This is a genomic window from Streptomyces sp. NPDC002888 (genome assembly GCF_042888465.1).
Taxonomy (GTDB): Bacteria; Actinomycetota; Actinomycetes; order Streptomycetales; family Streptomycetaceae; genus Streptomyces.
On sequence record NZ_JBIAPU010000020.1, the window covers coordinates 112,143 to 166,451 of the forward strand.

At 70.7% G+C, this 54,309-nt stretch carries 55 protein-coding genes (2 of these 55 running past the window's edge); 33 read left to right on the forward strand and 22 right to left on the reverse strand.

Going from position 1 to position 54,309, the window contains the following annotated elements:
- The 6 genes from ACFYWX_RS30110 to ACFYWX_RS30135 form a co-directional block, all read left to right on the forward strand.
- Positions 1-422: the 3' portion of a F0F1 ATP synthase subunit delta gene (locus tag ACFYWX_RS30110; protein ID WP_389427360.1), read on the forward strand. 394 nt of this gene lie to the left of the window's left edge; only the last 422 of its 816 coding nucleotides appear in the window; its start codon lies beyond the left edge, outside the window; its stop codon occupies positions 420-422.
- A 128-nt stretch (positions 423-550) separates the two neighbouring features.
- On the forward strand, positions 551-2,140 hold the full coding sequence (gene atpA, locus ACFYWX_RS30115) for a F0F1 ATP synthase subunit alpha (RefSeq protein WP_389427362.1): 1,590 nt from the start codon (positions 551-553) through the stop codon (positions 2,138-2,140).
- 21 nt (positions 2,141-2,161) lie between these two features.
- Positions 2,162-3,079, forward strand: coding sequence for a F0F1 ATP synthase subunit gamma (locus tag ACFYWX_RS30120; protein ID WP_389427364.1), 918 nt, complete (start codon positions 2,162-2,164; stop codon positions 3,077-3,079).
- Positions 3,079-4,515, forward strand: coding sequence for a F0F1 ATP synthase subunit beta (gene atpD, locus ACFYWX_RS30125; protein ID WP_389427366.1), 1,437 nt, complete (start codon positions 3,079-3,081; stop codon positions 4,513-4,515). The genes ACFYWX_RS30120 and atpD overlap by 1 nt, the downstream gene beginning before the upstream one ends.
- A gap of 132 nt (positions 4,516-4,647) precedes the next feature.
- Positions 4,648-5,022: a F0F1 ATP synthase subunit epsilon gene (locus ACFYWX_RS30130; RefSeq protein WP_389427368.1), complete on the forward strand. Its 375-nt coding sequence runs from the start codon at positions 4,648-4,650 to the stop codon at positions 5,020-5,022.
- 147 nt (positions 5,023-5,169) lie between these two features.
- The gene (locus ACFYWX_RS30135) at positions 5,170-5,616 is read left to right on the forward strand and encodes a DUF2550 domain-containing protein (RefSeq protein WP_389427370.1); all 447 of its coding nucleotides are present in this window, start codon (positions 5,170-5,172) and stop codon (positions 5,614-5,616) included.
- A gap of 14 nt (positions 5,617-5,630) precedes the next feature.
- Here ACFYWX_RS30135 and ACFYWX_RS30140 read toward each other — a convergent pair whose 3' ends face one another.
- The 3 genes from ACFYWX_RS30140 to ACFYWX_RS30150 all read right to left on the reverse strand — a co-directional run bounded on the left by ACFYWX_RS30140 (position 5,631) and on the right by ACFYWX_RS30150 (position 9,415).
- Positions 5,631-7,454 carry a glycosyl hydrolase family 18 protein gene (locus ACFYWX_RS30140; RefSeq protein ID WP_389427372.1) on the reverse strand — a complete coding sequence of 608 codons (1,824 nt, stop codon included), beginning with the start codon at positions 7,452-7,454 and terminating at the stop codon, positions 5,631-5,633.
- A 129-nt stretch (positions 7,455-7,583) separates the two neighbouring features.
- Entirely contained in the window at positions 7,584-8,234 is a 651-nt protein-coding gene (locus ACFYWX_RS30145) for a response regulator (protein ID WP_389427374.1), read from the reverse strand.
- Positions 8,231-9,415 carry a sensor histidine kinase gene (locus ACFYWX_RS30150; protein WP_389427376.1) on the reverse strand — a complete coding sequence of 395 codons (1,185 nt, stop codon included), beginning with the start codon at positions 9,413-9,415 and terminating at the stop codon, positions 8,231-8,233. Before ACFYWX_RS30150 ends, ACFYWX_RS30145 begins: the two co-directional genes overlap by 4 nt.
- 144 nt (positions 9,416-9,559) lie before the next feature.
- On the opposite strand from ACFYWX_RS30150, the gene ACFYWX_RS30155 reads away from it, so the two are divergent.
- Positions 9,560-10,141 carry a hypothetical protein gene (locus ACFYWX_RS30155; protein ID WP_389427378.1) on the forward strand — a complete coding sequence of 194 codons (582 nt, stop codon included), beginning with the start codon at positions 9,560-9,562 and terminating at the stop codon, positions 10,139-10,141.
- Positions 10,138-10,335 (forward strand): DUF5708 family protein, encoded by a 198-nt coding sequence (locus ACFYWX_RS30160; protein ID WP_389427380.1) that lies wholly within the window; start codon positions 10,138-10,140, stop codon positions 10,333-10,335. The genes ACFYWX_RS30155 and ACFYWX_RS30160 overlap by 4 nt, the downstream gene beginning before the upstream one ends.
- A 122-nt stretch (positions 10,336-10,457) precedes the next feature.
- Here ACFYWX_RS30160 and ACFYWX_RS30165 read toward each other — a convergent pair whose 3' ends face one another.
- From ACFYWX_RS30165 to ACFYWX_RS30175, 3 genes are read right to left on the reverse strand one after another with little or no spacing between them, the layout of a single operon-like run.
- Entirely contained in the window at positions 10,458-11,030 is a 573-nt protein-coding gene (locus tag ACFYWX_RS30165; RefSeq protein ID WP_389427382.1) for a cob(I)yrinic acid a,c-diamide adenosyltransferase, read from the reverse strand.
- Between the two features lie 13 nt (positions 11,031-11,043).
- Positions 11,044-11,793 carry an ABC transporter permease gene (locus ACFYWX_RS30170; protein WP_389427384.1) on the reverse strand — a complete coding sequence of 250 codons (750 nt, stop codon included), beginning with the start codon at positions 11,791-11,793 and terminating at the stop codon, positions 11,044-11,046.
- Between the two features lie 8 nt (positions 11,794-11,801).
- Positions 11,802-12,584 carry an ABC transporter ATP-binding protein gene (locus ACFYWX_RS30175; RefSeq protein ID WP_389427386.1) on the reverse strand — a complete coding sequence of 261 codons (783 nt, stop codon included), beginning with the start codon at positions 12,582-12,584 and terminating at the stop codon, positions 11,802-11,804.
- Between the two features lie 90 nt (positions 12,585-12,674).
- Here ACFYWX_RS30175 and ACFYWX_RS30180 point away from each other — a divergent pair, with 90 nt between their 5' ends.
- The 4 genes from ACFYWX_RS30180 (at position 12,675) to ACFYWX_RS30195 (ending at position 17,625) form a co-directional block, all read left to right on the forward strand.
- Complete coding sequence (locus ACFYWX_RS30180; RefSeq protein WP_389427388.1) at positions 12,675-13,316, forward strand: TetR/AcrR family transcriptional regulator; 642 nt, start codon at positions 12,675-12,677, stop codon at positions 13,314-13,316.
- 170 nt (positions 13,317-13,486) lie between these two features.
- Entirely contained in the window at positions 13,487-14,335 is an 849-nt protein-coding gene (locus tag ACFYWX_RS30185) for a 3-hydroxyacyl-CoA dehydrogenase family protein (protein WP_389427390.1), read from the forward strand.
- A gap of 153 nt (positions 14,336-14,488) precedes the next feature.
- Positions 14,489-14,812, forward strand: coding sequence for an STAS domain-containing protein (locus tag ACFYWX_RS30190; protein WP_389427392.1), 324 nt, complete (start codon positions 14,489-14,491; stop codon positions 14,810-14,812).
- A 266-nt stretch (positions 14,813-15,078) separates the two neighbouring features.
- On the forward strand, positions 15,079-17,625 hold the full coding sequence (locus ACFYWX_RS30195) for an ATP-binding protein (RefSeq protein ID WP_389427394.1): 2,547 nt from the start codon (positions 15,079-15,081) through the stop codon (positions 17,623-17,625).
- An 87-nt stretch (positions 17,626-17,712) separates the two neighbouring features.
- Here the strand turns inward: ACFYWX_RS30195 and nucS are convergent, their stop codons facing one another.
- Positions 17,713-18,384 (reverse strand): endonuclease NucS, encoded by a 672-nt coding sequence (nucS, locus tag ACFYWX_RS30200; protein WP_389427396.1) that lies wholly within the window; start codon positions 18,382-18,384, stop codon positions 17,713-17,715.
- Positions 18,385-18,636: 252 nt separating this feature from the next.
- Between nucS and ACFYWX_RS30205 the strand changes: the two genes are divergently transcribed.
- A complete protein-coding gene (locus ACFYWX_RS30205; protein WP_037680606.1) occupies positions 18,637-19,029 on the forward strand; it encodes an SCO5389 family protein in 393 nt (130 codons plus the stop codon).
- A gap of 69 nt (positions 19,030-19,098) precedes the next feature.
- On the opposite strand, the gene ACFYWX_RS30210 is transcribed toward ACFYWX_RS30205, so the two are convergent.
- Positions 19,099-20,127 (reverse strand): LLM class flavin-dependent oxidoreductase, encoded by a 1,029-nt coding sequence (locus ACFYWX_RS30210; protein WP_389427399.1) that lies wholly within the window; start codon positions 20,125-20,127, stop codon positions 19,099-19,101.
- 222 nt (positions 20,128-20,349) lie between these two features.
- On the opposite strand from ACFYWX_RS30210, the gene ACFYWX_RS30215 reads away from it, so the two are divergent.
- Positions 20,350-20,679: an ATP/GTP-binding protein gene (locus tag ACFYWX_RS30215; RefSeq protein WP_389427401.1), complete on the forward strand. Its 330-nt coding sequence runs from the start codon at positions 20,350-20,352 to the stop codon at positions 20,677-20,679.
- Positions 20,680-20,688: 9 nt separating this feature from the next.
- Here the strand turns inward: ACFYWX_RS30215 and ACFYWX_RS30220 are convergent, their stop codons facing one another.
- The 7 genes from ACFYWX_RS30220 to mce form a co-directional block, all read right to left on the reverse strand.
- Positions 20,689-21,558, reverse strand: a complete 870-nt coding sequence (locus ACFYWX_RS30220; RefSeq protein WP_389427403.1) for an ABC transporter permease — start codon at positions 21,556-21,558, stop codon at positions 20,689-20,691.
- The gene (locus ACFYWX_RS30225; RefSeq protein WP_389427405.1) at positions 21,555-22,868 is read right to left on the reverse strand and encodes an ABC transporter ATP-binding protein; all 1,314 of its coding nucleotides are present in this window, start codon (positions 22,866-22,868) and stop codon (positions 21,555-21,557) included. Before ACFYWX_RS30225 ends, ACFYWX_RS30220 begins: the two co-directional genes overlap by 4 nt.
- 187 nt (positions 22,869-23,055) lie before the next feature.
- Entirely contained in the window at positions 23,056-23,826 is a 771-nt protein-coding gene (locus tag ACFYWX_RS30230) for an ABC transporter permease (protein WP_389427407.1), read from the reverse strand.
- 2 nt (positions 23,827-23,828) lie between these two features.
- Positions 23,829-24,779, reverse strand: a complete 951-nt coding sequence (locus ACFYWX_RS30235; RefSeq protein ID WP_389427409.1) for an ABC transporter ATP-binding protein — start codon at positions 24,777-24,779, stop codon at positions 23,829-23,831.
- Between the two features lie 86 nt (positions 24,780-24,865).
- A complete protein-coding gene (locus ACFYWX_RS30240) occupies positions 24,866-25,801 on the reverse strand; it encodes a cellulose-binding protein (protein ID WP_389427411.1) in 936 nt (311 codons plus the stop codon).
- Positions 25,802-25,985: 184 nt separating this feature from the next.
- Positions 25,986-29,900 carry a polarized growth protein Scy gene (gene scy, locus ACFYWX_RS30245; RefSeq protein WP_389427413.1) on the reverse strand — a complete coding sequence of 1,305 codons (3,915 nt, stop codon included), beginning with the start codon at positions 29,898-29,900 and terminating at the stop codon, positions 25,986-25,988.
- Positions 29,901-30,110: 210 nt separating this feature from the next.
- On the reverse strand, positions 30,111-30,551 hold the full coding sequence (mce, locus tag ACFYWX_RS30250) for a methylmalonyl-CoA epimerase (protein ID WP_389427415.1): 441 nt from the start codon (positions 30,549-30,551) through the stop codon (positions 30,111-30,113).
- A gap of 148 nt (positions 30,552-30,699) precedes the next feature.
- Between mce and ACFYWX_RS30255 the strand changes: the two genes are divergently transcribed.
- From ACFYWX_RS30255 to ACFYWX_RS30265, 3 genes are all read left to right on the forward strand, one after another.
- Positions 30,700-31,902 (forward strand): acetyl-CoA C-acetyltransferase, encoded by a 1,203-nt coding sequence (locus ACFYWX_RS30255; RefSeq protein ID WP_389427417.1) that lies wholly within the window; start codon positions 30,700-30,702, stop codon positions 31,900-31,902.
- Positions 31,903-31,953: 51 nt separating this feature from the next.
- Positions 31,954-32,910, forward strand: a complete 957-nt coding sequence (gene meaB / locus ACFYWX_RS30260) for a methylmalonyl Co-A mutase-associated GTPase MeaB (RefSeq protein ID WP_389427521.1) — start codon at positions 31,954-31,956, stop codon at positions 32,908-32,910.
- 157 nt (positions 32,911-33,067) lie between these two features.
- Positions 33,068-34,336 (forward strand): MFS transporter, encoded by a 1,269-nt coding sequence (locus ACFYWX_RS30265; RefSeq protein WP_389427419.1) that lies wholly within the window; start codon positions 33,068-33,070, stop codon positions 34,334-34,336.
- A 74-nt stretch (positions 34,337-34,410) separates the two neighbouring features.
- Here ACFYWX_RS30265 and ACFYWX_RS30270 read toward each other — a convergent pair whose 3' ends face one another.
- Positions 34,411-35,052, reverse strand: coding sequence for a PepSY domain-containing protein (locus ACFYWX_RS30270; RefSeq protein WP_389427421.1), 642 nt, complete (start codon positions 35,050-35,052; stop codon positions 34,411-34,413).
- Between the two features lie 125 nt (positions 35,053-35,177).
- Here ACFYWX_RS30270 and ACFYWX_RS30275 point away from each other — a divergent pair, with 125 nt between their 5' ends.
- Positions 35,178-35,846: a response regulator transcription factor gene (locus ACFYWX_RS30275; protein WP_389427423.1), complete on the forward strand. Its 669-nt coding sequence runs from the start codon at positions 35,178-35,180 to the stop codon at positions 35,844-35,846.
- Positions 35,843-37,285: a sensor histidine kinase gene (locus ACFYWX_RS30280; RefSeq protein WP_389427425.1), complete on the forward strand. Its 1,443-nt coding sequence runs from the start codon at positions 35,843-35,845 to the stop codon at positions 37,283-37,285. Before ACFYWX_RS30275 ends, ACFYWX_RS30280 begins: the two co-directional genes overlap by 4 nt.
- Before the next feature lie 13 nt (positions 37,286-37,298).
- Here the strand turns inward: ACFYWX_RS30280 and ACFYWX_RS30285 are convergent, their stop codons facing one another.
- The 4 genes from ACFYWX_RS30285 to ACFYWX_RS30300 all read right to left on the reverse strand — a co-directional run bounded on the left by ACFYWX_RS30285 (position 37,299) and on the right by ACFYWX_RS30300 (position 39,943).
- The gene (locus ACFYWX_RS30285) at positions 37,299-37,775 is read right to left on the reverse strand and encodes a MarR family winged helix-turn-helix transcriptional regulator (RefSeq protein WP_389427427.1); all 477 of its coding nucleotides are present in this window, start codon (positions 37,773-37,775) and stop codon (positions 37,299-37,301) included.
- 92 nt (positions 37,776-37,867) lie between these two features.
- Positions 37,868-38,620: an AIM24 family protein gene (locus tag ACFYWX_RS30290; protein WP_389427523.1), complete on the reverse strand. Its 753-nt coding sequence runs from the start codon at positions 38,618-38,620 to the stop codon at positions 37,868-37,870.
- A 38-nt stretch (positions 38,621-38,658) separates the two neighbouring features.
- The gene (locus ACFYWX_RS30295; RefSeq protein ID WP_389427429.1) at positions 38,659-39,309 is read right to left on the reverse strand and encodes an AIM24 family protein; all 651 of its coding nucleotides are present in this window, start codon (positions 39,307-39,309) and stop codon (positions 38,659-38,661) included.
- A 1-nt stretch (position 39,310) separates the two neighbouring features.
- Entirely contained in the window at positions 39,311-39,943 is a 633-nt protein-coding gene (locus ACFYWX_RS30300) for an AIM24 family protein (RefSeq protein WP_389427525.1), read from the reverse strand.
- A 196-nt stretch (positions 39,944-40,139) separates the two neighbouring features.
- Between ACFYWX_RS30300 and ACFYWX_RS30305 the strand changes: the two genes are divergently transcribed.
- The 6 genes from ACFYWX_RS30305 (at position 40,140) to ACFYWX_RS30330 (ending at position 44,070) form a co-directional block, all read left to right on the forward strand.
- Positions 40,140-40,487 (forward strand): DUF3817 domain-containing protein, encoded by a 348-nt coding sequence (locus ACFYWX_RS30305; RefSeq protein WP_389427431.1) that lies wholly within the window; start codon positions 40,140-40,142, stop codon positions 40,485-40,487.
- The gene (locus tag ACFYWX_RS30310; protein WP_389427433.1) at positions 40,484-40,777 is read left to right on the forward strand and encodes an MTH1187 family thiamine-binding protein; all 294 of its coding nucleotides are present in this window, start codon (positions 40,484-40,486) and stop codon (positions 40,775-40,777) included. Before ACFYWX_RS30305 ends, ACFYWX_RS30310 begins: the two co-directional genes overlap by 4 nt.
- Positions 40,778-40,938: 161 nt before the next feature.
- Complete coding sequence (locus ACFYWX_RS30315) at positions 40,939-41,727, forward strand: hypothetical protein (protein WP_389427435.1); 789 nt, start codon at positions 40,939-40,941, stop codon at positions 41,725-41,727.
- Positions 41,724-42,434, forward strand: coding sequence for a DUF4166 domain-containing protein (locus ACFYWX_RS30320; protein ID WP_389427437.1), 711 nt, complete (start codon positions 41,724-41,726; stop codon positions 42,432-42,434). Before ACFYWX_RS30315 ends, ACFYWX_RS30320 begins: the two co-directional genes overlap by 4 nt.
- Positions 42,431-43,081, forward strand: coding sequence for a TetR/AcrR family transcriptional regulator (locus tag ACFYWX_RS30325; RefSeq protein WP_389427439.1), 651 nt, complete (start codon positions 42,431-42,433; stop codon positions 43,079-43,081). Before ACFYWX_RS30320 ends, ACFYWX_RS30325 begins: the two co-directional genes overlap by 4 nt.
- 128 nt (positions 43,082-43,209) lie before the next feature.
- Positions 43,210-44,070, forward strand: a complete 861-nt coding sequence (locus tag ACFYWX_RS30330) for a leishmanolysin-related zinc metalloendopeptidase (RefSeq protein WP_389427441.1) — start codon at positions 43,210-43,212, stop codon at positions 44,068-44,070.
- Positions 44,071-44,176: 106 nt separating this feature from the next.
- Here ACFYWX_RS30330 and ACFYWX_RS30335 read toward each other — a convergent pair whose 3' ends face one another.
- Complete coding sequence (locus ACFYWX_RS30335; protein WP_389427443.1) at positions 44,177-45,160, reverse strand: DUF5937 family protein; 984 nt, start codon at positions 45,158-45,160, stop codon at positions 44,177-44,179.
- A gap of 76 nt (positions 45,161-45,236) precedes the next feature.
- On the opposite strand from ACFYWX_RS30335, the gene ACFYWX_RS30340 reads away from it, so the two are divergent.
- From ACFYWX_RS30340 to ACFYWX_RS30355, 4 genes are all read left to right on the forward strand, one after another.
- Positions 45,237-46,532: an MFS transporter gene (locus ACFYWX_RS30340; protein WP_389427445.1), complete on the forward strand. Its 1,296-nt coding sequence runs from the start codon at positions 45,237-45,239 to the stop codon at positions 46,530-46,532.
- 11 nt (positions 46,533-46,543) lie between these two features.
- Positions 46,544-47,053: a MarR family winged helix-turn-helix transcriptional regulator gene (locus tag ACFYWX_RS30345; RefSeq protein ID WP_389427447.1), complete on the forward strand. Its 510-nt coding sequence runs from the start codon at positions 46,544-46,546 to the stop codon at positions 47,051-47,053.
- 43 nt (positions 47,054-47,096) lie between these two features.
- The gene (locus ACFYWX_RS30350; RefSeq protein WP_389427449.1) at positions 47,097-47,435 is read left to right on the forward strand and encodes a DUF3817 domain-containing protein; all 339 of its coding nucleotides are present in this window, start codon (positions 47,097-47,099) and stop codon (positions 47,433-47,435) included.
- 116 nt (positions 47,436-47,551) lie between these two features.
- Entirely contained in the window at positions 47,552-49,252 is a 1,701-nt protein-coding gene (locus tag ACFYWX_RS30355) for a methylmalonyl-CoA mutase (protein WP_389427451.1), read from the forward strand.
- A gap of 24 nt (positions 49,253-49,276) precedes the next feature.
- Here the strand turns inward: ACFYWX_RS30355 and ACFYWX_RS30360 are convergent, their stop codons facing one another.
- Positions 49,277-49,894 carry a TetR/AcrR family transcriptional regulator gene (locus tag ACFYWX_RS30360; protein WP_389427453.1) on the reverse strand — a complete coding sequence of 206 codons (618 nt, stop codon included), beginning with the start codon at positions 49,892-49,894 and terminating at the stop codon, positions 49,277-49,279.
- A 271-nt stretch (positions 49,895-50,165) separates the two neighbouring features.
- Here ACFYWX_RS30360 and ACFYWX_RS30365 point away from each other — a divergent pair, with 271 nt between their 5' ends.
- From ACFYWX_RS30365 to ACFYWX_RS30380, 4 genes are all read left to right on the forward strand, one after another.
- Positions 50,166-51,140: a tetratricopeptide repeat protein gene (locus tag ACFYWX_RS30365; protein WP_389427455.1), complete on the forward strand. Its 975-nt coding sequence runs from the start codon at positions 50,166-50,168 to the stop codon at positions 51,138-51,140.
- A gap of 650 nt (positions 51,141-51,790) precedes the next feature.
- On the forward strand, positions 51,791-52,423 hold the full coding sequence (locus ACFYWX_RS30370) for a DUF6230 family protein (RefSeq protein ID WP_389427457.1): 633 nt from the start codon (positions 51,791-51,793) through the stop codon (positions 52,421-52,423).
- A 117-nt stretch (positions 52,424-52,540) separates the two neighbouring features.
- Positions 52,541-53,128 carry a DUF6114 domain-containing protein gene (locus tag ACFYWX_RS30375; protein WP_389427459.1) on the forward strand — a complete coding sequence of 196 codons (588 nt, stop codon included), beginning with the start codon at positions 52,541-52,543 and terminating at the stop codon, positions 53,126-53,128.
- A protein-coding gene (locus tag ACFYWX_RS30380; RefSeq protein ID WP_389427461.1) for a hypothetical protein crosses the window boundary here: on the forward strand, positions 53,118-54,309 show its 5' portion. 191 nt of this gene lie beyond the right edge of the window; only the first 1,192 of its 1,383 coding nucleotides appear in the window; the start codon lies at positions 53,118-53,120; its stop codon lies off the right edge, out of view. Before ACFYWX_RS30375 ends, ACFYWX_RS30380 begins: the two co-directional genes overlap by 11 nt.

The window sequence follows — 54,309 nt, forward strand, 5'->3', positions numbered from 1 at the left end:
CCTCGAACACCGAGCTGCGCGCCGCGCTGACCAACCGCAAGGCCAGTACCTCGGCCAAGGCCGAGCTGCTGCGCAGCCTGCTGGGCGGCAGGGCCGCCCGGGGCACCGAGCGTCTGGTGACGCGCCTTGTGACCGCGCCGCGGGGACGTAGCCTGGAGGCGGGACTCGAGTCCCTGTCCAAGCTCGCCGCCGAGCGGCGGGACCGTGTCGTGGCCGTCGTCACGTCCGCGGTACCGCTCAGCGACGGGCAGAAGCAGCGCCTGGGCGCGTCCCTCGCGAAGCTTTACGGGCGCACGATGCACCTCAACCTCGACGTGGACCCCGAGGTCCTCGGCGGGATCCGGGTGCAGGTCGGCGACGAGGTCATCAACGGATCCCTCGCGGACCGCATCGACGACGCCGCCCGCCGCATGGCGAGCTAGCAGCAACTCAACAAGACGTAGAAATACGGCCCGGGTTGGGCCGTGCAGAGGATTCACCTCGTTCAGGGGGGAGTCCCCCATCCCCCCAAGTGAAACTTCGGGCCCAACAAGGAGAGCAGGGAACCCAGATGGCGGAGCTCACGATCCGGCCGGAGGAGATCCGGGACGCGCTGGAGAACTTCGTCCAGTCGTACAAGCCGGACGCGGCCTCGCGCGAGGAGGTCGGTACGGTCACCCTTGCCGGCGACGGCATCGCGAAGGTCGAGGGTCTTCCCTCGGCCATGGCCAACGAACTGCTGAAGTTCGAGGACGGCACCCTCGGCCTCGCGCTCAACCTGGAAGAGCGCGAGATCGGCGCCGTCGTCCTCGGTGAGTTCAGCGGCATCGAGGAGGGTCAGCCGGTCACCCGTACCGGCGAGGTGCTCTCCGTGGCCGTCGGCGAGGGCTACCTCGGCCGCGTCGTCGACCCGCTCGGCAACCCGATCGACGGCCTCGGCGAGATCGAGACCAGCGGCCGACGCGCCCTCGAGCTGCAGGCCCCGGGCGTCATGGCCCGTAAGTCGGTGCACGAGCCGATGGAGACCGGCTACAAGGCCGTCGACGCGATGACCCCGATCGGCCGTGGCCAGCGTCAGCTGGTCATCGGTGACCGTCAGACCGGCAAGACCGCCCTGGCCGTCGACACGATCATCAACCAGCGCGACAACTGGCGCTCGGGTGACCCGAAGAAGCAGGTCCGCTGCGTCTACGTCGCCATCGGTCAGAAGGGCTCGACCATCGCCTCCGTGCGTGGCGCCCTCGAAGAGGCCGGCGCGCTGGAGTACACGACCATCGTCGCCGCCCCGGCGTCCGACCCGGCCGGCTTCAAGTACCTCGCCCCGTACACCGGCTCGGCCATCGGCCAGCAGTGGATGTACGAGGGCAAGCACGTCCTGATCATCTTCGACGACCTGTCGAAGCAGGCCGACGCCTACCGCGCCGTGTCGCTGCTGCTGCGCCGCCCGCCGGGCCGTGAGGCCTACCCGGGTGACGTCTTCTACCTGCACTCCCGTCTGCTGGAGCGCTGCGCGAAGCTCTCCGACGACATGGGCGCCGGCTCGATGACCGGTCTGCCGATCGTCGAGACCAAGGCCAACGACGTCTCGGCGTTCATCCCGACCAACGTCATCTCCATCACCGACGGCCAGTGCTTCCTGGAGTCCGACCTGTTCAACGCCGGTCAGCGTCCGGCCCTGAACGTCGGTATCTCGGTCTCCCGCGTCGGTGGCTCCGCCCAGCACAAGGCCATGCGCCAGGTCTCGGGCCGGCTCCGCCTCGACCTCGCCCAGTACCGTGAGCTGGAGGCGTTCGCCGCCTTCGGTTCCGACCTGGACGCCGCGTCGAAGTCGCAGCTGGAGCGCGGTCAGCGCCTGGTCGAGCTGCTCAAGCAGCCTCAGTACCAGCCGATGCCGACCGAGGACCAGGTCGTCTCCGTGTGGGCCGGTACCACCGGCAAGATGGACGACGTACCGGTCACCGACGTCCGCCGCTTCGAGAAGGAGCTCCTCGAGTACCTGCACCGCAAGGAGCAGGGCCTCATGACCTCCATCAAGGAGGGCGCGAAGATGTCGGACGACACCCTCACCGCCATCGCGGACGCCATCGCCGAGTTCAAGAAGCAGTTCGAGACCTCGGACGGCAAGCTCCTCGGCGAGGACGCCCCGGCCGCGGCCAAGTGACGTAAGGAAGGGACCTGACTCATGGGAGCCCAGCTCCGGGTCTACAAGCGTCGCATCCGATCCGTCACCGCGACCAAGAAGATCACCAAGGCGATGGAGATGATCGCCGCCTCGCGCGTCGTCAAGGCGCAGCGCAAGGTGGCGGCCTCCGCGCCGTACGCGACCGAGCTCACCCGCGCGGTCTCGGCGGTCGGTACCGGTTCGAACACCAAGCATCCGCTGACCACGGAGGCGGAGACGGCGACCCGTGCCGCGGTGCTGCTCCTCACGAGCGACCGCGGACTGGCCGGCGCCTTCAACTCCAACGCGATCAAGGCCGCCGAGCAGCTGACGGCGCGTCTTGAGGCGGAGGGCAAGGAGGTCGACACGTACATCGTCGGCCGCCGCGGTCTGGCCCACTACAACTTCCGCGAGCGCAAGGTCGCGGAGTCGTGGTCGGGCTTCACCGACGAGCCCACCTACGCGGACGCGAAGAAGGTCGCGGGTCCGCTGATCGAGGCCATCGAGAAGGAGACGGCGGACGGCGGCGTGGACGAACTCCACATCGTCTTCACCGAGTTCATCTCGATGATGACGCAGACGGCGCTCGACGACCGTCTGCTGCCGCTCAGCCTCGAAGAGGTCGAGCAGGAGAAGACGACGAAGGACGAGATCCTTCCGCTGTACGACTTCGAGCCGTCGGCGGAGGACGTCCTCGACGCCCTGCTGCCGCGCTATGTGGAGAGCCGCGTCTACAACGCTCTCCTCCAGTCGGCAGCCTCGAAGCACGCCGCCACGCGGCGCGCGATGAAGTCGGCGACCGACAACGCAGGAGAGCTCATCGAGACGCTCTCCCGCCTTGCCAACGCGGCCCGCCAGGCCGAAATCACCCAGGAAATCAGCGAGATCGTCGGTGGCTCCGCAGCCCTGGCCGACGCGACCGCGGGGAGTGACAGGTAATGACGACGACAGTTGAGACGGCCGTTGCCACGGGCCGCGTCGCCCGGGTCATCGGCCCGGTCGTCGACGTGGAATTCCCCGTCGACGCCATGCCGGAGATCTACAACGCCCTTCACGTCGAGGTCGCAGACCCGGCGAAGGAAGGCGAGAAGAAGACGCTGACCCTGGAGGTTGCCCAGCACCTGGGTGACGGCCTGGTCCGCACGATCTCGATGCAGCCCACCGACGGTCTGGTCCGCCAGGCCCCGGTCACCGACACCGGCACGGGCATCACCGTTCCGGTCGGCGACTTCACCAAGGGCAAGGTGTTCAACACCCTCGGTGAGGTGCTGAACGTCGACGAGCAGTACGAGGGCGAGCGCTGGTCCATCCACCGCAAGGCCCCCAACTTCGACGAGCTCGAGTCGAAGACCGAGATGTTCGAGACCGGCGTCAAGGTCATCGACCTTCTCACCCCGTACGTCAAGGGTGGAAAGATCGGCCTGTTCGGCGGTGCCGGCGTCGGCAAGACGGTGCTCATCCAGGAGATGATCTACCGCGTCGCCAACAACCACGACGGTGTCTCCGTGTTCGCCGGTGTCGGCGAGCGCACCCGTGAGGGCAACGACCTCATCGAGGAGATGGCCGACTCGGGCGTCATCGACAAGACCGCCCTGGTCTTCGGCCAGATGGACGAGCCCCCGGGCACCCGTCTGCGCGTGGCCCTTGCCGGTCTGACCATGGCGGAGTACTTCCGCGATGTGCAGAAGCAGGACGTGCTGTTCTTCATCGACAACATCTTCCGCTTCACGCAGGCCGGTTCCGAGGTCTCGACCCTGCTCGGCCGTATGCCCTCCGCGGTGGGCTACCAGCCGAACCTGGCCGACGAGATGGGTCTCCTCCAGGAGCGCATCACCTCGACCCGTGGTCACTCGATCACCTCGATGCAGGCGATCTACGTCCCCGCGGACGACCTGACCGACCCGGCCCCGGCCACCACCTTCGCCCACCTCGACGCGACGACGGTTCTCTCCCGTCCGATCTCCGAGAAGGGCATCTACCCGGCCGTGGACCCGCTGGACTCCACGTCCCGCATCCTGGACCCGCGCTACATCGCGGCGGATCACTACAACACCGCGATGCGCGTCAAGACGGTCCTGCAGAAGTACAAGGACCTCCAGGACATCATCGCGATCCTCGGTATCGACGAGCTCGGCGAGGAGGACAAGCTCACCGTCCACCGTGCCCGTCGCGTGGAGCGCTTCCTGTCCCAGAACACCCACGTCGCCAAGCAGTTCACCGGCGTCGACGGGTCGGACGTCCCGCTGGACGAGTCGATCACCGCGTTCAACGCGATCATCGACGGCGAGTACGACCACTTCCCGGAGCAGGCGTTCTTCCTGTGTGGTGGTATCGAGGACCTCAAGGCCAATGCCAAGGAGCTGGGCGTCTCCTGAACTCGGACCTGAGGAGTTCTTGAACTCCGAGTTCGTGTGAGGGGGCGGGCGCGTCCCGCCCCCTCTGCCACGCCCACTAGACTTGTAACCAACACCCGGCAGACCCGCCGGGTGGTGACCCGAGGAGCCACCTTGGCTGCTGAGCTGCACGTCGCACTGGTCGCGGCCGACCGAGAGGTCTGGTCCGGCGAGGCCACCCTGGTCGTCGCGCGCACCACGTCCGGCGACATCGGCGTCATGCCCGGTCACCAGCCGCTGCTCGGTGTGCTGGAGTCGGGCCCGGTGACCATCCGTACGAGTGACGGTGAGACGGTCGTCGCCGCGGTGCACGGCGGTTTCGTCTCGTTCGCGGACGACAAGCTGTCGCTGCTGGCCGAGATCGCCGAGCTGTCGGACGAGATCGACGTCCAGCGCGTGGAGCGGGAGCTCGAGCGCGCGAAGGCGGAGGGCGACGCCGCCGCCGAGCGCCGCGCGGACGTACGACTGCGTGCGGCGGCGGCGCGCTGACCCCAGCGCCCGTCATGCGATGACGTCACTCAGCCGCGGTCGGCACCGGAGCAATCCGGAGCCGACCGCGGCTGAGGCAGATTTGGATGTTTTTTCCGTTCCGTTACCTGTATTGAAGGTACCTAGGAGACGAGGAGGTCGGTGCCGATGGTCCTCGCTCTGACTGTGTGTGGAATCGTCGTGGCCCTGGTGGTGCTGGGACTGTTCGTCTTCGGCCTGCGCCGCAGACTCATCCAGCGCTCCGGCGGCACGTTCGACTGTTCCCTGCGCTGGGACGTCCCCGAGGATCCGGACACCAGCGGCAAGGGCTGGAGCTACGGCGTCGCCCGCTACAACGGCGACCGCGTCGAGTGGTACCGCGTCTTCTCCTACGCCTACCGCCCGCGCCGCGTCCTGGAACGTGCCTCGATCGAGGTGGCCGGACGCCGGCTGCCCGAGGGCGAGGAGGAGCTGGCGCTGCTCTCCGACGCCATCATCCTCACCTGTCTCCACCGGGGGACGCGCCTCGAACTCGCGATGAGCGAAGACGCGCTGACCGGTTTCCTCGCGTGGCTGGAGGCGGCCCCGCCCGGTCAGCGTGTCAACGTGGCGTAGCTCGACGAACCTTTTTACGACAGTCCGCTGTTGATGGCGCTCACCAGCTCGCCACCGGTGGTGTCACCGCTGAACTCCCAGAAGAACGCGCCGCCCAGGCCCTGGTTCTTCGCCCAGGTCATCTTTCCGGCGATCGTGGCCGGGGTGTCGTACGACCACCAGTTGCTGCCGCAGTGCGCGTACGCCGTGCCGGCGATCGTGCCGGTGACCGGGCAGGACGTCTTGAGCACCTTGTAGTCCTCGATGCCCGCCTCGTAGGTGCCGGGCGCCGCGCCGGTCGCCGTGCCGCCGGGGGCGGACTGGGTGACGCCGGTCCAGCCGCGGCCGTAGAAGCCGATGCCGAGGAGCAGCTTGGCCGAGGGGACGCCCTTCGCCTTCAGCTTGGCGATCGCGTCGGCGGAATTGAAGCCGGCGGTGGGGATGCCGGAGTACGAGGTGAGCGGCGAGTGCGGGGCGGTCGGGCCGGTGTTCGCCCAGGCGCCGAAGTAGTCGTACGTCATCACGTCGTACCAGTCGACGGCAGCGGAGGCGCCGCCGTAGTCGGCCGCGTCGATCTTGCCGCCGGAGGAGCCGTCGGCGGTGATGGCCGCGGTGACCAGGTAGTTCGAGCCGAACTCGGTACGCAGGGCCTGCATCAGGTTCTTGAAGGCCGCGGCGCCGGAGGTGTCGCAGGTCAGGCCGCAGGCGTTCGGGTACTCCCAGTCGATGTCGATGCCGTCGAAGACGTCGGCCCAGCGCGGGTCCTCCACCACGGCCTTGCAGGACTTGGCGAACGCGGCCGGGTTCTGCGCGGCCTGGCCGAAGCCGCCGGAGTAGGTCCAGCCGCCGAAGGACCACAGCACCTTGAGGTGCGGGTACTTCGCCTTCAGCTGGCGCAGCTGGTTGAAGTTGCCGCGCAGCGGCTGGTCCCAGCTGTCGGCGACGCCGCTGACGGACTGGTCGGCGGTGTAGGCCTTGTCGGTGGCGGCGTAGGAGTCGTCCAGCACGCACTGGCCGTTCTTGACGTTGCCGAACGCGTAGTTGATGTGCGTGATCTTTGAGGCCGAGCCCGAGGTCACCAGGTTCTTGACGTGGTAGTTGCGGCCGTAGACGCCCCACTCGGTGAAGTAGCCGAGCTTGACCTTGTCGCCGGTGGGCGGGGGCTCCGTGGTGCCGCCTGTGGTCCGCACGGCGCGCGCGCCGCTGACCGGGCCGGTCTGGTCGGCGGTGTCGCGGGCCTGGACGGAGTAGGAGTAGTCGGTGCCGGCGGTCAGGCCGGTGTCGGTGTACGACGTGGTCGTCACCGTGGCGACCCTGGCGCCGTCGCGCAGGACGTCGTAGTTCTTGACGCCCTTGTCGTCGGTGGCGGCGCTCCAGGACAGCTTCACCGAGGTGTTGGTGATGGCGGAGGCGGTGGGGGTGCCCGGCGCGGAGGGTGCCGTGTCGCCGGGGACGGACGTGCCGTCGCAGCTGCCGCCGTTGAGCCTGCAGCCCGTGGGGGAGCCGTTGCCGGCGCCGTTGAAGCCGAAGGAGACGGAGGCGCCGGGGGTGAGGGAGCCGTTGTAGGACTTGTTCTTGGCGGTCCAGTGGGTACCGGACGAGGTGACGTCGGCGTCCCAGGCGGAGGTGACGGACGTGCCGGAGGGGAAGTCCCACTCGACCGTCCAGGAGCTGAGGGTGGTGGTACCGGTGTTCTTGACGGTCCACCTGCCTTCGAAGCCGGTGCCCCAGTCGGAGGCCTTGGTGTAGGTGGCGGTCGCGGACGTCGCGGCCTGGGCGGGGCTCGCGAGGCCGACCAGTCCGGCCAGCGGGAGCAGCAGGGTCGCGAACCCTGCCGCGGCTCTGTGTCTGAAGCGCATGCTGCGCCTCCTCGTATGAGGTGGTCGGGGGGAGCGCGTGACTGAGCCTCACGCCCTCTCACAGTGCCGCGAGAATAGAAAGGTCTGGACCATAGGTCAATAGGTCTGGACCACCGCGCGGTTGCCGTGCTAGATCCCCAACTCCTGTGCCAGTACGGCCGCTTGGACCCGGCTGCGCAGCTCCAGCTTGCCCAGCAGACGGCTGACGTGGGTCTTCACCGTCGCCTCCGCCATCTCGAGCCGGACCGCGATGTCGGCGTTGGACAGCCCGTCGCCCAGGCAGGACAGCACCTCCCGCTCGCGCCGGGTCAGCGTCCGGACGACGGCCGGATCGGCCTTCGGATCCCGTACGGGCCCGGCGGCGAACTCGGCGATGAGCCGGCGGGTGACGGCCGGGGCGACGATACCCTCGCCACCCGCCACCGTGCGCACGGCCGCGAGCAGGTCCTTCGCCTCCGTGTTCTTGAGCAGGAACCCGGCCGCACCGGCCCGCAGCGCCCCGAAGACGTACTCGTCGAGATCGAAGGTGGTGAGCACGAGCACGTCGGCGAGCTGCTCCGCCACGACCTGCCGGGTGGCCGACACCCCGTCCAGGCGTGGCATCTGCACGTCCATCAGCACCACGTCCGGCCGCAGTTCCCGCGCCCGCGCCACCGCCTGCTCCCCGTCCGCCGCCTCGCCGACCACCTCGATGTCGGGCGCGCTGCGCAGGATGAGGACCAGCCCGGCACGGACGGCGGACTGGTCCTCGGCCACGAGGACCCGGACGGTGCGGTTCATGCGGGGTCTCCTTCGGTGAGGGGGAGGGTGGCGCGTACGGTCCACAGGGCGCCGTCGGGGGCGGCCTGCAGCGTGCCGCCCAGCAGCGTGGCCCGCTCCCGCATGCCGACCAGGCCGGCGCCCGAGCCCGGGGCGCGCGGGCCGTCCCGATGACCGTACGGGCTGGTCACCCGCACATCGAGTACGCCGTCGCGCCGGGCGAGCGAGACGGTGACGCGGCCGGGGCAGGCGTGCTTGAGGGCGTTGGTCAGCGACTCCTGGACGATGCGGTAGGCGGCGAGTTCCACGGGGGCGGGAACCTCGCCCTGGCCGGCGTCGAGGTCGACGTCGAGGCCGTTGGCCCGGGCGGTGTCGACCAGGGCCTCCAGGCCGTCGAGCGTGGGTGCGGCGGCGGGCTCGTGGTCCCCGCTGCCGTCGCGCAGGATCCCGATCAGCCGCCGCATCTCCGCCAGACCCTCGACGCTGTTCTCCCGGATGACGGCGAGGGCCTCCTGGGAGGTCTTCGCGTCGTCGAGGGAGAGCGCGGCGGTGGAATGGATGGCGATGGCGGAGAGATGGTTGGCGACCATGTCGTGCAGTTCGCGGGCCATCCGGGCACGTTCGGCGGTGACGGCCTGGACGCGGTCCATCTCGGCGAGCAGCGCGGTCTGCTCGGCGCGCAGCCGGGCCGCCTCGGCGGCGTCGCGGTGGTCGCGGACGATCCAGCCGGTGGCGGCGGGCCCGAAGGCCACGATGCCGACGAGCACCCCGATCAGCAGTGCTTCCGGCACCCGCCACACCGCGAACGGAACCACAGCCCCGGCGACCATGAGCAGCCCGGTGATCCGGGGGATGCGGCGGGCCGAGGCGGGCGGGCCGTACAGGACGGCCGCGTACACGAGATCGGTGAACATCAGGACCGTGGCCACGTTGCCCTGGGTCATGAGGTCCGCGGTGATGGCGACCGTGCCGGTCAGCAGGGCGGTGCGCGGGGCGGTCCGGCGCAGCAGCTCGCAGCCGGCCATCACACCGAGCGGCACCAGGACCGCCCAGTGTCCGTCGAAGAGGGTGACCGGATCGTCGGACGTCCGGACGCCCAGACGGCAGACCACCAGAAACAGGCCGCCGAGCAGGCCACCGATCGCGACATAGACGTCGAAGCGGTGCGGACGGGGCAGTCGTCGTGCGGCCATGCCCTCCATCCAACACGCCCCGCGCCCCGCCCACCTGCTCCGCGGGAAGGGTCCTGGACTGCATCTTTCGATGTACCGCGAGTTCAGCAACGGCGACGACGAAGCACGCGGATCCCGACGGGAGCCTGGAAGGGTGAACGAAGGGAGTCCGTTGTGATCATCACGTTGATCGTCGCCTGTGAGGTCGGCTTCTGGGTGCTGCTGGCGCTGGGCCTGGCCGTGCGCTACCTGCTGAAGTGGCGCCGGACCAGCGTGGCCCTGCTGCTGTGCGAGCCCCTGCTGGAGGTGGTCCTGTTCGTCGTCACGGCGATCGACCTGCGAGGCGGGGCCGAACCGAGCTGGGAGCACGGCCTGGCCGCGCTGTACATCGGATTCACCGTCGCCTACGGCCACTACATGATCCGCTGGCTCGACGGCCACGCCGCCCACCGGCTGTCCGGGGCACCCAAGCCCACGGGACCTCCGCGCTACGGCCGGGCCCGCGCCCGCCACGAGGCCAAGCTGTGGCTGCGGGCGGTCCTCGGCGGAGCCGTGGCCCTGGTCCTGCTCCAGCTCGCCGTCTGGTACGTCGGCGACTCCGGGGACGTCAGCTCCCTGCGCAGCTTCCAGTGGGTGGCCCTGCGCACGGTCGGCATCTACGGCCTGATCGCCCTGTCGTACACGATCTGGCCGAGGAAGGCCCCGGCGGGAGAGCCGGAGCAGACCGCACCCCGAAAGGAGAGCGTCCGCCGATGAGCCGCGCGTCGAGGAATCTGCTGGAGGGCGCCGCCACCTTCGCGATCGGCCTGGTGCTGAGGCTGTTCGCCGGGGGAGTGGAGCTCCCGGTCGTCACCCTGACGAAGGTGGGCGTCGCCATGATGTGCGTCGGCGGCGCCCTCGTCCTGACGGGCCTGTACCAGGCGGCCCGCCCGCCGGCGGGGAGACGATAGGCCGCCTCAGCGCTCCCCACCCGGCACCCACAACACGTCTCCGACCTCCTTGTTCGCCATCCTGGCCAAGATGCTGCATCTTCCGGGGGACAACCCCGGACCCCCGGCCGGGCCGGGTTGGCTCAGCGTTCGCCGCCAGGGACCCACAGGACATCGCCCGCGGCCTTGTTCGCCGTCCTCGCCAGAATGAACAGGAGGTCGGACAGGCGGTTGAGATAGGTCGCCGTGAGGGGGTTCATCGTGTCGGTGTGGGCTTCCAGGGCCGCCCAGGTGGAGCGCTCGGCGCGGCGGACGACCGTGCAGGCCTGGTGGAGCAGGGCCGCGCCCGGAGTGCCGCCGGGGAGGATGAAGGACCGGAGCTTCTCCAGCTGTTCGTTGAAGCGGTCACAGTCCGCCTCCAGCTTGTCGATGTAGAACTGCTCGACCCGCAGGGGAGGGAACTCCGGGTTCTGCACGACCGGCGTCGACAGGTCCGCGCCCACGTCGAACAGGTCGTTCTGCACGCGGGTGAGGACCTTCACGACCTCCTCCTCCAGCCCGCCCAGCGCGATCGCCGCCCCGATCACCGCGTTCGCCTCGTTGGCGTCCGCGTACGCGGCGATCCGCAGGTCGGTCTTGGCGACCCGGCTCATGTCACCGAGGTTGGTGGTGCCCTTGTCGCCGGTCTTGGTGTAGATGCGCGTCAGATTGACCATGAGGCCAGCCTAATTACGCCCCCGACGTGCGGAAGACCCTTGTGCCCACTGTCACGGCCACGGTGGTCAGACCGACGGCCACCAGGACGCCGTAGAGCATGTGAGCCGTCGCGTACGAGCCGACGTACGCGTCCCGCACCGCGTCCACCAGATAGCGGAACGGCATGAGGTGGGAGAGGACGTCCAGCCAGGCGGGGCCCAGCGTCATGGGGAGCATCAGGCCGGACAGGAGCATGGCCGGCATCGTCATCGCGTTGATCGCGGGGCCGAACTCCCCGGGCGTGTGAACCTTCATCGCCAGCGCGTACGACAGCGACGCCAGCGACACCGTGAGCAGGGCGACGAACGCGAAGCCGATCAGGACCCCGGGCAGGGGAGCACGCAGTCCCATCGCCACGGCCGCCAGCACCAGCAGCACCGCCTGGAAGACGAACACCGTGGCGTCGCGCAGCACGCGGCCGAGCAGCAGGGCAAGGCGGCTGACGGGCGTGACCCGCATGCGCTCCACCACGCCCTGCCCCTTCTCGATGATGATCGCGAAGCCCGCGAAGGCCGCCCCGAACAGGCCGAGTTGGAGCAGCAGCCCGGGGACCAGGACCTGCCAGGAGCTCGCCTGCCCGCCGAGCGGCAGGTCCGTCAGCAGCGGGCCGAAGAACAGCAGGTACAGCAGCGGCATCAGCACGCCGAAGAGCAGTGCGAAGCGGGAGCGCAGGGACTGACGGAGGTAGCGCCCGTAGACGAGCGCGGTGTCGTGGAACAGCATCGGGGGTCCTATACGGCTACGGGGGTCGAGTCGGCCGGCATCGGTCCGCGGCCCGTGATGGCGAGGAACGTGTCCTGGAGCGTCGCGTCGATCGAGCCGCCGTGCGCCAGCTTCAGCGCGCCCGGCGTGTCCTCGGCCACGACCACTCCCTTGTCGACGATCACCAGGCGGTCGGAGAGGGCGTCCGCCTCGTCGAGGTAGTGGGTGGTCAGGAAGACGGTCGTACCGTGCTCGTCGCGCAGGCGGCGGACCAGGTTCCACAGGTCCGCGCGGCTGCCCGGGTCCAGGCCGGTCGTCGGCTCGTCGAGGAACAGCACCTTCGGGCGGTGCGTGAGCGCCATCGCGATGTCGAGGCGGCGCCGCTGACCGCCGGAGAGCGCGCCCGCCTTGCGGTCGAGCAGATCGGTCAGGTCCAGCTCCCGCGCCAACTCCTCGGCACGCTCGGACGCCTGGGCCTTCGTCAGGCGGTACAGCCGGCCCTGGGTGACCAGCTCCTCCCGCACCGAGATCTGCGGGTCCACCCCGCCCGACTGCGCCACATAGCCACAGGCGCGCCGCACCCCCGCAGGGTCGCTCGCCAGGTCGCGGCCCGCGACCGTGGCCGCGCCGCCGGTCGGGGCGAGCAGGGTCGTGAGCATCCGGAGGGTGGTGGTCTTGCCCGCTCCGTTCGGGCCGAGGAAGCCGAGGATCTCGCCCTCGCGCACGGCGAGGTCGATGCCGCGCACGGCCTCCACCGGGCCGCGTTTCGTCTGGAAGGTACGGGCCAGACCGGCCGTACTGATGATTGCCATGACCCCAGAAAAACAGAGTCTATTAAAGTTTGCAATGGCTCCAAATTTTCAGAGACCCCAGCGACTGGCCGGCCGACCTACGATGAGCGCATGGCAGAGGGGCTCAGGGAGCGGAAGAAGCGCGAGACCAGGCAGCGCATCTCGGACATCGCCACGGGGCTGTTCCTGGAGCACGGCTTCGTGACGGTGACGATCGCGGAGGTGGCCGAGGCCGCCGACGTCTCGGTGAACACCGTCTACAACTACTTCCCGGCCAAGGAGGACCTCTTCTTCGACCGCTCCGCCGGCATCGTCGACCGGCTCTCGCGCTGGGTGCGCGGCCGGGACGCCGGGGAGTCCGCCGCCCGGGCCGTCCTGCGCGAGCTGCGGGCCGAGGTCGAGGCGGTCTCCCCCCGCGTCGGTCTGATGGAGGGATACGACCGCTTCCTGCGCGTCATCCACGAGGCTCCGCCGCTCCGTTCCCGGCTGTGGAGCCTCCAGCAGGAGGTTCACGATCACCTCGAGGCGACCCTGCGTGAGGAGACCGGCGCCGCCGCGGACGACCGGCTGCCGAACCTGATCGCGGGTCAGGTCGTCTGGATCCACCAGACCGTCTTCGTGGCCATCGGCCGTGAGATGGTCGCAGGGCGCAATCCGGACGAAGTGTCCCGCGACGTGCTCGTGCTTCTCGACGACATCGAGGAGCTGTTGAGCGAGAAGGTGCTCAACTACGCCGTCCGAGGCGCGGGCTGAGCGGTGTCGGTGTGATGTCCGTCATGTGAGACGTGACGCGCATTACTTACCGGTCACACAGCCCTTCCCGAGCGCTAGTGTCCGCCCCAGAGAACATGCGTAAACAGCGTGTAAGCGCTCGCACAGTCGACGCGCGGTCGTACTGACAGTCGTTCACAAGGGGAGTCGGAGTGGCACGGAAGCTCGCCGTCATCGGGGCCGGTCTCATGGGATCCGGCATCGCCCAGGTCTCCGCGCAGGCGGGCTGGGACGTCGTCCTGCGCGACGTCACCGACGAGGCACTCAAGCGTGGCACCGACGGCATCAAGGCGTCGTACGACAAGTTCGTGAGCAAGGGCAAGCTGGAGGCGCACGACGCCGACGCGGCTCTTGCCCGCATCACCGCGACCACCGATCTGGACGCCGTCGCCGACGCCGACATCGTCGTCGAGGCCGTCTTCGAGAAGCTGGAGGTCAAGCACGAGATCTTCCGCGCGCTCGACAAGATCACGCGCGAGGACGCCGTGCTCGCCTCCAACACCTCCGCCATCCCCATCACCAAGATCGCGGCCGTGACGGAGCGCCCGGAGCGGGTCGTCGGTGCCCACTTCTTCTCCCCGGTCCCGATGATGCAGCTGTGCGAGCTGGTGCGCGGCTACAAGACGAGCGACGAAACCCTCGCCACCACGCGGGAGTTCGCCGAGTCCGTCGGCAAGACCTGCATCGTCGTCAACCGGGACGTGGCCGGCTTCGTCACCACCCGCCTCATCTCCGCCCTCGTCGTCGAGGCCGCCAAGCTCTACGAGTCGGGCGTCGCTACCGCCGAGGACATCGACCTCGCCTGCAAGCTGGGCTTCGGTCACGCCATGGGCCCGCTCGCCACCGCGGACCTCACCGGCGTCGACATCCTGTTGCACGCCACCAGCAACATCTACACCGAGTCCCAGGACGAGAAGTTCGCCCCGCCGGAGCTGATGCGCCGGATGGTTGACGCCGGTGACATCGGACGCAAGAGCGGGCAGGGCTTCTACAAGCACTGACACCGCACACGCCCCTCAGGCGTCACGCCATGGGGTGAATTCGGTATCGGTTCGCTTACAGACGGCAACCTCCGAGGGGCTCGTGCCGTCAGAGGTTGCATCACCTAGACATGTCACATCGTGAAGCACGCCGACGTACTCACGGGAGCGCATATGTACATCAGGGGCGACCACGCCGAGCTGGTCGTCGGGGGCCGCCTCGACGTCCGCAGCGCGGCGGACGCCCGTACGGTCCTGCACTCGGCCGTCGACGGCGGCGTCGGCGACCTGGTGCTCGACCTGAGCGAACTGGAATTCTGGGACGCCACCGGACTCGGGGTGATCATGGGCGCCCACCGGCGAGCCGGCCGCTGCGGCCGACGCCTGGTGCTGCGCGGCGTACCGCCGCAGATGCAGCGCCTGCTGGTGGCGACCCGGCTGCACCGGATCCTGGCGATCGAGGGCGGCATCGGGGTGGAGTCACTGCCCCGGGTGTGAGACCAGTCGCGGGTGTGAACCCGCGGACGGGGGAGACCCGGGCCCCGAGGCGAAACGATCGGCGCGCAGAATCCTCACGAGACTGTGATGTCTCGGGCGGCGCGGTACCCCGGACTGTCGTAGATACTGTGCGAAGGTTTAGGGTTCGGCTGCCCGCCGCCCTGACAGCTCCGAGCGGGCACCGGACCAGAAGCGACAGCGAGGTGTGCGGCAAGGCCGGGAGGGGCTCGCACATGCACACGAACGCTTTTGGGGGGCTTGGACCTATGGACCCGAACAGCCGGGGACCCGAGGAGTACGGCGACGGCCACGCGTCGCGCCCGCGCCCGTCCAGGGACCCCCTCACACCCGACTTCGGCCAGTCCGCACCGGCGCTCGCCCGCACGGTCCAGCTGGTCTCCGGCGAGCACCTGCTCACCGTCAACCCCGTCGACGGCAGCGAGATAGAGCTCTGCCCGCCGGCCGAGCGGCCCGGCAGGCCCGAGAAGCTCACCGCCGCCGCGCGCGCCGAGACCGACCGGGCCGCCAAGCCACCCGTCCCGCCGGGTCCCGCCCAGCCCGCCCTGCCGCTCCTGGGCCGCCAGGACGAGCGCGAGCAACTGGTACGGCTGCTCGCCCGCGGCCGCTCCGTACGCCTCACCGGCCCCGCAGGCTCCGGCCGCACCAGCCTCCTCGACGTCGTCGCCGAGGACTGCGCCGACCTCGCTCCCGAGGGCGTGATCCGCCTGGGCGGCTTCCACCGCACGGCGAGCGACCTCCTGCACGACCTCTTCTACGCCGCCTACGACGCACCCCTGTACCGCCCCGAACGCGGCGAACTGCTCTCTCTCGTCCGCGAGATCGGCGCGGTCGTCGTCGTGGACGACCTCGAGTTCGGCGGCGCCGGGCTCGACGAGCTGCTGACCGCGACGCCCGAGTGCGCCTTCCTGTTCGCCGCGACCCCCGACGTGCCCGCTCCCTCCGCCGCCTCGGCCGTCGAGGAGGTCGGCCTGGGCGGTCTCGACCGGGCCGGCGGTGTGGACCTCATCGAGCGTGTGGTGGGCCGCGCGCTCACCGAGGAGGAGTCCAACTGGGCGGGTGACCTCTGGTTCGAGTCCGAGGGCCTGCCGCTGCGCTTCCTCCAGGCCGGTGCGCTGCTGAGCCAGCGCGACGACCTGCGCGCCGGTGCCGTGGCGGTCGACGAGTTCGGCGTCTTCGAGGACGCGCCTCCGGTCGACGCCGCCCCCTTCGACTTCGATGCCGACGACGGCGGGCGGACGCCCCTTCCGTCGCTCGGTGAGGCCGCCGCGCCCGCGCCGTTGCTCGCCGCCCGGCTCAGCGACTCCGCCCGCGCCACCCTGCGCTTCGCCGTCGCCCTCGACGGCGAGGTCCCGCACCAGGCGCACCTGCCCGCGCTCGTCGGCGACACCCACGCGGACGCCGCCCTCGGTGAACTGGCCGCCTGCGGACTGGTCTCGCCGGCCGGCTCCCGCTACCGGCTCGCCGCCGGGGTGCCCGCGCAGCTGGCGGCCGCCGGATACGGCGACGACATCGAAGCGCGCGCCCTCGCCGCCGCCCGGCACTACACCTGGTGGGCCGGACACCCCTCGGTCACGCCCGAGAGAGTGTGCGCCGAGGCCGACGCCCTGCTCGCCGCGCTGGGCGTCCTGGTGCCGCTGACCTCCCCGGCCGCCGAAGGCGAGGACGAGGACGAGGGGAGCATCACCGTCCAGCTCGCCCGCACGGCCGCGCCCGCGTTCGCCGCGGGGCTGCACTGGAGTGCCTGGGAGCGGGCGCTGCGGGCCGGCGCGGAGGCCTCCCGGCTCGCCGGGGAGGTCGCCGAACAGGCCTACTTCCACCACGAACTCGGCGTCCTCGCGCTCTGCGAGGGACAGCTCGACCGGGCCCGCGCCGAACTGGAGGCCTCCATCGGCCTGCGCGGCGCGCTCGCCGACAAGCGCGGCACCGTCTCCGGCCGCCGCGCGCTCGCCCTGGTCGCCGACCGGACGGGTGACGTGCCGGGCCTCGCGGCCGCGATGGCGGGGGAGGAGGTGCCCGACGCGCGCTCCGAGGAGTCGGCGTCGCCCGCGGGCGGTGTCCCCGCGGCGCTGTCGGCCTTCCCCCAGCTGCAGCCTCCCGTCAGCGAGACCCTCGTCACCCACCAGGCGTCCGCCCCGTCCGGCCAGCCCGCGCGTCACGGCCGGGGCGGCCTCACGGGACTGGTCCGGCGCAACCTCGTGGCGGTCGGCGCGGGCACACTGCTCGCGGCGGTCCTCGGCACGGTGGTGACGCTCGGCGCCACCTCCGACAACGACGGCAAGCCCCCGTCCGACAGGGTCGGCGTCAACCCGTCCGCCAGTCAGGGCCTGGAGGACGGCAGCCTGGGCGCGGACGTGCCCAAGCAGGACGACGGCAACGGCGACACCGGCAAGGCGACCAGCCGGCCGACGGATCCCGGCCCCGACGGCACCTTCGGCACGACGGACGACCCGACACCGACGCGGATCGACGAGCCGTCGGACACGCCGAGCGGCACGCGGGGGACGGACGAGACGTCGCCTTCGCCGTCCCGGACGTCCCCGAAGCCGACGTCCCCGAAGCCGCCGTCGTCGCCGACGAGCCCTACGGCACCGTCGAGCCCCACGGACACGTCCCCCGATCCGACGACCGATCCCGGGACGCCTCCGCCGTCGACGACCCCGACGGAGCCCGCCCCGTCCACCAACGACACGGCCAGCGGCCCCGCCGACTCCAGCACCCCGACGAACACGACGGCCAGCGCGTCGGAGAGCGGCCCTGCGCAAACGCCGAGCGCCTCCGACCAGATCATCTGACCGTGTCCTCCGCGCGCCCCCCTTTCCGCCGCGAAAGGGGGGGCGGCGAGAATCAGGGCGCTGGCCTGTCCGCCGGAAGCGAGAGCCTCAGAACAGCCGGAGTTTGTCGTCCTCGATGCCGCGCAGGGCGTCGTAGTCGAGGACGTGGCAGCCGATGCCGCGGTCGGTGGCGAGGACTCGGGCCTGGGGCTTGATCTCCTGGGCGGCGAAGACGCCGCGGACCGGGGCGAGATGGGGATCGCGGTTCAACAGCTCCAGGTAACGCGTGAGTTGCTCGACCCCGTCGATCTCACCGCGCCGCTTGATCTCGATCGCGACGGTCTGGCCGTCGGCGTCCCGGCAGAGGATGTCGACGGGCCCGATGGCCGTCATGTACTCGCGCCGGATCAACGAGTAGCCGTCGCCGAGGGTCTCGATGCGGTCGGCGAGGAGTTCCTGGAGGTGCGCTTCCACGCCGTCCTTGATCAGGCCGGGATCGACGCCGAGTTCGTGCGTGGAGTCGTGGAGGACTTCCTCCATCGTGATGATGAGCTTCTCGCCCGCCTTGTTGATGACGGTCCAGACGCCGTCCTCCTCGCCCGTGCCCTCCTTCAGCGTGCAGGGCGGCGACATCCAGTTCAGGGGCTTGTAGGCCCGGTCGTCCGCGTGGATGGAGACGCTGCCGTCCGCCTTCACCAGGATCAGACGGGGGGCGGAGGGAAGGTGGGCGGTGAGCCGGCCCGCGTAGTCGACGGAGCATCGGGCGATGACGAGACGCATGGTCGGCAACGCTACTCGACGGGCGTGGGTGCACGCGATTCGCCCTGGATGACCCCTGTTACGTCGTGGCCGATTGTGTGCCAGACGGGAGTTGCCCATGTTCGCATTCTCCTGGTGCCGTCACCGTCTGTTGCCTACCGTAGTGAACGGGAGGTCGCGATGCGTGTACTCAGCGTGCTCGACGTTTTTGCGTGCGGTCCCCCATTCCGTGTCCGGCAACCCCTGCTGTGCGGGGGTGCGAGAGGAGTACCCATGTCGCTCGACGTCTCACCGGCCCTACTCGAACAGGCCGAGCGAGGCGAGGTGGACGAAGCAGAATTCGTCGACTGCGTCCGGACCTCCCTGCCCTACGCATGGGAGATGATCAGCTCCCTGGTGGCCCAGCTGAAGGTCGACGGCGGAGCGTTCGCCGACAACCAGACGCCTCCGCCGGACGAGCAGGCGCGCGGCCAGCTGTTGCGCGCGCTCGCGAGTGACGCCATACGCGGCGCCCTGCAGCGGCACTTCGGTGTGCGGCTGGCCTTCCAGAACTGCCACCGGGTGGCCGTGTTCCCGCTGGACCCCTCGGTCGACGAGAAGCTGGCCCGCTTCACCTCGGTGCGCAGCCAACTGCTGAACCAGTCACCCGAGTTCCGGGACTGCTGACGCGGTGGACCGCTTGCTTGCCGCTCCGCACGCGGGAGGTGCTCCAGCCGGAGCGGCAGGCACGGTTCCTCAGCCGAGGTGGGGGAGCACCTCGGCGCCTAGCCGTTGAAGGTTCTCCTCCGTCGCCGCCAGATCCCCGGAGCCCTCGACGAGCAGGGCGAAGCGGGAGATGCCGGTGCGCTCGCTGGTCGCGGCGAGACGGTCGACGCACAGCCGCGGGGTGCCCACCGGGTGCAGCCCGCAGAGCAGCTCGGTGTACGCCACCGGATCGCGCATCTGGCGCGGTCGGCCGTCCACTGTCATATGCGCGTCGAGCCCCTGTTTCAGCCAACCCGGCATGGCCTTCACGAGTGCCTCCACCGCGTCCGTGCGCCGGTCCGCGATCTGGCAGACGCCGGCCGAGACATGGCCCGCGCCGAGGACCTCTTCCGGGGGCCGCCCGACCGCGCGTGCGCACTGCCGCCACAGGGCGACCATCTCCGCCTTCTCCTCGTCCCCCACGTGCATGCCGAGCAGCATCGGCAGCCCGCGTTCGGCGGCGAGGCGCACGCTCGCCGGGGAGGTGCAGGCGACGATCACCTCCGGGCCCTCCTCTTCCGTCAGGGACTCCGAGGGCCTGGGGACGACGGGGACCTCGCGGAAGCGGAAGCGGTCGCCGAAGGCCCCGACGGAGGGTTCGCGCAGCCAGCGGACCAGCAGATCGAGTGATTCCGGGAACCCTTCCTCGTACGCCTCCAGGCCCGCGCCGAAGACCTCCAGGTCGACCCACGGGCCACCGCGTCCGACGCCCAGGGAGAAGCGCCCGCCGCTCGTCATGTGCAGCAGCGCGGCCTGCTCGCCGAGGGCGACGGGGTGCACGGTGGGCAGTACGCTGACGGCGGTGCCGACCCGGATGCGGCTGGTGCGGCCGAGCAGCAGGGCGGCGAGGGTGACCGCCGACGGGCAGGTCCCGTACGGAACGAAGTGGTGCTCGGCCAGCCAGACCGAGTCCAGCCCGGCCTCCTCGGCGACCTCGGCGGAGCGGACCGCCCGGTGCAGCGCCTCCCCCTGGCCCTGACCCGGGAACTGGGCCGCCAACACGAAACTTCCAACGCGCATGGCACTTCCTGCTTCCTTGGCTCCGACACGGAGCTCCCCCGCCGGGCATAACCGCCCGACACGTGCCGAGGACACGGCTTGGCGAGGAGATTTGCCGATTGTCTGGAGAATGGGCCGCCGGGGAGGGGTACTTGTGGGGGTTGGTGCCCTACGCGTACCCCGCTTCGGGCCGCGTAGGCTGGACACGGCCCGTGCTTCCTGTAGAGCCCCGTGAGGTGTCCCGTGTCCCCGCGTCGCAACCGGCCCAAGGGTGCCGACTCGTCCCGGAGCGCCGAAGAAGACCGCACGGGTCGCTACGGCGGCTGGCAGTCCTCGGTGAGCTGGGACGGCGAGGAGTGGAACGTGCGGCACGTGGCCGGGGCGAGCGCCCAGGGCAAGACGTACCGCTGCCCCGGCTGCGACCAGATGATCCCCGACGGGGTGCCGCACGTCGTGACCTGGCCCGAGCACGCGGGCGTCGACGACCGCCGGCACTGGCACAAGGCGTGCTGGAACGCACGGGACCGCCGCACCCCGGGGGTGCGGCGGTCCCGTAACGCGCCGAGATTCTGAAGGCCCGGCCTACACGTCCCGCTTCTCCAGCAGCGCGACGGCGCCGGCGAACGCGGCGGCCGTGACGCCCAGGATGATCCACAGCGGGTCCCAGCCGGACGGGCCGGTATCGGTGAGCGAGGTGGAGTAGAACACGCTGAGCTGGTTCGGGATCGAGTACTCGAACAGGGCCTGGCGCAGGTCCGCCAGCGACTCCGAGAACATGAACAGCGCGATGACCAGCGGGGCGAGGACGAGGCCGATCATGATGGTGATGGCGCCGGCGGAGTGCCGGATGATCGAACCGACGAGGAGCGAGACCAGCCCGAGCAGCGCGATGTAGAACGAGACACCGACCGTGCCCTTCAGCCACTCGCCGCCCGAGGGTTCCCTGGCGCCGGTCAGCATGGCCACGTCGGCGAACGCGATGAGCAGGGCCGAGACCAGCGTGACGACGAACGCCACCGTGAAGAAGACGATCGCCTTCGCCGCCAGCACCCGCCCGCGGGACGGGCACGCGGTCATCGTGGTCCGGATCATGCCGGTGCCGTACTCCGAGGCCGTGGTCAACACGCCGAGCGTGATGATGCACATGCTGCCCAGGAGCAGCCCGAAGAAGCCGAACGACAGCGGGTTCTCGCCGGCCAGGTCGCTCTCCGCGGCGTTGGCGGCCACCAGCCCGCCCGCCAGCAGCCCGATGCCGACGACGAGCAGGACGAACACGCCCAGCGTCCACATCGTGGAGCGCACCGACTTGATCTTCGTCCACTCCGAGGTGAGGGCGTGTCCGAAGTGCGTGCGTACGACGGGGATCGGCGAGGTGTAACCGGGGTACGAAGGGCCGGGCGCCGCCTGCCAGTTGGGCGCGGCCTGCGGCATCTGCGGCTGGGGGGTGCTCATCGGGCGTCCTCGGACTTGGTCGTGTCGACGGCGGGCTGAGGGGCGGAGGCGGGCTGCGCGGGAGCCGGCGCCGGTGCGGCCGCCGGGGCCTGGCCCTGCGGCGCGGGCTGGGCCTGCTGCGCGTACGGGTTGGGCTGTCCCGGGCCCGGAGCCGCCACGGGCGCGCCGGGAGCCGCGGGAGCACCCGGGGCGCCGTACGGCCCGGCGGGCGGCTGCGCGGCGCCGTACGGGCCCGTGGGGGCCTGCCCAGGCTGACCCTGCGGCGGCGCGAAGGGCTGCCCGCCCTGCTGGGGCGGCGGAGGCGCGTACCAGCCCGGCTGGCCCTGCCCCGGCACCGGCATCGGCGGCTGCGCGCCGGGCGGCAGCTGCTGCTGGAGGCCGGCCCTCTGGTCGATGGTCGAGCGGTAGTCGACGACGCCCTGCGTCATCCGCATGTACGCCTCCTCCAGCGAGGCCTGATGCGGCGACAGTTCCCACAGGCGTACGTCGGTGTCGTGGGCGATGTCGCTGATGCGGGGCAGCGGCAGTCCCGTCACCCGCAGCGCGCCGTCCTGCTCCGGCATCACCTGTCCGCCGGCCTCGGTCAGCGCCGACGTCAGCTTCTCGCGCAGCTGCGGCTCGGTTTCCGGGGTGCGCACACGGGCGAAGTCGGCCGAGTTCGCCGAGATGAAGTCCTTCACGCTCATGTCGGAGAGCAGCTGACCGCGTCCGATGACGATGAGGTGGTCGGCGGTCAGCGCCATCTCGCTCATCAGGTGGGAGGAGACGAAGACCGTGCGGCCCTCCGCGGCGAGCGCCTTCATCAGGTTGCGCACCCACAGGATGCCCTCGGGGTCGAGGCCGTTGACCGGCTCGTCGAAGAGCAGCACCTGGGGGTCGCCGAGGAGCGCGGCGGCGATGCCGAGCCGCTGGCCCATACCGAGCGAGAACCCCTTGGACCGCTTGCGGGCCACGTCCTGAAGCCCGACCACGCCCAGCACCTCGTCCACCCGCCGGGCCGGGATGCCCGACAGCTGGGCCAGGCTCAGCAGGTGGTTGCGGGCGGCACGGCCGCCGTGCACAGCCTTGGCGTCCAGCAGGGCGCCGACCTGGCGGGGCGCGTTCGGCAGCTTGCGGTACGGATAGCCGCCGATCGTCACCGAGCCCGCGGTGGGGTTGTCCAGGCCGAGGATCATCCTCATGGTCGTCGACTTGCCCGAGCCGTTGGGTCCGAGGAAGCCGGTGACGGCGCCCGGCCGCACCTGGAAGGAAAGGTTGTACACAGCGGTCTTGTCGCCGTAGCGCTTGGTCAGGCCGACTGCCTCGATCATGCTCCGCACCCATCGAAAGGTTCAGGACAGCGGGGCATACGCCCCCCGTAAGGGTTAGGAGCTTATCGGGGCGCTGACGGTTCCGCCCAAGAGGAAGTAAAAGGTCACGCCATGATCCGCCGGGTAGGCCCTTAGGGGTCCTTGCACTATGAACGCGCGACCCGGGCGGGCATGGTGCAAGGACCCCTTAGGCGTCCCTCCTCTTCAGCAGGACGTAGCCGCCCGCGAGCGCCGCCACCGCCCACACCGCCATGATTGCGAGTCCGCCCCACGGGCCGTACGGGGTGTCGTCGTCGATCGGGGTGACCACCTGCATGATCCGCCTGCCGGCTTGGTCGGGCAGGAACCGGCCGATCTTCTTCGTCGCGTCGACGTTGGCCAGGATTTGGGAGATGAGGAAGAAGAACGGCATCAGGATGCCCAGCGACAGCATCGGCGAGCGCAGCATCGCGGCCACGCCCATCGAGAACACCGCGATGAGGGTCATGTAGAGGCCGCCGCCGACGACCGCGCGCAGCACACCGGGGTCGCCGAGCTGCGCGCGATGCGAGCCGAGCATCGCCTGCCCCAGGAAGAACGTGGCGAAGCTGGTGGCCATGGCGACGACCAGGGCGAGCCCGGCGGCCACCGCGATCTTGCAGAACAGGAAGGTGCCCCGCCGCGGCACCGCGGCCAGGGACGTGCGGATCATGCCGGTGCTGTACTCGTTGGAGACCACCAGCACCCCGAACACGATCATCGCGAGCTGGCCGAGGGTCATCCCGGCGAAGCTGATGAACGTCGGGTCGAAGGAGAGCCGGTCCCGGTCACTCATCGTGTCGAACTCGTTCTTCGACAGCGCGGAGATCAGCATGCCGAGGGCGATGGTGACGACCACGGCGAGGGAGAGCGTCCACACGGTGGACGCGACGGAGCGGATCTTCGTCCACTCGGAGCGGATGACCTGGGTCGCCGCCATGCTCAGCCCCTCCTCCAGTCGTCGCCCCACTGCTGGGACACAGGCGCGTCGGTGTGCGCGTGGTACTCGACCGACTCCGCGGTCAGCTGCATGAACGCCTCCTCCAGCGAGGCCTGCTGGGGGCTCAGCTCGTGCAGCACAAGCTGGTGCTGCGCCGCCAGCTCCCCGATGAGCTCCGATTTACCGCCGTCCACCTCGAGCGTGCCGTTGCCGGTCTCCACGACGGTGATCCCGGCCCCGTGCAGCACGTCGAGCAGTCGCTCGCGCTGGGGGGAGCGGATCCGGACGTAGCTGCGCGAGTTGCGCTCGATGAAGTCGGCCATGGAGGTGTCGGCGAGCAGCCGCCCCTGCCCGATGACGACGAGGTGGTCGGCGGTCAGCGCCATCTCGCTCATCAGGTGACTCGACACGAACACGGTCCGCCCCTGGGCCGCCAGCGACTTCATCAGGTTGCGGATCCAGTGGATGCCCTCGGGGTCGAGGCCGTTCACCGGCTCGTCGAACATCAGGATCCGAGGGTCACCGAGGAGCGCGCCCGCGATGCCGAGCCGCTGGCCCATGCCCAGCGAGAACCCCTTGGCCTTCTTGCGGGCGACCGCGGTGAGCCCGACCGTGTCGAGGACCTCGTGCACGCGGCTCTTCGGGATGCCGTTGCTCTGCGCGAGGCACAGCAGATGGTTGAAGGCGCTGCGCCCGCCGTGCACGCCCTTCGCCTCCAGCAGGGCGCCGATGTACGTCAGCGGGTCCTTCAACTGCTCGTAGCGCCTGCCGTCGATACGGACGTGCCCGGCGGTGGGCCGGTCGAGCCCGAGCATCATGCGCATCGTCGTCGACTTCCCGGCACCGTTGGGCCCGAGGAACCCGGTCACGATGCCCGGTCTGACGGCGAACGTGAGGTTGTTGACCGCCACCTTCTCGCCGTACCGCTTCGTCAGCCCCTCGAGCTCGATCATGCGGTTCACGCTAGAACGCGACGAAGCCCCCTGCCACCGGACTGGCAGAGGGCTTCGCAGTTGTTCACACTTCAGCCGCCGGAACGTTACCGGGACTGCTGGGCCGGGACCCCGCGGGAGATCGGCTCGTCGTCGCTCGGCGTGCCGGCGGCGGCCACCGCGGCGCCCGTGAGCGTGGCGAGCATCTCGCGCACATTCGTGAGCTGGGCGTTGATGGAGTCGCGGCGGTTGGTGAGGGCGGCCAGCTCGCGCTCGGATTCCGAGCGGATGCGGTCGGCCTTGGCGTTCGCGTCCGCGACGATGTCCTCGGCCTGGCGCTGGGCGGTCTCCACCGTCTGGCGGGCGCGGCGCTCGGCGTCGGTGCGCAGCTTCTCCGCCTCCAGGCGCAGCTGCTCGGCGCGGTGCTCGATCTCCGCCAGGCGCTTCTCGGCCTTCTGCTGACGCGACGCCAGGTCGCGCTCGGACTGCTCGCGGCGCTTGGCGAGGTTGGTCTCGAAGTCGGCGGCGGCCTGGGCGGCCTTGGCGCGGGTCTCCTCGAAGAGGGCGTCGGCCTCCTCACGCTTCGACTGCGCGTCCTTCTGCGCCTCGGAACGCAGCTGCGAGGCGTCACTCTTGGCCTTCTCGACGATCCGGACGCCCTCGTCCTCCGCCTTGGCCTTGCGCTCCGCAGCGAACGATTCTGCGTCGTTGCGGACCTGCTGCGCCGCGGACTCGGCGAGCTCGCGGTGCTGCTCGGCCGCGCGACGGGCCTCCTCGCGCAGGTCCTTGGCCTCTTCCTCGGCGAGGCGGAGGATCTTCTCGACACGCGCGCCGAGACCGGCGTACGACGGCTCGGCGTCGCTTACCTGGGCCTGGGCGTTCTGCGTCTCGAGGTGGAGCTCCTCGATGCGCTTCTCGAGGGCGGTGATACGGGCCAGAGCGCTGTCACGGTCGGAGACGAGCTTCGAGATGCGTTCGTCCACCTGAGCGCGGTCGTATCCACGCCGCACAAGCTCGAAGCCGTAGGGGGAAGTGTCGCTCATGGGGTTCCTGTCGAATGAGGACCGGTGAGGTGATAGGTGGAATCCTAGGGGCCGAAGCGGTGTGTCATCGAGCGGATACGTGTTTGATCTGGAGAATGACACCCCTTTTGAGTGGCTAACCCGTGGACGGCTTGCCAAAAACTTGGTCAAAGGCCCCAGACAACACCGGAATCCGACCGCTCCGCTAGCTCTCCGAGGGCTTGCCACCCGATCGAGGTGCGCCCACTGTGGCGCCGGCCTTGACCGCGCCGTCCTTGGCCCCTGACGGGGTCTCGAAGGATTCCAACGCCTCCAGGACGTCCTGGACACGGGAGATCTCGGCGTTGATGTCCTCGCGACGGCGCACCAGGATCTCCAGCTCGCGCTTGCCCTCCTCGACCGTGCGCCGGGCCTCGCGGATCGCCTCGGCCTTGAGCTCCTCGGCCTCCCTGACGAGCGCCGCCTTCTTCTGCTCGGCCTCCTTCAGCAGGCCCTCGGCCTTCTTCACCGCGGCGATACGGACCTTGCCCGCCTCGGAGTTGGCGTCCGAGACCAGCTCCTTCGCCTTGGCCTGCGCCTTGGCGAGCTGCTCCTCGGACGCCTTGATCAGCGCGTCGCAGCGGTCGCCCGTCGACTTCATCGTCTCGGCGGCCTCGCGGCGGGCCCGCTCGTGCAGCTCCTCGATCTCCGACGTGAGGCGCTCGCGCAGCTCCTCCGCGCGCTCCCTTATGGCCGTGGCGTCCCGACGCGCGCCGACGAGCAGCTCGTCCGCGTCCGTACGGGCCCTCTCCACGCGCGCGTTGCCCTCGCGGGTCGCCTCGGAGACGACGCGGTCGGCCTCCGTGCGGGCCGCGCCGACCATCGTGTCCGCCTGCGACTCGGCGTCCGCGGTGGCCTTCAGCGCCTGCTGCTGCGCCTCGGTGAGCAGCTTGTCCGCCTCGGCCGTGGTCTCCGTGATGAGCTTGTCGACCTGCTCGGCCGCCTCGGAGCGCCGCTTGTTGGCGTCCTTGCGGGCCTCGTCCAGCGTCGAGTCGGCCTCCTCGCGGGCCACGGACATCATGCGGTCGGCCTCCGCAGCCGCCTCCGCCTTGACGCGCGCCGCCTCGGCGCGGGTCCGCTCGGCGTGCTGCTGCGCGGACGCCACCGTGTCGGCGGCCTCGGCATGCAGCCGCTCCGCCTCGCCGCTCGCGTCACCGAGGAGCTGCTCGGCCTGGGCGACGGTCTCCGACCGCAGCCGCTCGGCCTCGTTGATCGCCTCGGTCCGTACCCGCTCCGCCTCGGTGGCCGTCTCCGACTGGAGCCGCTCGGCCTCCGCGATGGTCTCCGTCTGCAGCCGCTCCGCCTCGGAACGCGCCTCGGTGATGAGAGTGTCCGCCTGAGTCGCCGCGTCCGACCGGATCCGGTTGGCGTCCTCGCGGGCGTCCGCCCGGGTGCGCGACGCGTCCTGCTCGGCCTGCGCGATGGTGTCCGACGCCTCCGTACGGACCCGCTGGGCGTGCGCCGCCGCGTCCGAACGCAGCCGCTCCGACTCGTCGATCGCCTCCGCGACCGTACGCTCGGCCAGCGCCTTGGCGGCCTCCGCCTCCTCGTGCGTCTGGCGCCGCAGCCGGGACGCGTCCTCGCCGGCCCGCTCCCGCTCGGCGTAGGCGTCGGAGCGGACCCGGTCCGCCTCCTCCTCGGCCTCCCGGCGCGTACGGTCCGCCGCGTGCTCGGCGGCGCTGCGCAGCCCGGTGATCTCCTCCTGCGCCTGCTCGTGCAGCCCGACGACGGAGTCGCGCACCTGCTGGGCGTGCTGCTCGGCCGCCGACACCATCTCGGTGGCGCGCCGGTCGGCCTCCTCGACCAGGCGTACGGCCTCGGTCTGCGCGTCCTCCACGCGCTTGCGCGCCGACGCCAGCAGCTCCTCGCTCTGCTCGCGGGCCCGCTCACGCTCCTGGTCGGCCTCCTGGCGGGCGGCGCCGAGGAGTTCCTCGGCCTCGCGGCGGCGCCGGGCGGCCTCCTCCTGGGCGGCGGCCAGTGTCTCCGACGCCTCCGTGGCCAGCCGCTCGGCGGCGGCCTGCGCCTCCGCACGCACCCGGTCGGCGGTGTCCTGGGCCTCCGACTTCAGCCGCTCCGCCTCCGCCGCGGCCTCCGACCGCAGACGGACGGCGACGGCCTCGCCCTCGGCTCGGGACGCGGACGCGTCGGCGGCGGCCTCGTTGCGCAGCCGCTCGGCCTCCTCCTCGGCCTGCTGCTGGAACGTACGGATCCGCTCGGCGGCCTCACCGCGCAGCCGCTCGGCCTCGTCGGCGGCCTCGCGACGGATGCGCGCGGCCTCCTCCCGGGCCTCGGTCAGCGCCTGCTCGGCGGCGGCGAGCCGCTGCTCGGCCTCCGTGTGCAGCCGCGTCAGCTCCTCGGCGGCCTCCGCCTGGCGGGCCGCGACCGCGCGCTCGGCCTCCTCGCGCAGTTCGAGCGCGTCCCGCTCGGCGTCCGTGCGGACCGCTTCGGCCTGCTCGACGACCTCGGCGCGGTGCCGTTCGGCCTCCTGGCGGGTGCGCTCCAGGGTCTCCTCGGCCTGCCGGCGCAGCGTCGTAGCCCGCTCGATCGCCTCCGTGCGGACCTTCTCGCTGTCCGTGGTGGCCTTCTGGCGCAGCTCGTCCGCGTCGGCCCTCGCCTTGGACAGCAGCTCCTCGGCGGTCTTCGCCGCCTCCTCGATCTGCTGGACGGCCTCCCTGCGGGCCTCCGCGCGGATCTTCTCGCCCTCGGCGACCGCGTCGGAGCGCAGCTGCTCGGCCTCGCCGCGCAGCCGGCGGGCCTCCTCCTGCAGCTCGACCGTCTTGCCGCGGTACTCCTTGGTGTCGTCCTTCGCGGCGCCCTTGAGCTGCTCGGCGATGTCGTGCGCCTCGGCGCGCAGCCGGTCCGCCTCGGCCTCGGCCTCGCGGCGGATCCGCTCCGCCTCCTCGGCCGCCGCCTTCGTGGTGCCGCGGGCGTCCTCCTGTGCCTTGTTGAGGACGTCCTCGGCGGTCTTGGCCGCCTTCGACAGCTGGGTCGCGCTCTCCTCGGCGGTGAGCGTACGGGCCTTCTCGGCGGCCTCGGTGAGGACCTTCTCCGCCTCGGCGCGGGCGTCCGCGACGATCTGCTCGGCGTCCGCCTTGGTGGTCTCGGCCTCCTTGGTGGCCTCGCTGACCAGGCGGGCGACCTGCTCCTTCGCCGTACGGGTGCGCTGCTCGTTGGTCGACTCGGCGCTCGAGATCGCCTTCTCGGAGGCCGTCTTGGCCTCGGTGACCAGCTTCTCCGCCTCGGCGCGCGCCTCGCGCAGCGCGGTCTCCGCCTCGGCCATGCGCTGCTCGGCGGCACGGCTGAGCTCGCCCGCCTGGCGGCGGGCGGTGTCCGACTCGGTCGCGGTGGAGGTGCGCAGCTGCTCGGCGTGGTCGGTGGCCTCCTGGGCCTGCGTGGAGGCGGCGTTCAGCAGCCGCTCGGCGTCCGTACGGGCGCGGCGCAGGAGCTGCTCGGCCTCGGCGCGTGCCGTCTCGGCGTCGCTCTGCAGCCGCTGCCGGGCCTCGGAAGCGACCCGTTCGGCCTCCGCGCGGGCCGCGGCCAGCGCCTGCTCGGCCTCGGCACGGGACTCGTCGAGGAGACGGCGGGCCTGCTGCTCCGTACGGGCGCGCAGCTGTTCCGCCCACGCCACGTTCTCGTTGACGTGCGACTCGACGGTCTGCCGGCGCTCCGACAGTTCCTGGTCGAGCTGCTGGCGCCGGGAGACGGCCTCCTGGTGCAGCTCCGCCTGGAGGCGCGCGGCCTGCTCGGCGTGCTCCTGCAGGATCCGCTGGGTCTGCGCCCGTGCCTGGCTCAGCTCGCGCTCGGCGTCCTGGCGCAGCTGGTCCGCCTGCATCTGGGCGTTGCGCAACAACTGTTCGGCCTGATAGCCGATGTCCCCGCCGTCGAAGGCGGGCCGGGACATGAGTGTGCGCCGCGCCTCGTGCAACTTGGCGCGCAGCACCTCGACCTGGTAGCCGAGGTCCTCGGCATGCTGGATCGCCTTTTCCCGCTCGGTCTTCAGCCGTTTCATCTCGGCTTCGAACCGAGTGAGGTGGTCGACGTCAGCCGCCGGCTCCCGCTCCTGGCTCTCGTAGCCCCGCACTGCGCGGTCCCATCCGTCCCCTGGTCGCAACCTTCTCCGTACGAGCCCCGTCCATCCGCCGAACGGGGCCCCCGGGGAATGGTGTCAGATCAACGGCGGAGCATGAGCTGCTGCCCCGTCGCTCGTCCCCCGAAACACAGGACCCCGGACTGCGGTCACCCTGGTGGAGCGGCGACCGCACCCAACCCTACCGGCCCATATGTACGGGGGTCAGTGCTCAGGTGACTCAACAGGCGCAGAAGTGACCAGTTCTGTCAGAACGCCATGGCAATCCTTCGGGTGCAGGAACGTGATCCGCGACCCCATGGAGCCGCGCCGTGGCTCTTCGTACAGAACGCGTACGCCCTTCTCCTTGATGTCGGCCGCCTCGGTGTCGACATCCGCCGTACCGAAAGCGATGTGGTGAACACCCTCGCCGTTCTTCGCGAGCCACTTGGCGACGGTGGAGTCCTCCCTGGTCGGCTCCAGGAGCTGGAGGTACGAGGCTCCGCCGTCCGACGTATCGTTGATCTTGAGCATGGCCTCGCGGACTCCCTGCTCCTCGTTGACCTCGGAGTGGAAGACCTCGAAGCCGTACGTCGCGCGGTAGAACTCGACGGTCTTGTCGAGGTCGAAACAGGCGATCCCGATGTGGTCGATTCGCGTCAGCATGTTGTCAGTGCAGCGCTCCGGAGGTGGTTACGCAACGTGCGCGCGATCACACCGACGGCCCGATGACGGCACGGAGTGCCACTCAGTACATTCGAAGTAAACCCTCGTTCACTCCTCGGCTGTGCAAGCTGGAAGGGGATCGCACCTCATGTCTGGAACGAACAGCAGTACCTCGGTGATCGTCGCGGGCGCCCGGACGCCCATGGGACGGTTGCTGGGCTCGCTGAAGTCCTTCTCCGGAGCCGACCTCGGCGGCTTCGCGATCAAGGCCGCCCTCGACCGTGCGGGGATCGGTGGCGACCAGGTGCAGTACGTGATCATGGGCCAGGTGCTCCAGGCCGGCGCGGGCCAGATCCCGGCCCGCCAGGCCGCGGTCAAGGCCGGCATCCCGATGAACGTCCCGGCCCTCACCATCAACAAGGTGTGTCTGTCGGGCCTTGACGCCATCGCGCTCGCCGACCAGCTGATCCGCGCGGGTGAGTTCGACGTGATCGTCGCCGGCGGCCAGGAGTCCATGACCAACGCCCCCCACCTGCTGCCGAAGTCCCGTGAGGGCTTCAAGTACGGCGCGATCGAGATGCTCGACGCGATGGCCCACGACGGCCTGACCGACGCCTTCGAGAACATCGCCATGGGCGAGTCGACGGAGAAGCACAACACCCGCCTCGGCATCGGCCGCCCGGAGCAGGACGAGATCGCCGCCCTGTCCCACCAGCGCGCCGCCGCCGCCCAGAAGAACGGCGTCTTCGAGGCCGAGATCACCCCGGTCGAGATCCCGCAGCGCAAGGGCGACGCGGTCGTCTTCAGCAAGGACGAGGGCATCCGCGGCGACACCACCGCGGAGTCCCTCGGCAAGCTGCGCCCCGCCTTCACCCGGGAGGGCACGATCACCGCCGGCTCCGCCTCGCAGATCTCGGACGGTGCGGCCGCCGTGGTCGTGATGAGCAAGGCCAAGGCGCAGGAGCTCGGCCTGGACTGGATCGCCGAGATCGGTGCCCACGGCAACGTGGCCGGACCGGACAACTCCCTGCAGTCCCAGCCGTCGAACGCGATCCTGCACGCCCTCAAGAAGGACGGCCTGGAGGTCTCCGACCTCGACCTCATCGAGATCAACGAGGCATTCGCCGCCGTGGCGGTCCAGTCAATGAAGGACCTCGGAGTGTCCACGGAAAAGGTGAACGTCAACGGTGGCGCCATCGCCCTGGGCCACCCCATCGGCATGTCGGGCGCCCGGCTCGTCCTGCACCTCGCCCTCGAGCTCAAGCGGCGCGGTGGCGGTGTCGGCGCGGCCGCGCTGTGCGGTGGCGGCGGTCAGGGTGACGCGCTGGTCGTGCGGGTACCCAAGGCCTGAGTCCCGCTTTCCGGACGCCTCTCTTTCGTGTCTTTCGTGAACGGAGCTGTGATGCAGGACGTCTCCACACTGGTGGCCCAGGCCAGGGAGGGCCGGCCGCGGGCCGTGGCCCGGCTGATCTCCCTGGTGGAGGGGGCGTCCCCGCAGCTCAGGGAGGTCATGGCGGCCCTGGCCCCGCTGACCGGCAACGCGTACGTCGTGGGCCTCACCGGCTCCCCGGGCGTCGGCAAGTCCACGTCGACCTCGGCGCTGGTGACCGCCTACCGCAAGCAGGGCAAGCGGGTCGGCGTCCTGGCCGTCGACCCGTCCTCCCCGTTCTCCGGCGGCGCCCTCCTCGGGGACCGCGTCCGCATGTCGGAGCACGCCTCCGACCCGGGCGTCTACATCCGCTCGATGGCCACCCGCGGCCATCTGGGCGGCCTCGCCTGGGCCGCCCCGCAGGCCATCCGCGTGCTGGACGCGGCCGGCTGCGACGTGATCCTCGTGGAGACGGTCGGCGTCGGCCAGTCGGAGGTGGAGATCGCCTCCCAGGCCGACACCTCCGTCGTCCTGCTGGCCCCGGGCATGGGCGACGGCATCCAGGCCGCCAAGGCCGGAATCCTGGAGATCGGCGACGTCTACGTCGTCAACAAGGCCGACCGGGACGGCGCCGACGCCACCGCCCGCGAGCTGAACCACATGCTGGGCCTCGGCGAGTCCCGCGGCCCCGGCGACTGGCGCCCGCCCATCGTCAAGACGGTCGCGGCACGCGCCGAGGGCATCGACGAGGTCGTCCAGGCGCTGGAGAAGCACCGTGCCTGGATGGAGGAGCACGGCGTCCTCGCCGAGCGCCGCGGCTCCCGCGCCGCCCGCGAGGTCGAGACGATCGCCGTCACGGCCCTGCGCGAACGCATCGGCGACCTCCACGGCGACCGCCGCCTCAGCGCCCTCGCCGAGCGGATCATCTCCGGCGAACTGGACCCGTACCGCGCGGCCGACGAACTCGTGGCGGGCCTGACCGAGTCCTGAGGGGTCGTCTGCTTCGGGTCGACGCTGCTAGGTTGACCCGCATGTTCCTCCTTTTGGCGTAGAGCACACCGAGCCGTGCACGCAGGCCGAGCGATCGGCCGTGTCCGTCGTGCACTCAGGTGTCCCCTCTCTCCGCCTCACGTCGAGGAACTCACGCATGTCCGCACCCCTTTCGCGGCCGTCGTACGCCGCCGTCCTGCGCGTCCCCCGAGCCCGCTCCACCTTCGCCGCCGCCCTCGTCGGACGCCTGGCGTACGGAGTGGTCTCCCTCTCCCTGCTGCTCGCCACGGTCCGGGCGACCGGTTCGTACGCCGTGGCCGGCACGGTCATGGCCCTGTTCGGGGCGTCCACGGTCCTCCTGCTGCCGTTACGGGCCTCCCTGGTCGACCGGTACGGCCCCCGTCGCGCCCTGGCCCCCATGGCCGTCCTCTACGCAGCCCTGCTGTCCGTGCTCGCGGCGGTCACCTGGCGCCCCGGCACACCGGCGGTGGTGCTCGGCGCGGTCACCGCGCTCACTGGCGCGTGCGCGCCCCCGCTGGGCCCCACCATGCGCATGGTGTGGGGCGAACTCGTCCACGACCGGCGACTGCTGCAACGGGCGTACAGCCTGGACGGGGTCGCCGAGGAACTGCTGTACGTGTCGGGCCCCGTCTTTGTCGGCGTGCTGATCCGCTTTGCTTCGCCGTCCGCCGGGCTGCTGCTGAGCGCGGCACTGATCGCGGCGGGGACGTGCGCGTTCGTGGCCTCACCGGTGGTGGGCGGGCTACGGGGCTCCTCGGGACGGCGACAGCAGGGGAAGAGCCCCGCACGTCAACGAGGGCTGCTCCAGCCGGTCCTCGTGGCGGCCGGGGCGGGCCTCACGCTCAGCGCCGTCGACCTGCTGGTGACGGCCTTCGCCGAACGGCACGGGTACGGCGGCGACACGGTCGCCTGGATGCTGGCCGCGCTGTCGGCGGGCAGCGCGGTGGGCGGCCTCCTGAACGGTGCGATCGACTGGCGCACGCCCGCGCGCGTACGGCTGCCGTGGCAGGCTGCGGGCCTGGGCCTGACGGTGTGCGCGGCCGGACTCGCCCCCGGGCCGTGGACCCTGACGGCGGCCCTGGCCTGCGCCGGCGCCTTCGTCGCCCCGGCTCTGACGACGGCGTACCTCATCGCGGACGAGACGGCGGCGCCGGGCGCGCGGACGCGAGCGGGCGCGTGGATCAACACCGCCGTGAACGCGGGCAGTTCCTGCGGCGCGGTCACGGCGGGGCTGCTGCTGAGCCACGCGTCGCTGGGGGTGTGCTTCGCGGCGGCGGGGGGTGCGGCGCTGGTTTCGGCGGCGGGTGCGGTGGTGGGGGCGCGCGGGACCGCGGTCGCTGCGGTGGAGGCGGAGCCAGTGCCGGAGGCGGCGTTGGAGGCGGAGTCGGGGCGTTCCGGAGCCTGACGGCCGGGCGGGGCCGCGCGTCGGTTGCGCGGCCCCGCCCTTTCGGCCCGGTGTCGACCGGGGTGCCGTATCGCTCAGTCGTCGTCCCGGTCCGCCGTGACCTTCTGCGTCTTGAGGCCGACGTTCCAGTCGTGGTCCTTGCCGTGGGTGTCCGTGGTCTCCACGTCCCAGCGGGCGGCGCGGTCGTCGTCGAGGTCGACGGAGGTGACGGTGCCCTTCGCGGTGGCCGCCTCGGCGGCCTCCCTGGCGTCGACGGTGGCGACCTTCAGGGCACGGCGGGCGTCGGCCACGTCGTCGTCCTGCTCGGTCTCGGTCGCCAGGATCCTGCCCGTCTCCTGGTCCACGTGGACGGTGTACGAGGTGGAACCCGAGCCGAGGATGTCGACCTCCCAGCCGCGGACGTCGTCCTCGTCCCCGGCGTCGAGGTCGGCGGAGACGGCCGTGCCCGGCTTCGCCTTCAGGGCCGCGTCGATCGCCTGAGCGGCGGTCAGCTTGCTGCCACGCGCCTCGGCGGCGTCGCCGTCGCGGTCGTCGCGGTCGTCCTGAGCGTCGTCACGGGCGTCGCCTCGCCCGTCGGTGTCCCTGTCGTCCGCCGCCACCGCGGCCGACGACGTGGCCGGCGCGTCGTCCTCGCCGCTCCCAGCGAAGGCGAGCGTGGCCCCACCGCCGACCAGGGCGGCCGCGGTGACGGTGGCGACGACGATGTTGCGCTTCATGGATGTCCTCCCGAGGTGGGTTCGCTGCGTTCGCTTCGACGAGAACCAACCTGCCGAACCGGAGCTGAAGCCAGGCTGAAGCCACCTGAAGATCGCTTCAGGTTTCCTTTGGGACCCTGTGACGCATGCGTCTGTTGATCGTCGAGGACGAGAAGCGCCTCGCCCTGTCCCTGGCCAAGGGCCTGACCGCGGAGGGCTATGCCGTGGACGTCGTCCACGACGGGCTGGAGGGCCTGCACCGGGCGAGTGAGTCGCCGTACGACCTGCTCGTGCTCGACATCATGCTGCCCGGCATGAACGGCTACCGCGTCTGCTCCACCCTGCGCGCCGCCGGCAACGACGTGCCGATCCTGATGCTCACCGCGAAGGACGGCGAGTACGACGAGGCCGAGGGCCTGGACACGGGCGCGGACGACTATCTGACGAAGCCGTTCTCGTACGTCGTCCTGGTCGCCCGGATCAAGGCGCTGCTGCGGCGACGGGGCCAGGGGGCCGGGGCGTCGCCCGTGCACGTCCTCGGTGAGCTTCGGGTGGACACCGCGGCCCGCCGTGTCTTCCTGCGCGACGACGAGGTGGCGCTCACCGCGAAGGAGTTCGCCGTCCTGGAGCAGTTCGTGCTGCGGGCGGGCGAGGTGGTGTCGAAGGGCGAGATCCTCGACCACGTCTGGGACTTCGCCTACGAGGGCGACCCCAACATCGTCGAGGTGTACGTCAGCGCCCTGCGCCGCAAGCTGGGCGCGGCGCTCATCCGGACCGTGCGCGGCGCCGGTTACCGGTTGGAGGCGGCTCGGTGAGACGTCTGTTCGGTTCCGTCCGGGCCCGGGCCACGCTCGGCGCCACCCTCGTCGTCGCCGTCGCCCTGGTCGCCGCCGGCGCGGCGGTCCTGCTGTCCCTGCGGTCCAACCTGAGCGACCAGGCCGGCACCCAGGCCGAGCGCACCGCACGGGAGGTCGCCGCGGAGATCGCCGCCGGGAAGACCTACGGGCAGCTGTCCCTGGACGGGGACGACCGGCCGGTCCAGGTCGTCACGGAGGACGGGACGCTGGTCGCGGCCGGCGAGGACCTGGAGTGGATCAGCGGGACGGGCAACGATGCCGTACGCCCGCGAGCAGCCGGCGGTGGCGCTGGGCAGACCCCGCCGGAGGACGCCGACGACGACGCGGACGACAAGGCGGAGGACACGGCGGGCGAGGACGCGCTCGACGCCGGTGAGATCGACGAGGAGACCGACTTCCGCGACGGTTCCGCGACGATCGACGGGGACACCGAGGACTACCGCTTCGCCGTCGTCCGGGTGGAGACCGGGGACCGGGGCACTCTCACCGTGTACGCGGGTGCCCCGCTGTCCGCCGAGCACAGCGCCGTGAGCACCGCGCTGACCAGCATGCTGATCGGGTTCCCGCTGCTGCTGGGCGTCGTCGCGGGCGTGACCTGGCTGGTCACCCGGCGCGCCCTGCACCCGGTGGAGGGCATACGGCGTGAGATGGCCGCGATCACCGCCTCCGAGGACCTGGCGCGGCGCGTCCCGGAGCCGGAGACGCACGACGAGGTCGCCCGGCTCGCCCGCACCACCAACGAGACGCTGGCCGCCCTGGAGACCTCCGTGGAGCGCCAGCGCCGGTTCGTCGCCGACGCCTCCCACGAACTGCGCAGCCCGATCGCCAGTCTGCGCACCCAGCTGGAGGTGGGCGCCGCCCATCCCGAGCTGCTGGATGTCACGGGCGCGGTCGAGGACACCGTACGACTGCAGCACCTGGCCGCCGACCTGCTGTTGCTCGCGCGGCTGGACGCGGGGGAGCGGCGGGGCGACACGCGGGTGGATCTGGGCGCGCTGGCGCGGGAGGAGGCCGCCGGGCGGGCCGGGGTGACGGTCGAGGCGGATCGGGCCGTGGAAGTGGCCGGATCGCGGGGGCAGCTGGAGCGGGTGCTGGCCAATCTGCTGGACAACGCGCGGCGGCACGCGCGCGACGGGGTCTCGGTCACCGTTCGGCGGGAGGGAGACCGGGCGGTGCTGGAGGTCGCCGACGACGGCGACGGAGTGCCCGAGGGCGAGCGGGAGCGCGTCTTCGAGCGGTTCGTACGACTCGACGCCGCCCGCAGCCGTGACGACGGCGGAGCGGGACTGGGCCTCGCCATCGCCCGTGACGTGGCCGTGCGGCACGGCGGCACGCTCACGGTGCGCGACGCGCCGGCAGGCGGAGCCCTGTTCGAGCTCCGCCTGCCGCTGGTCTAGGAGGACTACCGGGCTACGGGCGTCCCCGATGTCCGCGGAGGTGTTCCGCGATGGGCTTGAGGGCCTTGTCGAGCTCGGTCAGGGCCTCGGGGGAGAGGAGGTCGATGAAGTGCCTCCGCACCGACGTCACGTGATGGGGCGCGACCTTCTTCATCGTCTCCATGCCGTGCTCGGTGAGTACGGCATACAGTCCACGGCGGTCGGACTCGCAGTTCTCCCGGCGCACCAGGTCCGCGTTCTCCATGCGGGTGATCTGGTGCGAGAGTCGGCTCTTGGACTGGAGGGTGGCGGACGCGAGGTCGCTCATGCGCATCCGTACGCCCTCCGACTCGGAGAGATTCACCAGGATCTCGTAGTCGTTCATTGTCAGGCCGAACGGCTGCAGGTCCTTTTCGAGCTGGTACGTCAACAGCCTGTTGACCTCCAGGTGGGTGCGCCAAGCGCACTGCTCCGCATCGGTCAGCCAGAGTGTGGCCGTCTCGGTCTCCATGAATGAAGTCTACCTAAGAAGTTGAAAGGCGAACTAATGAGGGTGGTGTGACTGTGCGCACGCGTTCGATGTCACACTCCGCAGACTACCGCTCACAGCCCGAAGCGACGCTGGAGGTCTCCCAGCTGTCCGGGAAGTCGCGGTGCGCCGGACTGCCCGTGACCGCCGGGCGCGCCGCCGCCACCGGGTACCCCCGGCTCGTGCGGAGTCGCCCCCGTGGCCTGCTCGGCCATCAGGGTCTCGGTCGACTGGAGCAGCACCGTGCCGGCTCCCACGAACTCGAACTGGTGCTCCTCTCCGGAGGCCCCGCCGAGGCCCGTCATCGCACGTAGACCGCCCATTACGCCGGTCATGTAGCCGTGGTCGTAGTGATGGCACGGCGAGGGGCAGTCGGCCCAGCCGACGAGTGCCTGCGGGTCCACCCGGATGGGGGGTTCCATGAACACCACCGGACCGTTGGATGCGGCCACGAACTTTCCGGTTCCGATGAGCGTCAGAAAACCCGGCACGATCGACTGCTTGAGGGACAGAGTTGGCTGAAAAGCGAGCAGATTGCCCGAGCGAATGGTCAGATTGCCGTCGTCCAGGTCGTACGAGTTCACATCGAAGGCCCGGTCGGCGAGGAGCATCTTGCCCGAGCCCTCCGCCACGACCCAGTCGCTCGCGTGCAGAGGCGAATGAAAGGACGTACGGACAAGACGGTCGAGTCGGCCGTGTCCGATGCCGTTGAAGTCGATCGAGCCGTAGTAGGAGATCATCTTCCCCTTCTGCAGGAACCACTGGCTCCCCTTGAGCTCCACGCAGAAGGTGTAGGCGTTGACGTTGTCGTCGACGGGCAGGGTCATCGGGTCGAAGACGGTGGGGCCGGTGCCCGGGTACGTGGTCACAGCTTCTCCTCGGACGCCTGGACGTACACCGTGCCGCTGCCGCTGAGCTCCAGTTGGAACGCCTCGCCGGAGCCGCGGCCCACCATGTCGCGCCAGCCCAGGGCGGTGGACAGCTTGTTGCGGACATCGCCGTGGTGGGCGACGTAGGCCTGGGGGTCGACGTGGATCGGGCGCTGGGGGGTGATCGGGATCTCGAAGACGCCGCCGTGGGCCATCACGGCGACCGCGCCATGGCCCTTGAGGGTGGTGGTGAACAGGCCCTGGCCGCTGATCTGGCCCCGGACCATGCCCATGACACCGCCTTGCGAGCCCATGAACATCGTGCCCTGCTGGAGGGTGCCCTCGAAGGCGAGCAGGCGGTCCGCCTCGACGTAGAGCGTGTCGCCGGTGAGCTGGATGACCTGGACGTGGTGGCCGCCGTGACCGAAGAGGACCGTGCCGCTGCCCTCGACCGTCATCAAAGGGGTGTCCTCATTGGCGAGCCGGCGGCCGAGCATCGACATCACACCGCCCTGGCCGCCTTGCATGTTGGGTGTGAAGGAGACCTCGCCGCGGTAGGCGAGCATCGCGCCGCGCTGGCTGAACAGGCGTTGGCCGGGCACGACCGTCGCCTCGACCATCTTCGAGTTGAGCTCACGAAAGGGCATGTCACACATCCCCCGCGATCGTGTTCCGCTCGCTCGGCTGGACGTACACCAGGCCGTCGCCCTCGAAGCGGATCTGGAACGCCTCGCCGCCGCCCTCCCCGAGGAACGTGCGGAAGGTCACACCGGACTGGAACGACTGCCGTACGTTCCCCTGGTGAGCGATGTACGCCCCCGGGTCGACGGTCAGCGGGTACTGCGGGCTGACCCGCAGCAGCACGGCGGGCCCGTCCGACGTGATCGCCGCCTGGCCGTGGCCCTCGACGGTCGTCGTGAACAGCCCGTTGCCCTGCGAGGCGCCGCGCAGTCCGGTGAAGCTCGTGCCGGTCCTGAGGCCGGCGTCGGTCGCGAGCAGGTTGCTCGACTCCACGTACAGCTTGTCCCCCTGGAGACTGACGAGGTTGATCTCCGAGGCGCGGTCCGCGAACCAGCACGTTCCCTGCCCCTTCACCTCCATCACGGTCATCTGCTCACCGGTGAGACGCCGGGTCACCATCCCCCGCAGCCCCTCGCCGCCGCCACTCATCTTCTTGAAGGCCATCTGCCCGTCGTACGCGACCATGGAGCCGTTCTTCGCCTTCACGGCATCCCCGGTCATGTCGACGGCGAGCACCTTGCTTCCTTGCAGTCGGAACATCGCCACGGAGTGAAGGTAGCCGCAGGCCGGTCCGCCGGACAGAGCCCACGGGTGGAGACGCACCCCGAACGCACCCCTAGGGGGCCCGGGACCCCCTCACGTAGCCCGCCCGGCTCGTTTGTCACAATGGACGAACGCTTGTGCGTGCGTTCACAAGCCGCCAGACCATCGACGCCTCTCCCACCGAAGGTGACCCGTGGACCTCAAGACCGCCACCGCCCTCCGCCGACTCCGCCTGGTCTCCGCCCCCGAGGCCATCTCCTTTCTCCTGCTGCTCGTCTGCTCGGTGCTGAAGCGGACCACGGACTTCAACGCGGTGCCCGTCATGGGCGCGATCCACGGCGTGCTGTTCATCCTCTACGTGATCTTCTGGGCGGACGCCTGGAACCGCACCAAGTGGGACCTCAAGACCGCGGCGCTCTACTTCGTCCTGTCCGTGCTGCCGACCGGCGGCTTCTTCGCCGAGCGCAAGCTGCGCCGCGAGGCCGAGGACGCGGTCATCGCCTCCCGCGCGCGTCGCGAGGGCGTGGTGGAGGCGTCGTGATCGTCGCCTTCTCCGTGACGCCGCTGGGAGTCGGCGAGGAGGTGGGGGAGTACGTGGCCGACGCCGTCCGTGTCGTCCGCGAGTCCGGGCTGCCCCACCGCACCGACGCGATGTTCACCTCCGTCGAGGGCGAGTGGGACGAGGTCATGGACGTCGTCAGGCGCGCCGTCGCCGTGGTCGAGGACCGGGCACCGCGCGTGTCGCTGGTCCTCAAGGCCGACATTCGCCCCGGTGTGACGGACGGGCTCACGTCCAAGGTGGAGACGGTGGAGCGGTATCTGGCCGAGTGAGGCGGCCGCGATCACCGGCCAGTCGCTTGGAAAACCCCGGTCCGCGCGGACCGGGGTTTTCTCGTGCCCGATGTTTGAGCGATCGCTCAAAGACGTGTACGGTCCTGCCCACAGGGTTTGAGCGATCGCTCAAAATCGTGAGATGAATCGGGGGATTCACCATGAGGACCGACAGGACCGACAGGACCGACGGGCCCGACGGGCTCTACATAGAGGCGCGGATCCGCGCCGACCTCGACGAGCTGTGGGCGCGCACCCAGGAACCCGCCCAGCACCAGCGCTGGGACGTGCGCTTCACCGAGATCGACTACCTCCCGCGCGCGGAGGGCGAACCGCAGCGCTTCCGGTACGCCACGCGCGTGCTGCCCTTCCTGACCGTCGCCGGGACGGGGGTCTCGGCGGGCGAGAAGGAGCGCGCGGACGGCACCCGCACCTCGGCCCTGCGCTTCGCCTCCCCGCACCCCCTCTCGCTGCTCGCCGAGGGCAGCGGCTACTGGCGCTACGTCCCCGACGGCGACGGCGTCCGCTTCCTCACCGGCTACGACTACCGCCCCCGCTGGGGCCGCCTCGGAGCCGTGGCCGACCGGCTGGTGTTCCGCCCGCTGATGGGCTGGGCCACCGCCTGGTCCTTCGACCGACTGCGCCTGTGGCTGGAGCGCGGGATCACCCCGGAGCGGGCGCTCGTCAACTGGCTCGCCGAACTGGCGGTCCGCGCCGCCGTCGTCATCGTCTGCTGCACCGGACTGGGCCTCGGCTCCCTCCTGCGCCTGCTCGGCCCGTTCGCGGCGACGACGGCCTACCTGTGCCCGCTGCTGCTGGCCGTCGCCATCAGCGTGGCCCTGTTCAAGTCGCCGCTGTCCTGCACCCCGGCCGCCCGCCGCTGTCTGCGGCAACCACCCACGCGCGTGCGTGCGCCGCGCCTGATGCGAGCGCTGGAGAACCCGCGATGACCTCTGTCCCGGGCGGCGCGACCGCTCCCGCCTCGATCTTCCGTACGGTGATGGGAGCCGACTTCGACCGTCTGCACCCGCAGCTCCAGCGCCGCTTCTCGGTCGGCCTCGCGAGCGGGGAGGCGTGTACGGGCCGGGGGGTGATGGACCGCATCTGGCACGGGCGTGCCTTCGTGAAGCCGTTCCTGGCGCTCGGTTCCATCCGCAACATCCTCGTCCCGAGGGCCGGTCGGAACGTTCCCTTCGTCATCGAGAATGTGCCGTACACCGACACCTTCGGTCGTGAGACGGTGACCTTCGTGCGCACCTTCGACCTGCCCGGCCGCTCACGCCGCTTCGACGCCCAGATGGTGCTGAGTCTCAAGGGCGACCGCGTCCTCGACTACCTGGGCACCCACCAGCACCTCGCCAGCGACCTGCACTTCCGTGCCGAGGCGGACGGTTCGCTGCTGATCCGCTCCGGTGAACACCGGTTCCGGGAGGGGGTGGTGGACGTGCGGGTGCCGGAGCTGATCGGGGCGACGGCGGAGGTGCGGGAGTCCTACGACGACGCCGCCGGCCGCTTCCGTATCCGAGTGCGGGTGGAGAACCGGTACTTCGGGCCGCTGTTCGGCTACGAGGGCTCCTTCACCGCGACCTACGCGGACGTCCGGCGGTGTGGGGTGCGAGCAGGGCTGCGACCGGTGCGCGAGGAGGTCCGTGCGTGAGTCCGGAGACGGCGAAGTCGCAGGAGACGAAGGCCAAACTGCTGGAGGGGGCGTTGCGCACGCTCACCGAGCAGGGGATCGCGAAGGTGTCGGCACGGACGATCGCGGCGGCCGCCGGAGTCAACCAGGCGCTGGTCTTCTACCACTTCGGCTCCGTGGACGAACTGCTGGCGGCGGCGTGCCGGTACGGGGCGGAGCGGACGGTGGCGCGCTACCGGGACCGTTTCGCCGCGGTCACCTCGTTGTCCGAGCTGCTGGCCGTGGGGCGGGAGATCCATGAGCAGGAGCGGGCCGGGGGGCATGTCGCGCTGCTCGGGCAGTTGCTCGCGGGTGCCCAGACCCACGAGAGCCTGGGGCCGGCGACCGCGGCGGGGCTCGAGCTGTGGATCGTCGAGATCGAGCAGGTGCTCGTGCGGGTGCTCGCCCAGACACCGTTCGGGGAGTTCGTGGACGCCCCGGGGCTGGCGCGGGCGGTGGCGGGGTCGTTCGTGGGGATCGAGTTGTACGAGGGGGTGGACGCGGTGGGGGCCACCGCGGCACTGGACGCCCTGGAACAACTCGGCTCTCTCGTGGGGGCGTTGGAGGAACTGGGGCCGGTGGCGCAGCGGGCGGTGCGGCATCGGCTGCGGCGCTCCGGCCGCCGTTGACCGATGTCCCGTTCGTTGTTGTTCGCTCAACTGCATTGCGTGGGCGGCCGACGCGCGCGCCTCCCTCTTCCGGCCTAGCCTGGAACGCGGGGGTGACCTTCTCAGGCCGGATCCCAAGGAGATGCGCAATGGGCAAAGTCATGAGCGCCTTCAGGACGTACAGGTCGGTCGCCAGTTTCGAGCGGGCCAAGGAAGTCGCGGGCACGACGTCGCCGTTCACCATCGAGGTCCGATTCCTCGGCGGACTCACGCAGAGCCAGCAGGACGCCTTCGCGGCGGCCGCCGACCGCTGGTCCAGGGTCATCGTGGGGGACCTCGACACCGCGGTCGTCGGGGACGACGTCATCGACGATCTGCTGATCGAGGCGGAGGGCGTCGAGATCGACGGCCCCCAGGGCGTTCTGGGCATGGCGGGTCCCACCGACTTCCGTGACGGGACCGCGCAGTTCGGCGCGTTCCTGCCGGCCAAGGGCGTGATGAGGTTCGACATCGCCGATCTCGAGGCCATGGAGGCGGAGGGCACGCTCGTCGACGTCATCACGCACGAGATGGGGCACGTCCTGGGCATCGGCACGCTGTGGACCACCTTCGACCTCCTGGTGGGCGCCGGCAGCGAGAACCCCGTCTTCGTGGGCAAGGGAGCCCAGACCGAGTTCGCCGCGCTCACCGGTGAGACCCAGCCGGTGCCGGTGCCGGTCGCCAACTTCGGCGGTCCCGGCACCCAGGACAGCCACTGGCGCGAGGCGGTGTTCCTGAACGAGCTCATGACGCCGTTCATCGCCGGCCCCGACAACCCGCTGAGCAGGATGACCGCGGCGAGCCTCGGGGACATGGGCTACCAGGTCGACCTCGACGGCGCCGAACCGTACAGCCTGCCGGACCTGCTCCAGGCCGCCAGGGAAGGCCGCATCGTGCCGCACACCGCGCCGATCAACCGCGGCGTCATGCTGCCCGTCGTACCCACCCGGCTGCCCGCCTCGACACCCTGACCGATCCACCGGAACGCCGCGGTCCACCGCGCACGGGCGTGGGCCGCGGCCCACCCGTGAGTCCGGGCCGGCGGACGACTCCCGCCCCTCCCGTCGGGGCGCGTCTTCAGCCCCCGCCCGACGCCAACGCCATCCCCAGTGGCGTCCGTTCGTAGAGCACCTGATGGCCGTACCGGCGCGCGACCAGCAGGCCCGCGTCGCGCAGGGTCGTCAGGTGGGCGGAGACGGAGGACGGGGCGAGGGCGAGGCGGTGGGCGAGGGCGGTGGTGGTGGCCGGGTCGGTGAGGGCCGTCAGGACGGTGGCCCGGCCGCGTCCCAACAGGCGTACGAGCGCGTCGGGGGTGTGGTCGGCGGGCTCCGACCACAGGGCGCCGATGCCCCGGGCCGGATAGACCAGGGTGGGCTGCCACGGCGGGTCGAAGCCGGTGACGACGTCCGGCCAGGAGAAGACGCTCGGCATCAGCACCAGGCCCCGGCCGCTCAGATGGCGCTCGTGCTCACCCTCGGAGTCCACCGTCAGGGTCCCGGCGTGCCAGCCGCAGCGGCGGTTGATCTCGGGCAGCAGACCGCCCAGGCCCACCTCGGCCAGCCTGCGGGAGTGGAACGCCACGTCCGCCTCCAGCAGCGCGCGCAGCCGCGGCCAGTCGGGCTCGACGAGGGTGTGCCAGATCTCCTGCAGCGTGTCGGCCAGTTCCGCGATCATCCGCGCCGGGTCCGCCAGCCAAGCCCGGCCCCACGGCGATCCGAGCGCGCCCGGGGTGTCCGCGAGCGAGCGGGCCGTATCCTCGCGGGCCGCCTCGGGATCGGCGGCACGCACCACGGCGATCTCGTCCTCGAAACCGACCGCCGGCCCGACCGGCGGCGGGCTCAGCCAGTCCGGTGAGTGGCCGCGGCGCGGCATCAGCAGCCACAGCCCGCTCAGGTCGAGCGCGTCGGCCGCCTCACGGGCCCGGCGCAGCCAGGGCGCGTGGTAGCCGTGCCGGTCGGGCCGCTTGAGCGTGCGCGCCACCTCCTGCGTCTCCCACAGCGGGGACACGGCGAAGCGGCAGCGGAGGAAGTCGTCCTCCCCGAAGTGCAGGCGTGAGGGCATCCGGGCACCCCGCTCGAAGATTCGGTCAGAGCCGAAAGTCTACGCAGCCGGGCCCGACGCCAGCACGCTGCTGCTCATGCCACCAGAACAGACGACGGACACGACGACACCGTCCACCGCGCCACCTCCCACCGGGACACCCCCCGTTCCCACCGGCTACTCCCACGTCTTCGCCGTCCGTGAGTTCCGCGCCGTCTTCGCCGCCCATCTGCTGTCCATGCTGGGCGTGATCGTCAGCGAGATCGCGCTGTCCGTCCTCGTCTACGACCTGACCGGCTCCCCGCTGATGAGCGCGCTGACGTTCGCGCTCGGCTTCCTGCCGTACGTCGTCGGCGGGACCCTGCTCGCGGGGGTCGCCGACCGCTTCCCGGCCCGCCGGGTGCTGGTGGTGTGCGACCTGGTGTGCGCCGGGTGCGTCGCGCTGATGGTGACGCCGGGCGCCTCCATCGCCGTACTGCTGGCCCTGCGCTGCTGCCTCGCCGTCGTCTCGCCGGTCTTCGCGGGGACGCGGATGGCGACGCTGGCCGACGTGCTCGGCGACGGGGACCTGTTCGTGCTCGGCCGCTCCCTGCTGCGGATCACGGCGCAGAGCTCGCTGCTCGTCGGATACGGCCTCGGTGGGCTGCTGCTCACCGTCGTCAGCCCCCGCCACACCCTCCTCATCACCGTCGGCACCTTCCTCTCCTCGGCCGCGCTGCTGCGCTGGGGCACCAGGCGCCGGCCCGCCCGGGCCCGGGACGGCGGGGCGTCACTGGTGACGGACTCCCTCAGGGGTGCCCGTCAGGTCCTCGCCGACCGGCGGGTGCGCGTGCTGCTCCTGCTCTTCTGGGTGCCGCCGATGTTCTCCGTCGCCCCTGAGGCACTGGCCGCCCCGTACGCCGACGGTCTCGGGGCCGGATCGGCCGGCCTGGGCCTGCTGATGTGCGCGCTGCCCGTCGGCACGGTCGCCGGCGAGCTGTTCGCGGGGGCCCGGTTGCGGCCCGCCGCCCGGGAGCGGATCGTGCTGCCGCTGGTCTGCCTGACCCTGCTGCCGTACCTGGGCTACGCCCTGCACCCGGGCCTCGCCGTCTCGCTGCTCCTGCTGCTGGTCTCCGGGGCGGGGTCCGCGTACACCCTGGGCCTGGACCAGTGGTTCGTGCGGGCCGTGCCGGCGGAGCTGCGGGGCCGGGCGATGACGCTGCTCACGGCGGGGCTGATGACCGTGCAGGGGCTGGGCATGGCGCTGGCGGGGGTGGCGGCGGAGCTCGTGGGGGTGACGGCGGCCGTGGCGGGGGCGGGCGTCCTGGGGACGGTGTGCTGTGCGCTGCTCGTGCTGGAAGCCCGGCGGACCGAAGGGCGAGACGGGGCTGACCGGCATGTGACCGGCCGGTAAGGTCTCGAGACGTGCCGAAGCCGCTCAGTCTCCCCTTCGACCCCATCGCCCGCGCCGACGAGCTCTGGAAGCAGCGGTGGGGAAACGTGCCGTCCATGGCCGCGATCACCTCGATCATGCGTGCGCACCAGATCCTGCTCGCCGAGGTCGACGCCGTGGTCAAGCCGTACGGGCTGACGTTCGCGCGGTACGAGGCGCTGGTGCTGCTCACCTTCTCCAAGGCGGGCGAGCTGCCCATGTCGAAGATCGGTGAGCGGCTCATGGTCCACCCCACGTCGGTCACGAACACCGTCGACCGCCTGGTCAGATCGGGCCTCGTCGACAAGCGCCCCAACCCCAACGACGGCCGCGGCACCCTCGCCTCCATCACCGACAAGGGCCGCGAGGTCGTCGACGCGGCCACCCGCGACCTGATGGCGATGGACTTCGGGCTCGGGGCGTACGACGCGGAGGAGTGCGCGGAGATCTTCGCGATGCTGCGCCCGCTGCGGGTCTCGGCACACGACTTCGACGACGAGTGACCCTGGACAAGATCTCCCGGAACACGTGGTTACGCTCGTACGCATGAAAAAGTCCGTGCTGACGCGCTACCGCGTCATGGCCTACGTCACCGGTGTGCTGCTGGTCCTGCTCACCCTGGGCGTCATCGCCAAGTACCTGCTGAAGATCGACGGCGCCGACGGGTTCACGAGCGTCGTGGGCATCGCGCACGGCTGGCTCTACGTCCTCTACCTGATCTTCGCCTTCGACCTGGGCTCCAAGGCGAAGTGGCCGGTGCGCAAGCAGCTGTGGGTGCTGCTGGCCGGGACGGTCCCCACGGCCGCGTTCTTCGTGGAGCGCAACGTCACGCGGGAGCTGGAGGCCAGGGTCGCCGAGAGCGAGGCGGCCGTCGCCAAGGCGTGACCCCACCGCCGCGAGGTGACCTCGTGGCGGTTGTCACCATCTGTTCACCAGGGCGCCCTGCTGATCGGGCGCCCAAGCGGTCGACATTTACTAGGACGTCCTAGTAAATTTGAGGGATGGACGCTGACGCCATCGAAGAGGGCCGCCGTCGCTGGCAGGCCCGGTACGACGCCGCGCGGACGCGCGACGCTGACTTCACCACGCTCTCCGGCGACGCCGTGGAGCCGGTGTACGGGCCCCGGCCGGGAGACAGGTACGAGGGCTTCGAGCGGATCGGGTGGCCGGGGGAGTACCCCTACACGCGCGGGCTGTATCCGACCGGGTACCGGGGGCGTACGTGGACCATCCGGCAGTTCGCCGGGTTCGGCAACGCCGAGCAGACCAACGAGCGGTACAAGATGATCCTCGCCAACGGCGGGGGCGGTCTGTCCGTCGCCTTCGACATGCCGACCCTGATGGGGCGCGACTCCGACGAAGCGCGCTCGCTCGGCGAGGTCGGGCACTGCGGGGTGGCGATCGACTCGGCCGCCGACATGGAGGTCCTGTTCCAGGACATCCCGCTCGGTGACGTCACGACGTCCATGACCATCAGCGGGCCGGCCGTTCCCGTCTTCTGCATGTACCTCGTCGCCGCCGAGCGGCAGGGCGTCGATCCGGGAGTGCTCAACGGCACCCTCCAGACCGACATCTTCAAGGAGTACATCGCCCAGAAGGAGTGGCTCTTCCAGCCCGAGCCGCACCTGCGCCTCATCGGCGACCTCATGGAGTACTGCGCGGCCGGCATCCCCGCCTACAAGCCGCTGTCCGTCTCCGGCTACCACATCCGCGAGGCGGGGGCGACGGCCGCGCAGGAGCTGGCGTACACGCTGGCCGACGGGTTCGGGTACGTGGAGCTGGGGCTCAGCCGCGGGCTCGACGTGGACGTCTTCGCGCCCGGCCTGTCCTTCTTCTTCGACGCCCACGTCGACTTCTTCGAGGAGATCGCCAAGTTCCGCGCGGCCCGCAGGATCTGGGCGCGCTGGATGCGGGACGTCTACGGGGCGCGGAGCGAGAAGGCGCAGTGGCTGCGCTTCCACACGCAGACCGCCGGAGTCTCGCTGACCGCCCAGCAGCCGTACAACAACGTGGTGCGTACGGCGGTGGAGGCGCTGGCGGCGGTCCTCGGCGGGACCAACTCGCTGCACACCAACGCCCTGGACGAGACCCTCGCGCTGCCGAGCGAGCAGGCCGCGGAGATCGCGCTGCGCACGCAGCAGGTGCTGATGGAGGAGACCGGGGTCGGCAACGTCGCGGACCCGCTGGGCGGTTCGTGGTACGTCGAGCAGCTGACGGACCGGATCGAGGCCGACGCGGAGAAGATCTTCGAGCAGATCAGGGAGCGGGGGCTGCGGGCCCACCCCGACGGGCAGCACCCGATCGGGCCGATCACCTCGGGGATCCTGCGGGGTATCGAGGACGGCTGGTTCACGGGCGAGATCGCCGAGTCCGCGTTCCGCTACCAGCAGGCCCTGGAGAAGGGCGACAAGAAGGTGGTGGGCGTCAACGTCCACACCGGGTCCGTCACCGGCGACCTGGAGATCCTGCGGGTGAGCCACGAGGTGGAGCGCGAGCAGGTGCGGGCGCTCGCGACCCGCAAGGGCGCGCGGGACGACGCGGCCGTGCGGGCCGCGCTGGATGCGATGCTCGCGGCGGCGCGCGACGGCGGCAACATGATCGAGCCGATGCTGGACGCCGTACGCGCCGAGGCGACGCTCGGCGAGATCTGCGGGGTGCTGCGGGACGAGTGGGGGGTGTACACGGAGCCCGCCGGGTTCTGACGCACCCGAGTGGGTGCGCGGCGGCTACGCGGACGACATCAGCCCCAGCATCAGCACCCGCGTGAAGCCGCGCACCCACTCCTCGTCCGCCGGTTCCGCGCTCACCAGCGTGCGGTGGACGACCGCTCCCGCCACCATGTCGAAGATGAGGTCGACCATGCGGGCGGCCTCCTCGGGGCTGGCCTCCGGGGGGAGTTCGCCACGCGCCTGGGCCCGGGTGCGGCCCTGGAGGACCAGACGTTTCTGCCGGTCGACGATGGAGTCGCGGATGCGCTCGCGCAGCGCCTCGTCGCGGGTGGACTCGGCCACCACCGCCATCAGGCCGCTCTTGGCCTCGGGTCGGGCCAGGATAGCCGCGAACTGCAGGACGACGCCCTCGGTGTCGGCGGCGAGGCTGCCGCGGTCGGGGAGTTCCAGTTCGTCGAAGAGTTCCGCCACCGCGTCGACGACGAGTTCGTGCTTGCCGGCCCAGCGACGATAAAGCGTCGTCTTTGCAACCCCGGCGCGTGCGGCCACGTCTCCCAGGGTGAGTTTCGACCAGCCCAGCTCGACCAGCGCCTGCCGCGTCGCGGCCAGGATCGCGGTGTCCGCGGCGGCGCTGCGCGGGCGGCCGGGGCGGCCTGCCGGGGGGCTGGTCTGCATGCCTCGACCATAACCGGCGGGTCGTACGGCGCCGTGAGGGAGATCACCGAGGCGTGGTGTTGTTCGACCCCCTCCTGCCATTACGCTACGACTCGTAGCGAAAGCTCGTGACGAAGGTCTCGTGACAGCTCTCGTGACGCCGCCCGTGACGGACGTACACGGGCGACGATCATGCGGCGTGGGGTGGGGACCCGGCGCCCAACGGCACGGACCAGGCCTGGCTTTTCATATCGCTTTTCACGCACGCGCGAGAACGGGGGAGGATAGACGCATGCAGCCACGGAACATGTCCATGAGCGGAGTCGTCGACCTCGCCGCGGTGAAGGCGGCCCAGGAGGCCAAGGCGAAGGCGGAGCAGGCGCGCGCCCAAGCGGCCCAGCAGGGTGGTGCGGGGGCCGTCTCCCCGGCCGATCTCGTCATCGACGTCGATGAGGCGGGGTTCGAGAGCGACGTCCTGCAGCGCTCCGCCGAGGTGCCCGTCGTCCTCGACTTCTGGGCCGAGTGGTGCCAGCCCTGCAAGCAGCTGAGCCCACTCCTGGAGCGGCTCGCCGTCGAGTACAACGGGCGGTTCCTCCTCGCCAAGATCGACGTCGACGCCAACCAGATGTTGATGCAGCAGTTCGGGATCCAGGGGATCCCCGCGGTGTTCGCGGTCGTCGCCGGGCAGGCGCTGCCGCTCTTCCAGGGCGCCGCCGGTGAGGACCAGATCCGGCAGACCCTCGACCAGCTGGTCCAGGTCGCCGAGGAGCGCTTCGGGCTGACCGGCCTGGTCGTCGACGCCGACGCCGAGCCCGGCAACCGCCCGGCCCCCGCCGAGGTGCCGGCCGGCCCGCACGACGCCCTGCTCGAGGCCGCCGTGCAAGCCCTGGACGCGGGCGACTTGAGCGGTGCCGTCCAGGCGTACAAGAACGTGCTGAGCGACGACCCGGGCAACATGGAGGCGAAACTCGGGCTCGCGCAGGCCGAGTTGCTCCAGCGGGTACAGGACGCGGACCCGCAGCTGGTGCGCAAGGAGGCCGCCGAGAAGCCGGCGGACGCCCAGGCACAGATCGCCGCCGCGGACCTGGATCTGGTGGGCGGTCACGTCGAGGACGCCTTCGGCCGGCTCATCGACACCGTGCGGCGCACGGCGGGTGAGGACCGGGACGCCGTACGGCTGCGGCTGCTCGAACTCTTCGAAGTGGTGGGGGCCGAGGATCCGCGGGTGGCCGCTGCGCGCCGGGCGCTTGCGCGCGCCCTGTTCTGATCGGGTCAGAAGCCGCGTTCTGACCAGTCCCTAAACACGCGGGCATGTGATGCCCGAGTGAAAGATTGGCCGAGGATCGTCGGGCACGGCCGCGCTTTACCAAATCTTGGTAATCGCGGCCGCTGTTACTGCGAGTAAGACATCGGCGTTGATCTGTCGGATTCTGTCCGTCGATCCATTGCTTTGTCCCACACCCCGAGGCCACCCTGTGTCGCTGGCCGAGACCTGCGGGTCGTTGTTCGGTTATCCGGCCGTTACTAGCGAGTAACGAACCCCCTTGTGCCTGGCGCGAGAATGCACCACGATCGGCGACGCTCGGTCCATTCCCGTACCCCGACAGCCAATCGGGCCCGCGGGATCCTCTGGGTCCCCACCGAGCAGAGCCGGCGGTCAGTGTCGCCGGCTCTTGGACAGGGGGGTCTTCGCCCTTCGGGTGAAGCCTGTCCGGCAGGGTTGTGCGTGATGCGTGTCAGGCGCGACCAGTGGTTGTCGCTCGGGGGTGATCGCCGGTGACTCGGGCGCGGTTTCGCGCCACCGAGCGCGGGCGCTCTCCCTTCCGAGGACGTAGCACTTCTCCCATCCCTGCCCGGCCGAGCCGCCGTCCGGAGGCGAGCCCGGGCCAGGAGATGTACGTCCGAGAAGGAGGAAATATGGAGTCCCAGGTGCGTGGCGGGACCAGATGGAAGCGGTTCGCTGTGGTCATGGTGCCCAGCGTCGCCGCCACGGCGTGTATAGGCATCGCCCTCGCGCAGGGCGCGCTCGCTGCGTCGTTCAGCGTGTCGGGCCAGTCGTTCAAGGTCACGGCCGACAAGCTCGTCGGCACGGGCTTCTCGCAGTACGGGGCCATTGACTCGGGCTACACGCTCGACGGCAAGAAGACGGCTCACCCCGTCGCCGTCTCGGCGTTCAAGTCCGCGTCGATCACGAACATGTGCCAGTCCGTGGTCACCCCGAACATCCCGCTGCTCGGCTCGGTCAGCCTCACGCTGAAGGCGGGCGGCAACGGTACGCCGGTAGAGGCCGACAACCTCTACATCGATGTCGAGGACCTCAGTGCCGATGCCACGTTCAAGGGCATCGACATCGGTGTGGCCGGCAAGGACCTGAGCAAGGGTCCGGGCATCAAGAGCGGTGACACGGCCAACCCGTTCGGCTTCGCCCAGCAGGCCGAATCGGCCACGCTGGTGGACGTGAAGCAGACGGCGTGGGCGACCACCGCCGGAACCTTCAAGCTCAGCGGCCTGAAGATGTCGCTGTCGACGGGTGTCAAGGAGTGCTACTAAGCACTCGCTGACGGGCGGGGGAGCCGGTGGCCCCCCGCCCGTCCACTCTGAAGCCCGGCTCTTCACACGCAGTACAACTCACCACCACAGCAACGCCGCACCAGGGAGCTGTTTTCCATGAGCGCCGAGACTCCTGCCGCCCCCGGCCGCGATGAGCACTACATCACGGCCCTCAAGCGGAACTTCCGCGCTTGGCGGGGCGGTCGGCCGTTCTGGGCCGGCCTGTTCATCCTGCTCGGTGGTATCCCCATCGCCTACTTCCCGTACGCCCACGTGCAGATCGGGCACCTGACGCTGGCGATGGCCACCACCGCGGGCGCCGGATCCCTGATCATCGGCGTACTGCTCGTGGTTCTCGGCATCAGCCTGTGGTTCCAGAAGCACGTACGGGTCTTCGCGGGCGTCGCGGCGATCCTGCTGGCGCTGGTCTCCATCCCGGTGTCCAACCTCGGCGGCTTCCTCGTCGGCTTCCTCCTCGCGCTCATCGGCGGAGCGATGGCCGTTGCCTGGGCGCCGGGCGCGTCGGAGTCGGCGCAGGGCGCCGCAACGGGATTCGGCGGTGCCCCCCAGGGCCCGGTCGTCGATGCGGGCCCCGCGGGCCCGGTCGTGCAGACCACCAAGAGCTTCGACGGGGTGGGCGAGCCGAACGATCTGTCAGGAACGAACCCGGCCAACGGGGCGAACGGGAGGCACAGTGCCGGCTGACGAGGTGACCCACGGGGCGGATGTGGAAGCGTCCCGTGTGAGAACCGGGCCGCGCCACGCGGCACCCAAGAAGCCGCTGTTCACCAGGTTCCACGTGCCGACCGGGAAGGCGATGGCCCTGGCGGCGATGCCGACGGCGGTCCTCATGGGGATGGGCTTCACGGCCAGCCTGGCGATCGCCGACAACAACAACTCGCCGTCGCCGTCGAAGAGTCTGTCGGCGGACGAGTACAAGGACTGCGTCGCGGCGCTGGAGGACGGAGCCTCCGCGTCGGCCTCGCCGTCGCCCTCCGCCTCGGCGAGCGAGTCCTCCGACTCCGACGGCAAGACCGACGACTCGGACGGCAAGACCGACGACTCGGACGGCAAGACCGACGACACGGGGTCGACGCCGAAGCCCACGGCGACGGGCGGCTCCTCGGGCGAGGACTCCTCGTCGGATTCAGGTTCCGACGACAAGACCGAGCCCACGCCGTCCCCCTCCGCCTCGGCGAGCAAGGAGGCCGAGTCCTCCGGCGGCAGCGCCACCACGCCGAGCCCCTCGGCGTCGGAGAGCGGCGGCGGCCTCCTCGACACCATCGGTGACACCCTCGAGGACGTCTTCACCGGCGGAAAGAAGGACACGTCGGACGCGAGCCCGACGCCGTCCCCCTCCGCCTCCTCGACGCCCGCCACGGGCGGCGACAGCGGTGACTCCGGCGACAGCAAGGGCTCCGAGGCGTCCGACCCCGTCAAGGAGACCACCGACAAGGTCGACGACACGGTGAAGGACACCGTCGAGGGCGCCACCGACAAGGCGTCCGAGGCGGCGAAGAAGGCCGAGGAAGCGGCGAAGGACGCGGCCGACGCGGCCACCGCCACGCCGAGCCCGTCGGCGAGCCCCTCGCCGGACGCGGACGACTGTCCGGCCGCCACCGACGCCGAGGGCGGCATCGACAACAAGGTCGCGCTGCCCGACGACCCCTGGTTCCTCAACGCCAGTTCGCTGCTGCTGAAGGGCGCCGACTACCAGGGCATCGTCAAGGTGAAGACCGCCAACGGCACGACCAAGGAAGTCCTGAAGTACGTCATCTCCGACGGCACCGACATCGGTGACCTGCACCAGTCGGTCAAGGACCCCGGGTCCGGCAAGACCTACCACGTGCAGGCGGGCAAGGGCACCACGTCCACGATCCGCGACG

Bases quoted from the DNA above. Each gene is read 5' to 3' on its own strand.
- atpA (WP_389427362.1), top strand. From the start codon at position 551: ATGGCGGAGCTCACGATCCGGCCGGAGGAGATCCGGGACGCGCTGGAG.
- ACFYWX_RS30120 (WP_389427364.1), top strand. From the start codon at position 2,162: ATGGGAGCCCAGCTCCGGGTCTACAAGCGTCGCATCCGATCCGTCACC.
- atpD (WP_389427366.1), top strand. From the start codon at position 3,079: ATGACGACGACAGTTGAGACGGCCGTTGCCACGGGCCGCGTCGCCCGG.
- ACFYWX_RS30135 (WP_389427370.1), top strand. From the start codon at position 5,170: ATGGTCCTCGCTCTGACTGTGTGTGGAATCGTCGTGGCCCTGGTGGTG.
- ACFYWX_RS30140 (WP_389427372.1), bottom strand. From the start codon at position 7,454: ATGCGCTTCAGACACAGAGCCGCGGCAGGGTTCGCGACCCTGCTGCTC.
- ACFYWX_RS30145 (WP_389427374.1), bottom strand. From the start codon at position 8,234: ATGAACCGCACCGTCCGGGTCCTCGTGGCCGAGGACCAGTCCGCCGTC.
- ACFYWX_RS30150 (WP_389427376.1), bottom strand. From the start codon at position 9,415: ATGGAGGGCATGGCCGCACGACGACTGCCCCGTCCGCACCGCTTCGAC.
- ACFYWX_RS30160 (WP_389427380.1), top strand. From the start codon at position 10,138: ATGAGCCGCGCGTCGAGGAATCTGCTGGAGGGCGCCGCCACCTTCGCG.
- ACFYWX_RS30165 (WP_389427382.1), bottom strand. From the start codon at position 11,030: ATGGTCAATCTGACGCGCATCTACACCAAGACCGGCGACAAGGGCACC.
- ACFYWX_RS30170 (WP_389427384.1), bottom strand. From the start codon at position 11,793: ATGCTGTTCCACGACACCGCGCTCGTCTACGGGCGCTACCTCCGTCAG.
- ACFYWX_RS30175 (WP_389427386.1), bottom strand. From the start codon at position 12,584: ATGGCAATCATCAGTACGGCCGGTCTGGCCCGTACCTTCCAGACGAAA.
- ACFYWX_RS30180 (WP_389427388.1), top strand. From the start codon at position 12,675: ATGGCAGAGGGGCTCAGGGAGCGGAAGAAGCGCGAGACCAGGCAGCGC.
- ACFYWX_RS30190 (WP_389427392.1), top strand. From the start codon at position 14,489: ATGTACATCAGGGGCGACCACGCCGAGCTGGTCGTCGGGGGCCGCCTC.
- ACFYWX_RS30195 (WP_389427394.1), top strand. From the start codon at position 15,079: ATGGACCCGAACAGCCGGGGACCCGAGGAGTACGGCGACGGCCACGCG.
- nucS (WP_389427396.1), bottom strand. From the start codon at position 18,384: ATGCGTCTCGTCATCGCCCGATGCTCCGTCGACTACGCGGGCCGGCTC.
- ACFYWX_RS30205 (WP_037680606.1), top strand. From the start codon at position 18,637: ATGTCGCTCGACGTCTCACCGGCCCTACTCGAACAGGCCGAGCGAGGC.
- ACFYWX_RS30210 (WP_389427399.1), bottom strand. From the start codon at position 20,127: ATGCGCGTTGGAAGTTTCGTGTTGGCGGCCCAGTTCCCGGGTCAGGGC.
- ACFYWX_RS30220 (WP_389427403.1), bottom strand. From the start codon at position 21,558: ATGAGCACCCCCCAGCCGCAGATGCCGCAGGCCGCGCCCAACTGGCAG.
- ACFYWX_RS30225 (WP_389427405.1), bottom strand. From the start codon at position 22,868: ATGATCGAGGCAGTCGGCCTGACCAAGCGCTACGGCGACAAGACCGCT.
- ACFYWX_RS30230 (WP_389427407.1), bottom strand. From the start codon at position 23,826: ATGGCGGCGACCCAGGTCATCCGCTCCGAGTGGACGAAGATCCGCTCC.
- ACFYWX_RS30235 (WP_389427409.1), bottom strand. From the start codon at position 24,779: ATGATCGAGCTCGAGGGGCTGACGAAGCGGTACGGCGAGAAGGTGGCG.
- ACFYWX_RS30240 (WP_389427411.1), bottom strand. From the start codon at position 25,801: ATGAGCGACACTTCCCCCTACGGCTTCGAGCTTGTGCGGCGTGGATAC.
- mce (WP_389427415.1), bottom strand. From the start codon at position 30,551: ATGCTGACGCGAATCGACCACATCGGGATCGCCTGTTTCGACCTCGAC.
- ACFYWX_RS30255 (WP_389427417.1), top strand. From the start codon at position 30,700: ATGTCTGGAACGAACAGCAGTACCTCGGTGATCGTCGCGGGCGCCCGG.
- meaB (WP_389427521.1), top strand. From the start codon at position 31,954: ATGCAGGACGTCTCCACACTGGTGGCCCAGGCCAGGGAGGGCCGGCCG.
- ACFYWX_RS30265 (WP_389427419.1), top strand. From the start codon at position 33,068: ATGTCCGCACCCCTTTCGCGGCCGTCGTACGCCGCCGTCCTGCGCGTC.
- ACFYWX_RS30270 (WP_389427421.1), bottom strand. From the start codon at position 35,052: ATGAAGCGCAACATCGTCGTCGCCACCGTCACCGCGGCCGCCCTGGTC.
- ACFYWX_RS30275 (WP_389427423.1), top strand. From the start codon at position 35,178: ATGCGTCTGTTGATCGTCGAGGACGAGAAGCGCCTCGCCCTGTCCCTG.
- ACFYWX_RS30285 (WP_389427427.1), bottom strand. From the start codon at position 37,775: ATGGAGACCGAGACGGCCACACTCTGGCTGACCGATGCGGAGCAGTGC.
- ACFYWX_RS30290 (WP_389427523.1), bottom strand. From the start codon at position 38,620: ATGACCCTGCCCGTCGACGACAACGTCAACGCCTACACCTTCTGCGTG.
- ACFYWX_RS30295 (WP_389427429.1), bottom strand. From the start codon at position 39,309: ATGCCCTTTCGTGAGCTCAACTCGAAGATGGTCGAGGCGACGGTCGTG.
- ACFYWX_RS30300 (WP_389427525.1), bottom strand. From the start codon at position 39,943: ATGTTCCGACTGCAAGGAAGCAAGGTGCTCGCCGTCGACATGACCGGG.
- ACFYWX_RS30315 (WP_389427435.1), top strand. From the start codon at position 40,939: ATGAGGACCGACAGGACCGACAGGACCGACGGGCCCGACGGGCTCTAC.
- ACFYWX_RS30320 (WP_389427437.1), top strand. From the start codon at position 41,724: ATGACCTCTGTCCCGGGCGGCGCGACCGCTCCCGCCTCGATCTTCCGT.
- ACFYWX_RS30330 (WP_389427441.1), top strand. From the start codon at position 43,210: ATGGGCAAAGTCATGAGCGCCTTCAGGACGTACAGGTCGGTCGCCAGT.
- ACFYWX_RS30335 (WP_389427443.1), bottom strand. From the start codon at position 45,160: ATGCCCTCACGCCTGCACTTCGGGGAGGACGACTTCCTCCGCTGCCGC.
- ACFYWX_RS30340 (WP_389427445.1), top strand. From the start codon at position 45,237: ATGCCACCAGAACAGACGACGGACACGACGACACCGTCCACCGCGCCA.
- ACFYWX_RS30350 (WP_389427449.1), top strand. From the start codon at position 47,097: ATGAAAAAGTCCGTGCTGACGCGCTACCGCGTCATGGCCTACGTCACC.
- ACFYWX_RS30355 (WP_389427451.1), top strand. From the start codon at position 47,552: ATGGACGCTGACGCCATCGAAGAGGGCCGCCGTCGCTGGCAGGCCCGG.
- ACFYWX_RS30360 (WP_389427453.1), bottom strand. From the start codon at position 49,894: ATGCAGACCAGCCCCCCGGCAGGCCGCCCCGGCCGCCCGCGCAGCGCC.
- ACFYWX_RS30365 (WP_389427455.1), top strand. From the start codon at position 50,166: ATGCAGCCACGGAACATGTCCATGAGCGGAGTCGTCGACCTCGCCGCG.
- ACFYWX_RS30370 (WP_389427457.1), top strand. From the start codon at position 51,791: ATGGAGTCCCAGGTGCGTGGCGGGACCAGATGGAAGCGGTTCGCTGTG.
- ACFYWX_RS30375 (WP_389427459.1), top strand. From the start codon at position 52,541: ATGAGCGCCGAGACTCCTGCCGCCCCCGGCCGCGATGAGCACTACATC.